The organism is Cyclobacterium sp. 10D3-21, from assembly GCF_055809755.1.
This window is the reverse complement of sequence record NZ_CM147924.1, coordinates 6,323,357-6,381,027: the sequence shown is the minus strand read 5'-3', so window position 1 is coordinate 6,381,027 and position 57,671 is coordinate 6,323,357. Positions and strand designations below refer to the sequence as shown.

The window sequence follows — 57,671 nt, the reverse complement described above, 5'->3', positions numbered from 1 at the left end:
TTCTGGAACTCTTGGAAAAGGGGATTTTCATCCTATTCTCCTTAATGATTACTTCTTCTAAGGTATGCGTGATGCTGTCATTTTGGGCCAGTGTGGTTAATGCACTGAGCAAAAGAAAGCTTAATAGTAGGCAGTGTTTCATATTAATAGTTATTTGCGGCCCAAAGTACTCTTCAAAATCTTAGAAATACAAATCCGAAGATCGTAGTCGTTCAACACAGCAAACTTATAGTTCTAATTAATAGCCCTGTGTTTTGCGGTATAAACTTTTAATTTTCACCTAATTCTAAGCCTCTCTTTGTCTTAGGTAGTGCAAGATAATGAACGAATAATACCTGTGAATTCCTTTTTGTTACTCAATTCTTTTAATTTAGCAAAAAAAAGAATTATGAAATATAATCATCTAAGCAAATGGCTGGTTGTAGCCCTTATGTTTTCCAGCAATTGGGTTTTGGGCCAGGTGACAAGCAATAACCAGAGTGAATTCAATGAATTTACTTATAGACAAGGTTCAGCCTATAGGGCCGCTTCGGGAAAGCCAGGGCCAGACTATTGGCAAAATGGAGCCGATTATATAATAGCTGTTACTATTGATGAAGACGAGCATACAGTGGTTGGCAAGGTAGACATTACCTATACCAACAATAGTCCGGAAAACTTGCCATTTATTTGGCTTCATCTAGAGCAAAATAGGTTTACAGCAGATTCTAGAGGAACACTTACTACACCTATTCAGGGCAATAGGTATTCGGGAGACATTGATGGTGGCTTTAAGGTCAATAATGTAACTGCAAAATTGAGTAAAAGAGGAAGTATAGCTTCCTCAAAACATATTATCACGGATACAAGGATGCAGGTGTTCTTCAATGAACCCATTCCTGCTAACGGTGGAGAAGCCACTGTTTCCATGAATTTTGAATTTAAAATTCCGGTGAAAGGAATGGATAGAATGGGTAGATTGAAAGTGGCTGATGGCACCATTTATGCGCTGGCACAATGGTATCCAAGAGTAGCTGTTTTTGATGATGTGGAAGGGTGGAACATTGACCCGTATCTGGGCGCTGGTGAATTTTACCTGGAGTATGGAGATTTTGACTATAAAGTGACGGTACCCTATGACCATATTGTGGTTGGTTCTGGTGCGCTTCAGAATCCCAAAGAAGTGCTGAATGGGACCTTATTGGAGCGGTTGGAGAAGGCCAACAATAGTGATGAAACTGTTTATCTAGTAAAACCTGAGGAGGTTTTAAAACCAGAATTGACAAGGCCGAAACAAGAGGGAACGCTTACATGGCATTTTAAAATAGAAAATTCAAGGGATGTTGCTTTTGCTTCTTCCAAGGCTTTTATCTGGGATGCAGCAAGAATTAATTTACCTGGGGGTAAAAAGGCCATTGCGCAATCTGTTTATCCTAAAGAGAGTGACGGGCAGGATGCGTGGAGCAGGTCTACCGAGTACAGCAAGGCATCTATCGAGCACTACTCCAATAAATGGTACCCTTATCCATACCCTGCGGCAGTTAATGTCGCGGCAGACATTAATGGTATGGAATACCCTGGGCTAAATTTCTGTAGCTATAAAAGCAAAGAAGGGTCGCTTTGGGGGGTAACAGACCACGAATTTGGACACAATTGGTTCCCTATGATTGTTGGAACAAATGAAAGACGCTATGCATGGATGGACGAAGGGTTCAACTCTTTTATAAATCACTACAGTTCAGAGGTATTTAATGAAGGTGAATATGGTTCGGACTTGCAGCAAACCAGGAAATATGTAAACTGGTTAACCAGCGAGGATCGAGAGGGAATCGATACTTATCCAGATGTTGCCAATACTTCAAATTTAGGAATGATTGCTTATATGAAGCCTGCCATTGGTCTTTTGCTTTTGAGAGAGTATATTTTAGGCGAGGAGCGTTTCGACAATGCCTTTAAAGCCTATATAGATGCCTGGGCTTACAAGCATCCTCAGCCAAACGATTTCTTCAATGTCATAGAAAATGTAGGGGGTGAAAATCTTTCCTGGTTTTGGAAATCATGGTTTTATGGCACCGGGAATATTGACCTGGCCATAGAAAATGTAGTGCCATACGGGAATGATCAGGTGGTAATTCTAAGCAATAAAGGCGGAGTGCCGATGCCTGTGAAATTAGGGCTTACCTATGCTGATGGTAGCAAGGAAAGAATAATGTTGCCTGTTGAAATATGGCAGAGGGGAGACAATTGGAATTATCAACACAAATCCAATAAGCAACTTGTTGGGGTAGAAATTGACCCGGACAAAATACTTCCAGACATTAATATTGGGAATGACAAATGGCCGAGTGAAATTTATAAAAAGTAATTAAAAAAGGAGGGGCTATTTAGCACCCTCCTTTTTTAATTGTTTGGTATTATTAATAATAAGAGACTATTTTTTACTTAAAAATCATCATTAATTTCTATCCAATAGCCGTTTGGGTCTTGAAAGAATATTTGTCGGATACCATCCGGACGGAGATTAACCTTCCCGTTACTGCCTTTTGAATCCCCAAAAGGTACTTGATGTTTATTCAATTTTTCCATAAAACCTTCCAGGTCTTTTACGCAAAAACATATATGGTTGGTTCGATCTACAAGTTGTTCTTTCCAAGGCTGTTCTCTTGCTATTACATGTACAGATAGTCCATGACCAATGTCAAACCAAGTGTGTAAGTGATCTTTAAAGGGGTCCTCAATTTTTTGAAGTCCAATAACTTCACTGTAAAATTTATTGGTTTCAATAAGGTTTCGTGCGTAAATGGCGTAATGATTAAATTTAATTAGGGCAGATTCACTCATAAGGAGTAGCGGGTTAGGGTTAAACCTGTATTAATTTTGTTCAAGGTAAAATTACTAGGACACAAAAAAAAGCCGAGGGAATAATTCCCCCGGCTTTTTTGATGATAAAGTAATTATTCTTTAAAGAAAGCCAAAGCCCCTGCATTGTCCAGCAGCTTAGTAGCTTGTTGGTAAATTTCATTGACCTCGTTGATCACCTTGTAAAAGGCGTCGTCATCGTAGATGTTTCTAGCCATATGGGCCTTAAGGAGAATCTTTAAATAGTCTTTCGATTTAGAAAAGTCCTTTTCATTGAACTTCACTTTGTATTTCTCTCCTGTTTTGACCAAATCACTTAGCATCGCATCCGTAATTTCGAAGTCTTTGTTAAATGAATCAAAAGGCATTTTATCAAACTTCTTTTTATTCATATCCAGGTAATCCAAGATGTATTCTCTCCATGACTCTGAGCTAAACAACCTGTTGACATAAGAGCTTGACATGCTCGTATCCATGGGGACAAAGTAATCAGGCATGATACCTCCTCCGCCATAGACGGTTCTTCCTTTTAAAGTTTCGTATTTCAAGCTGTCGTTAAAGTCTATGCTGTCAGCACTAAAGAATTCACCATGCTCTAGTCGATTGTAATAATCCATGGCATAATCTTCTTCGCTCTCACCGTAAGGTTTCTGAATGGATCTTCCAGAAGGAGTGTAATACCTGGCAATGGTAAGTCTTAATTCAGCACCATCCGATAAATCTATAGGCATCTGGACAAGTCCTTTGCCGAAAGATCTGCGGCCAACAATTAGCCCTCTATCATTGTCCTGAATGGCACCGGCCACAATTTCAGAGGCAGAAGCACTGCCTTCATTTACCAAGACTATTAATGCCCCTTCTTCAAATGCGCCGGGGCGTACTGCAAATGCTTCCTGATTGTATCTATCCAGTTTTCCTTTTTGAGACACAATTACGGCCTTGTCTTTCAACATTTCATCTGCAATATTTATGGCCGCTCCCATATAACCTCCAGGATTTCCCTGAAGATCCAATATTAAACGCTTCATTCCCTCTCCTTTCAACTCCTGCAAGGCGCTTCTAAATTCTTCATGGGTATTGGCGGCAAATCGGGTTATCTTAATATAACCTGTTTCACCGTCTATCATGTAAGTGGCGTTCACACTGTATTGCGGTATTTTATCTCGGGTAATATTAAAGTCCAGAAGGTCTGATTCGCGCTTTCTTTTAATGGCAATTTCTACCTGACTACCTTTAGGGCCACGCAATAAATCAAATACATCCCTATTGGTGATCCCGGTGCCTGCGACTGTGGCTCCATCTACTTTAATGATTTGATCTCCAGAAAGTAAACCTATTTTCTCGGAAGGTCCACCGGTAAGTGGGGATACCACATATATGGTGTCTCTTAAAATTCCAAACTCAATGCCTATTCCATCAAATTCTCCTTCTAGCTGAGATTTTGCCAAGGCAGCATCTTTAGCAGGGATATAACTGGAGTGTGGATCAAGCTTTCCTAACATTTTTTCAATGCCAAATTCCACCAACTCATTGGTATCTACACTGTCCACATAATCCCTGTTAATATAGGTAATGATCTCCTGCAATTTATAAATTGCTGATTTCAGATCATTTCTATCCGAGGATGGTTCTGCAAACGTCGCTCCTATCCAAATACCTGCCGAAATACCCAAAGCCAGGAAAATTGGTAGTCTTATTTGTGATTTTGTATTCTTCTTTATGCTCACGTTATTCCTGTTTATTTTTTTATGCAAAGAAAAGCATCGTTTAATTTAATCGTTTTTCGCCAATTTTACAATTAAACACGTATTACAGGCGTTTCGTTTAGATAAACGTAATATTTTTAAAATCGGTGCGCTAACTTACTTTTTTTACATTTATTTCTTTTAATTTTGTGTTAATGCACTCTTCCGAAAACAAACATATAAAATCCATTGCAGAATTGGTTACTGAAAACCATGTTTTAGCTGAAGTATTGCACTATTTTGGAATAAGTTTTTTTCATCATGAGCAACACTCCCTGAAAGAGGTATGTGCCAAATACAATGTAAACCCCTCTCAGGTAATTGCTGAATTGGAAGATTGGGCTACTAGAGTGGAGCCAACTTCGGATGAACTTTTTCTTCATCCGATAGGCGTTTTGGTAGGCTACCTAAAAAAGAAGCACAGGCATTTTATAAGGCAGGCACTGCCTTTCCTTACGAGCATGGTGGAGGGAATTGAAATGGAGAAGACTCAAAAAAGTCTCATAACCGACCTGAGACTTATGTTCCCACTGTTTGTTGACGACTTTATTCATCACATTCACGAGGAGGAAGACACCCTATTCGAAAGGATTGCTTATTTGCATGAAATCGAAAATGGTTCGGTTCCATTGTCAGAAGGCGTTAAAGTATTTGCCCTACCATCCATTCAGAAGATGGCAGCTGAGCATGATGCACATGACGATGAAATGAAGGGGATAAGGAAACTCACGAATGATTACCAGATTTCTAATAGCGCAAGTGTTTCTGTGAGGATCTTGTACTATGAACTTCAAAAGCTCGAAAGTGAATTAATGATACATGCCAAAATTGAAAATGACCTGCTTTTCCCAAAGGCAGTAGAGCTTGAACGGGAAGTTTTAAGAAAACTTCGTTTGCAAATTAAGCACAATTGATGGGCAGGGTTCTGGCCATTGACCTGGGAACTAAGCGTACTGGCTTAGCCGTTACTGATCCTTTGGTGATTGTAGCAAGTCCTTTGGAAACTATACCTACACACCAATTGTTGGACTATCTAAAGAATTACACAAGTAAGGAAGAGGTCTCAACAATAGTTTTGGGATGGCCCAAATCCTTGGATGGCACAGATACGAACATGACACAACCTGTCGTATCCATGGAGAAAAGATTAAGAAAAACATTCCCTGATATAAAGGTTGAATTGGTGGATGAGCGCTTCACCTCCAAAATGGCCATGCAATCCATGATTAGCATGGGTAGCAAGAAGAAAGATAGAATGGAAAAAGCGGGCAATCTGGATAAAATTAGTGCCGCTATAATTTTACAAACATATTTAAATAGAAAATGATATACCCTATAGTAGCTTACGGTCACCCGGTTTTAAAGAAAGAGGCAGAAGAAATTCATGAAGGTGAAGATGTTAGCGGGTTAATTAGGGATATGTTTGATACCATGGGCAAAGCCAATGGTGTAGGTCTTGCTGCCCCTCAAATTAATAAGGGAATACGTCTTTTTGTCCTGGACAGTAATCTGATGTTGGACGAAGAGGATGAAGAGAAAGGCATAAGAAAAGCTTTTATCAATCCCATAATTCTTGATGAATATGGAGACAAATATCCTTTTGAAGAAGGATGCTTAAGTATTCCAGAGGTTAGGGCAGAAATAACCCGGCCTGAAAAATTGACCATTGAGTATTTTGATGAAAACTGGAACCTCAAAGAAGAAGAGTTTACAGGGATGACTGCACGGGTAATCCAGCATGAATATGATCACCTGGAAGGGATCCTATTTGTGGATTACCTCAAAGGCCTGAAAAGGAGAATGGTGAAAGGGAAATTGGTGGACATAAGCAAAGGCAAAGTGTCTACTGATTACCGCATGCTTTACCCCTGATTTCAGGCTGAATTTTTTTTCATTTAAAGGTTGTCTCCATGCAAAATCTAACTTTAGCTTTAGTACAAACAGATATATACTGGGAAAATAGCGCTGCTAATCTTGCCATGTTTGAAGAAAAGCTATGGGCCATGGACCAAAAGGCAGATATAATTGTCTTGCCGGAAATGTTTACCACTGGCTTTACCATGAATTCAGCCAATCAGGCAGAACCTATGAATCTTCACAGTACTAAATGGCTACTTCAAATGGCGGGTCAGTTAAAATCCATCATTACAGGTAGTGTCATTATAAAAGAGAACGGCAGCTATTACAACCGCTTGCTTTGGGCAACCCCGGATGGGGAGCTGTTGTACTATGACAAGCGACACCTTTTCCGAATGGCTGGTGAAGACAATTTTTTTTCTATGGGAGAAGAGAACAAAATCTTCACCTGCAAAGGTTGGAAGATCCGCCCTCAAATTTGTTACGATCTAAGGTTCCCTCTTTGGTCTAGAAATACGGCAACGCCTGAAGGTGAAATGGATTATGACTTGCTTTTTTATATCGCCTCCTGGCCTGCCTCCAGGGTGACGGCTTGGGATGCTTTGCTCAGAGCCAGGGCAGTTGAGAATTTATGTTATTGTGTTGGTGTCAATCGTGTAGGAGAAGATGGCAATGGCGTAGCTTATTGTGGCCATTCCGCAGCCTATGGATTCAAAGGCGACGATATTATTCAATCTGGGGAATCGGCTAAGATTTCCATAGTTGAATTGAATGGTAAAGAGCTTGTGGAGTACCGCAGCAAATTCCCCGCCTGGAAAGACTCCGATGGCTTTTCTCTAGATTGATTCGATCTGAAAAATAGTTTTCAGGTTACGTAAAAAATCCCCCTTGATCCCCCTTTAAAAAAAAGGGGGAGTTTGGTTTTTCAGGATTAGCGAGTACATTTCTGATTCGAAATTTCATGAGCTCATTAAAACTTCACCCATTCAGCATAAAACACCAATTTCCGAAAATCCCCTTGATTAAGGGGGACTAAGGGGGATTCCTACGATAATTTTTTGAGTTAATGACTCCTCTATCAAGGCTTTACAATCAACTTTCTATAATGCCTTTCATTTTCATCATTTATGATTTCCAACAAGTACAAACCTGAAGGGAAGTCATAGCTGTTAAGTAGGTTTTCCTGATTTTTCACCAGCTCAATCCCCTTTATTATAAGTGCCCCTGAAGGACTGTAGATATTCATCCGGGCATTTCTATTTATTGCAATTTTAAATTCCCGACCATTCGTTGGGTTGGGGAACAACAATATTTCAGTAGAGGCTCCTGGTTCAGTACCACCATTGTCCACTTGGCTTAAATATTCCAGCCCTCCAGCCTTGTTGCCAAGGATCAAATCAAAGCCATCACCCAATAAATGTGGCACAAAAGTGGGGAAGGCGTTGCGACCAAACCTGGTTTCTGGAAATATTGTCTCCGCCAACATTATAGAGACGGGAAATTTTTCTTCCTCTTGGAGGAAGTCTTCAGCAGCATACAAAACCCCCTGTTGGTTGATGGCCATCAATAAAGGCTTTGCTCCCGATTTCACTGTCACGGCTAAATTCCGGGCTACGGGGTTGTCAATAAACCCTAGAAAATTATTGGACAACAAGGCTGCTTCAAAGCCATTGTTAACTTTAAGCGAATAGAGCATCAGTTCTCCTGTTTGTCTTGCCAGGAGGAGGTAGTTATTGGCTTGATCGTGAAAAAAATGAACCTGATCCAATCCCCGCAAAGTAATAGATGGCAGCATCAATTCACTGCGAACTTCAGGGTTGGCCACTTCAGAGATATAAATCTTTTTCTGAGGAACATTGTTTTCATAAGCGTCACCGGTTACGATATGGTAGGACTGATTGTCCTTCGTTAGAAACCTTTGATAACTTGGTTCAGTTAATTCCAGTTGGCTTAGATTGAGGTAATCGTTAGAAGCGAGCAGGGCTTGGTTTTCTGTCAATTCATAAGCGAAAATGCTACCTATTATTTTATCCCCTACCTTGGTGTTGGCCGCTATGTAGAGCTCACCATTGGATTTATTTCCGATAAAAAAAGGCCTGGAATTTTCGCCAAAATCCAGCATGTCATTGATCAAAAAAGGAGATGGGCTGGATTCAGGATCTGGTGAAAGCCGGTACAATGCTTTTGCAAAGTCTATCTTGTAGGTGAAGGAGGTGGCAGAGGAATGGGAAGAGACGATCAAATCCTCTTCCAAAACATACCCGGCATGGAAAATAGGGAATTGAGGTAACTGACCGTACTGAGGGATTTCCGTACTGAAGGAAGAAAATTCAGGTGCCTCATCTGTTCCGGCATTGGGTAAGAAGTAAAGGGAGTTGCACTCATCACGTCCCATCAACAGGTCCTTGATGCCATCCTGGTTTAGGTCCTTGTAGAGCAGGGAATGCCCGCCTGAATGAAGTATTTTTAGTCTATCGGTATCCACTCTGGCATTGCTGATGGCATTGCCACCACAAGTAATGCCAAAACCAATGTCTCCACAACCACAAAATTCAAAATTCCCCCAATGGTTTTGGGAAGCCTTGAATTGATCAATGTCTGGCGTTCCGTTACGTTCTATGCTGGTGTTCTGGTAGTACTCCAAAAAATCTCCTGAGGCAAAATTAAATAGCAGTACGTCTAAATCTCCATCCTGGTCTATGTCTTCAATTAGCGGTATGTCTAGTATATTTGCCGTAAGGTTGGAGCCGTTTTCCAAACGTAGAAAGCTTTGAGCGACTTCCCAAACGGGCATGGCACTGTCTTGGGGAGTGATGTTTTTATAGGCCTTGATGCCAAATGGGGAACCAGTGAACAAATCTTTTTTACCGTCCCCATCAAAATCAACCAGCAGTAGAAAGGCGTTTACATCTTCAGGGAACAGGTAGTTTCCTCCGGGAAGAAAGCCATAAGCAGTGCCATTTTTCTCAAACACCTTAATGTTTCCTGAGTTGATGTCCCAAATGACCAGTTCCTCTTCCCCATCATTATTGCTGTCAAATTGTTGGATTTGTGCCGCATTTATTCCTCCTGCGAAGGCCATGGGGAGCTCTTCTCCATTTTCATCATATACCTCTAAATTTGTCTGAAACGCAAAGTTGTATTGGGCTTTTGCAATACTGGTAAAGAAGGCAAATACTATAAGAAGGCGGATTGTTTTTGTCAACATAAGTGAAAATAATGAATTGGCTTCAATTCCTCTGTACGTGTAAAATTATATTTTTGCGATTCATTTAGAAAGGTATTTTTCATCTTTAACGGCCATAATTGAAAACAGATGCATTACTTTTGTCTCAAATTTCAGCATTTAGATTACCTGTCTTAGTTTGATCAAAGTAAATCATAAAACCTCTATGGACAAAATAGCGCAATTGTATTCCATTTTCCTTTCTTCCAAACGTGTCTCAACAGATACCCGAACAATCGAAGAAGGAGATTTGTTTTTCGCCTTGAAAGGTCCCTCTTTTGATGGGAATCAATACGCATTGAAAGCCCTGGAGGCAGGAGCGATGGTTGTGGTGGTGGATGATCCACAGGTGGTGGTGAATGATAAGTTTTTTTTGGTGGAAGATGTTTTAGTGGCATTGCAGCAACTGGCGACTTATCACCGAAAACAAATGGACATCCCGGTTATTGGCCTAACAGGCTCCAATGGGAAGACCACTACAAAGGAATTGTTGGTCAGGGGATTGTCGGTTAAATACAAGGTCCTGGCGACTCTGGGAAACCTCAACAACCATATCGGTGTGCCCCTGACGCTTTTGGGTTTGAAGGAGGAAACTGAGATTGCTATTGTAGAAATGGGGGCCAACAAGCAAGGGGATATAGATGAATTGTGCCGGATAGCCTTGCCTACTCACGGGCTGATAACCAATATTGGCAGGGCTCATTTAGAAGGCATGGGAGGGTCTGAAGGGGTATTGAAAACAAAAACAGAACTTTTTCAATATTTACTGGAGACGGATGGGCAAGTATTTATTAATTCCGGGCAGGAAATCTTTACCAATATGATCAGAAGGTTTAAAAACCCTGTTCTCTTTCCAGGTAAAGCTGATTTTTGCCAGGTAACTTTCCTTGGCGCATCGCCTAATGTGTCCTTTAGCTTGCCTCCCGAGGAAACTAGCTATGTATCCAATCTTATTGGGCATTATAACTTTGACAATATTGCCGCAGCACTTTGTATCGCTAAATTTTTTAAGGTACCCATGAAGGAAGTGGCCGCAGCCATCGCTGCTTATGTACCAGAAAACATGCGTTCCCAGATCATTGAAAAAAGAAGCAACCTGATTTTACTGGATGCCTACAATGCCAACCCTTCCAGCATGGAAGCAGCCCTTGAGGCATTTGGCAAGTTGAATAAACGCAAGCACAAGATGGTAATCCTTGGGGACATGTATGAGCTTGGAGAATACAGCAAAGCTGAACACGAGAAGTTGGGAGAACTTGTAAGTAAAATAGCCCTGGATAAAATCTGTTTTACAGGAAAAGACACCCAATATGCCCTTTCCAAAGCCCCAAAAGCCCTTTACTTCCCAGACGCTTTTTCCCTAAGAAACTGGCTGCAGGACTCCAATTTAGAAGATTATCAGATTCTCATCAAAGGGAGCAGAGGTATGAAGTTAGAAGGATTGCTTGGTTTTATTTAGGGATGGTTTGCTTTTATGAAGTGCTTCCAAATCGCCAACTTCTTGCAGTAGGGCCCCGTTAACGCCAAGTGAAAGACCGCACATTGTATTGAGCAATTATTGGTGTATATTGTTGAATGCGTTGTGCATTTCTTTATCTTTGTGGAAATAGTATTGAGAAATTATGAGAACATTATATCAGAAATTTGAAACGCTATTACAGAGTACAACAACAGATTTTAAACGCTATTTGTACGATAACGTCTCGTGGGAAAGCCGAATGATTGGAATTATCGGTGCTCGTGGAGTTGGAAAAACTACCATGATTCTTCAGCACATCAAAGAAAAATTAGATAGTAAGAAAGCCTTATATGTTTCAGCCGATGATATGTATTTTGGAGACCATAGACTTATTGATTTAGCGGAAGATTTCTATAAAAATGCAGGAGAATATTTATTTATAGACGAAATTCATAAATACACTGACTGGTCACGAGAACTTAAAAACATTTATGACTCATTTCCTACATTGAAAGTTGTATTTACAGGTTCTTCTGTACTTGACATCCTTAAAGGATCCGCTGATTTAAGCCGTAGAGCAATTATTTACAAATTACAAGGATTGTCATTTCGGGAATATTTGAAATTGTTTCATAATTATGAATCGGACATATACACTTTAAAACAGATCATAAATAATGAAGTAAAACTTGAGAATATTCAACATCCCTTACCGCTATTTAATGACTATTTGAGACGAGGGTACTATCCATTTGGTTTAGAAAATGAAATGAGTTTACGTTTAGGTCAAATTATTGTTCAAACTTTAGAATCGGATATTCCGCAATATGCAAACCTAAATGTTGGGACAGGTCGAAAACTAAAACGATTACTTTCCATCATTGCAGAAAGTGTACCGTTTAAACCTAATTTTTCAAAAATTTCTATAATGATTGGTGTAAGTAGGAACTCCTTAGATGATTATTTTTCATATATGGAAAAAGCAGGACTTATTGGGCAGTTAAGAAATGAAACGGGTGGGATTCGAGGGTTAGGAAAGGTTGATAAGGTGTACTTAGATAATACAAATATCATTTTCAACTTGGTTGGAGAAAAATCAAATGTTGGAAATTTGCGAGAATCATTTTTTTTCAATCAAATGCAAGTGAAAAATGAGGTTATATCTTCAAAAAAAGCAGATTTCGTAATTGAGCACTATACATTTGAGGTTGGAGGAAAAAATAAGCAACAGAATCAAATAGAAAAAGATGGTAATTCATTTGTTGTGAAAGATGATATAGAATATGGATATCGCAATGAGATTCCTCTTTGGGCTTTTGGATTGAATTATTAAAAGACTAAAACAAATGAATGCCAAGGCATTAACATTTTGTAAATATTAGAGGGCGTAAGTTGCAAATTTAACCCGAAATAGGCAATAGACTTTTTATTCCGTGCTGAAATCGCTTCAAAATCAGCCAAACAGCCTGTTTTCTTGCGATTGCAATCCTTACTACTAATCTTATTACATAACCCAGGTTCAAATTAATACCTTCAAACGATTTAGATAGTAGAGAAATCCTGAAATTTTGTATCTTGTGGTAATCAATTTTTTCAACCATATGAGTAAGACCATTATTTTGTAGAACGATAGGGTTCAATAGCGGGCATTAAAAAGCCGGTCACTCCGCATTAGCTACGCCATTCCTATGCCAAATTTGCATGAAGGGGCTACTGATATACGGTATGTACAAGAGCTACTTGGACACCAAAGCAGTAGAACCACAGATATATAGACGCATGTAAGTAACAGGGAATTTAAAGAGCTCCGGAGTCCAATAGAGCACATGAATATAAAAATATAAAGTGAAATAAAACTACACCAAGTCAACAAAATACGTTTATATTGTGCAATAAAACTGCGCCTATAAACGAGTTGTAGCCAATTTGAGAAAATGCCCAATATCATTCAAAAATATATAACCGAAAATTGTCAGTATTTGTCTGAAAAGGATATTCTTCAAATGAATGAATCTGATAATGGACCGATAAACAATGTTTTGACTGGATTAAATAAGCATTGTTACGGAATTTGGCTTTTAGATGACAAAACCGACAATAATTATCTTTTATTTTATATTAACAATAGAACTGAATTAAGTGGATTGGTTTGCAGGTTTAAAATAAACGATAAACAACGGAACGATTTTACTCTTGGGTTCGCAAAAGTTATAAATCAGGAATATTCAAAAGATACGGATTTAATAGAAGCTTTTAATACATTTCAAAATCATACAAGAACAATGTTAGAAAAGCTAAATCGGTTTACTTATGGAAATGAAATTGCAGATAAAAATGGAACATTAATAGTGAAAAAAAAAGTCGGAATTGATTATGTTCCATTCGTGAATAAAAAAGAAGCGTTTAAAGATATTTTTTCAACAGATACTGAAAATGTATCAGCAGAAAATGGTAATAAAATATATTTAATGTTTAATCCGAGAAATGGTTACACTAAAATTGGTCGAAGTATAAAACCAAAAGCTAGAGAAAAAACCTTACAAGGAGAAGACCCGGAAACTGAAATAATAGCATTGTGGAATTCACCAATATCGACTGAAAAGGATTTACACAAAAAATTTAGTGAGAAAAGAATTCGTGGCGAATGGTTCAATTTGGGAATAACTGACTTGCTGGAAATTAAAGAAAAAATGAAATAAAAACTGGCTACAACAATGTATAACCGCAATTACGGCGGATTCGACTTCGTCCGAATCCACTCGGAATTGCTAAAGTCAGTGCCAAACCGAAAATTAACGCATATTAACCCGTAACTGACGGTTATACGAGACCGTTAGGGCACATTAAAAAAATGAACATTCTCACAAGAATATTTGGAACACGAAAGACAGACAAACTCACTAAAGTTGACAAACCAAAGAGTGACCAATCTGCCGGGACACCTGTAAATAAAAGTAGTTGGTTTTTGACTCACACGGAAACGACTGCTTCCGAGTTTGATTTTTTAGAAACTGAATTGGAATTTAAAATGCTGAAAAATGAGTTCGTAGGACGAGAACATTGGACAGTTTACGAAAAGGAACCGATAAAAATTGAAATTTGGAGTGATGTAGGGGATTTACCATTTGTATTGATTCGAAACACAGAACTTCCATATGACGAATCTAAACACCTTGACAACAGAGATAATATTGATGATTTTAATTCAACAGCAAAACGGATTAGACAAGATTGGAATAAAAGACGAGAACCAATTCAAAAACGATTTATGGACAATTGGTTAAAAAAGAACAATCTGGACCTTTCAGAATTGGACAACGACTATGAGAACTTTGGCAAACAAGAACATATAGAATATCTGCGACAGGCAGCAATGACTGTTCGAGAAAATATTGAATTGAAAAAGGGAAAAATAAAAAACGTGCCCTAACACGGCATATAGCTTATGGCGGGTGAACGGCTGTCAGCAAGGTTTTCGCTCCGTAGCCTCCTTTGGTTTCGGTGGACAGGAAAGTGCTTCGAAACCGCCACAAGCCATATGCAAACCGTTGGCACCAATATTAGAACCACACCAATAAACAATGGATAGAATTAGAATAACGAAAGACAATATCAAGAATTGGCCAAAATTTGACGCATTACTTAATGACGGAAAAATTATGTTCGACTCAACTGGACGACTGAGATATTTACACGGTGCACCTGTCGGGGATTTAATTCAAACAAGAACCCACAAAAAAGGACAACCAATTTTTCAAGAAATTGCTGAAGAATGGTTTGACCCAGAAAGTCCAAAAGCGAAAGAATTTATTTGGCCATAAAAAATCACGAAATGACAAGTCATAAACCTTTAAAAAGTGTTTCTCACAACTTCGGGCATTCATTTATAAGTTTAATGAACTACATAAATGACGACTATTTTATGGGACACTTATTAAAACAGGCTCGCAAGACTAATTGTAATAAACTGACAGTTGACATTTTAAAGAACATAGCTGAACCAACTGAACTTTTAACTGACCAAATAAAGCAATCGGTAGAGCATTGGAATAATTGGTTTCCAAGATTAGTAGAAAGTAGCGGCTCGACAATGGACTATGTAAGTTCAGCGACAATGACAATAGAATTTGATTTACAACAAACAAGACCTTACCCAGGGAACACCGATTACATTGAAAGTCCATTTGTTTGTGAATTAATAATTATTGACGACAGAAATAAAGTTTATAAACATAAACACGAAGGATGGTGGTTTCCAGAGACGACATAAGAAAAACTGGTGCTAACAGCACCTACCCAAAAGGCGCGGTTTCCTTTTCCAAAGACAGTTTCGTGGTTAATCAAACATTAGTTTTTCAAATCAAGTTTTGTGGTAAAAGTCCCGCCCTTCGGGTAGCTGCAAACCGTTAGGCGTAATTATCAGAAGCATTGAGACGAGACAAAATATATGAAGACTTGGAGTTTACCGAAGAATTCTCGGTTGAGGATTGGAATGCCCTAATTGACCTAAAGTTTGGCAAATACTTTACCGACAAATCCATTTTTGAAAAGAATAAAGAACTTCTCAGGACAGAGATTATTAATTATATCAGATTTTGCACTAAGCCTGAATACTTTAAATTATTTGAATGGACATTTAACTTATATAAGGAATGCTTAAACATTGACAAACCAAAGACCATTAAGATAATAGCTGATTCATTTTATGATGTTTCAAATACGGACATGAAATGGATGACGAATGTTTTAACAAAACCTGACTCCTCAACTTTTTCAGAAAGAGATAAGATAAGTTACTATTTTAAAGCTATTGATGAAACATTAGAAGGAGCCTTTAAGCCCCGCTTCAAATTATTAGATAAACTAACGCATTTCAAACTGAACCAAACAGTAATTGACAATTCAAATTTTGACTTCGGAAAACTAATAAGAGATTTTCCGGCTCAGGTAAAAAATGATGTTTCTCTATTTCTCGAAGATCCAATTTTTTCAATATCCACGAATCAATGGCGCAACATAGCTGCTCATAAATCATTTACCATAAATAAAAGCGATATAGTTATTGAGTACGGTAGGGGAACTATTCAAACTCGTACCATTTCGTACGCAGACTTTTACAAAATCGTTCATTGGACTCAGGATATCTATCGGGTAATCCGATTAGGTCAAGTACTTTTTGACTTAAATTACATCAAGGAAATTGTCACTGAATTAGGAGGGACAGAGAATATTAAGGTACGATTCGAGTCTTCTCTCTTGCACCTAATCCACAATGTTCAAATTGTCGGATTTAAATTCGTATCTACTGAGGAGTTAAACGGAGTATTTTGTCTCAATTTAAAACCAAAACCAAATCACGACTTAAAATCAGCCCTTATACATGCTTCTCAGTTCTTAGACCAGCTATCTTGTGCCATATTTGACGATGAATTTGTGCGGGACAAATTTCAACAAACAAAAGTAAGTCTAGTTGATGACGAAATGAAAAGTTTGGCTTCAGCTTCAGTAAGTATAGAAATTGCCCTAAAAAGGGCTGAAAGTAATATTACACTTGATGAGTATTTAAAAAATGTTGATTTTAAACTTTAAAACTTCCACTAATCAAGACAAATCAACCAACTTGGACAAAGAAATCTCCAGAGCAAATCTGAATATGAAATAATTGAGAAATCCCATATTGAAACAGAATATGGCGAATTTATAAACGCTTGGGAAATAAAAGCCATTGCAACTTTTCCTTTGGGCCAATCTGAATTAGTATATTGGTTCAATGAAAAGTACGGATTTGTCAAGCTGAACTATACCAATTATGGTAATCAAAGACTTATGATAGAAGTGACAAATATAAATGACACGGCAAATAACATCTGATATGAGATTAGACTTGCTATCGCTGCGTCCGCTCCATATCACCAATTCGTTAATGGCAAATCTAAAAAAGAAATACCTAGCATTAATTTTTATAATTTTCATTCAATGTTCCTCAAAAAAGGAAAAGGAATTGCTGAAATCATTAGAGGGAGATTGGATACAAGTAAATGAAGAGAATGAATGGATTTATGATTGGTCTGGCCTTAAATTCATGCATGATACCGCATATAGAATAAGTGATTTAGGTAATTTGACTTTAGGGCGTTATTCTATTGTTGAGAATCGTATAATTACGGATGAACCTGAAGGAAGGTCAGCGTTAATAATTCTCAACCTCACTAAGGATAGTTTAAAAATTGAAAGAAAGGGAGAGGTCAGTCAATACTATGCTAGGAGATTAGAGTTCGATAATGATTTAAAATTTAATTCTATTTCAATATCCACCCATAGATGTATGGATTTTTGTTGGGAGTTTGATTATAGATTAGAAAGTGATGGGTATGAGGTTTTTAATGGAAAATACAATACCCAAACCCTTGGGTTAAAGGAAGGTAAAATGGAAGATATGTTGCTCGAGGAAATAGAAAGCATGTTTAAATGGTCAAACATAAAGCAACTTAGTCCAGAACGGGTTCCAATAGCAATGGATGGTTGGTTAATAAAATTCGATATTACTTATAATGACAACGAGTCAATTACCTTCACAACAACATATTTTGAAATCCCTTATAGAATCAAACCAATATTTTATTTAATAGAGAAGCACCTAAAAGAGAAAGGGTTAAAATAATCAGCCAATGACATCACCTTGGGTTCAGCTGGCGGTTCCGAATAAACATGAAAATCAATATATTTAAAAAGTCAAGAGTAGGTTGGAAGCGAACGTCTCTGAATGCCTGCCGTCTTTAAGCTGTGTCCCGATTGGGCATATTATGAAATTCAAAAATTGATAAAAGCCCAATACATAGAACTCATCCAACAGTATGATGTTGACTCCAAATCAGCAGAAGAACTGTGGGACGAAATAGATAGAAAGTATTCCCAAAACAATAGGTATTATCATAATCTCTGCCACATAATTGACCTATCAAATGAATTAGCGACCGTAAAAACCAAAATTCAAAATTGGCAAACAATTCTTTTCACTCTTTATTATCACGACATAATCTACAAATCAACCAAAAAGGACAACGAAGAAAAGAGTGTTGAACTGGCGACAAAAAGGATGATGAAAATTGGTGTTGACAAGAGTTGTATTGAATTGTGTCAAAAGCAAATCATAGCCACTAAAAGCCATTCTGAGAATCATGATACAGATACAAATTATTTCACGGACGCTGACCTGTGTATCCTGGGGAAAGAACCATCCAAATACAAATACTATTGTTTGAACCCGAAATATGCAATAGACATTTTATTACGTGCTGAAATCGCTTTAAAATACCCAATCGTTGCTGTTTTCAATTTCACCATAGCGGTGCTATGCTAAAATCTCCAAACAGCCTGATTTTCTTGCGATTGCAACACTTCCCGTAAACACGGGACAGGCTTCACCCCTGACTATCGTCAGGACGGAGAAATTCTATTACATAATCCGGGTTTAAGACCATTGATAGGGTTTAGCTATCTGGTGTTTCTTTATTTGCCCTGGTAACGAGTGAAGACCCGAAATACGACCTTAAGATTATTAGCCTTGTTCAAATAAGGGGGATTTAATGTAAAAGAACAGCTAAAATAGGAGCTTCTTTGCCATAAAATATATACTTTTTGACCATCAAATTAAAACTACAATAATGTTAGCCACTACTCGAGAAAAATTACAAACTGTTAGTACTGCCACACTCGCCACAGCCTTGTTTAAACGAGGTCTTAAAAATCAATTCATTCAAGGGGTTAGGCCATTGGAAAAAGGGAAGCCTACCATGGTGGGGGAAGCCTTTACTTTACGGTATATTCCTGCAAGGGAAGACCTTAATCCCATTACTGTATTTCAAGATCCTAAACATCCTCAACGGGTGGCGGTAGAAACCTGCCCCAGTGGAGCAGTTTTGGTTATTGACAGTCGAAAAGACAGCAGAGCGGCTTCTGCCGGTTCTATTTTAGCCTCTCGCTTGATGGTCCGTGGTGCTGCCGGAATCGTTACGGATGGGGGATTTAGGGATTCTGCTGAAATTGCCAAGTTGGACATGCCTTCCTATCACCAGGCCCCTTCTGCCCCGACCAATTTAACTTTACACCAAGCCTTAGACATTAATGTCCCCATAGGTTGCGGAGACGTGGCCGTTTTCCCTGCTGATGTGGTAGTAGGGGATGATGATGGGGTAATCGTTATTCCTGCTCACTTGGCTGATGAAATCGCCGATGAAGCGATAAGTATGACCCTTTACGAAGATTTTGTAACCGAAAGGGTATTGGCAGGACATACCATTGTAGGATTGTATCCGCTCACCTTAGAAGTGAATAAAAAAGAGTTTGAACTGTGGAAGGAAAAAATGGAGACTTCAAAGGACTGAATCAAATAGCCTCAATTGAACCGCACCCTGAGCCTGTCGAAGGGAACGGTTCAATTGAGGCAACACTTCAACCCGAAATATGCAATAGACATTCTATTACGTGCTGAAATCGCTTTAAAATCAGCCACTTCGTTGCTGTTTTCAATTTCACCATAGCGGTGCTATGCTAAAATCTCCAAACAGTCTGATTTTCTTGCGATTGCAACACTTCCCGTAAACACGGGACAGGCTATTACGAATCCTATTACATAATCCGGGTTCAATAAAGTAGTGAAAGGGTGCCGGGTATAAGGGTTTTTATGGGGAATGGTTTTCTTTTTTTATGTTTTTATGGCAGAGCGTTTGAAAAAGTAGAAATTTTTAAGTAATTCGTTGTTCTAATTTACCTTTTTAATAACAGTTACCTTTGATTAAGGCGTTTTTTGGATTCAGATCAAACCGATTTATTATTTTACATCCAATTGAATGGGGACTGAAATTTTATTTGCGTAGTTACTTTTAGATCAATAAAAAAAAAATGAGCCATCAGGTTCTATTTAATACTAGTTATACCAACAATGAAAAAACTTTTTATATTAATTATTTTCATCCAAATAGCTTCACCTGTTTTTGCTCAAAAAGAAGCGAATAATTGGGCGCTTTCAAATTATCAGCTAGACTTTAATGCAGAGGAGCCTGAAGTGCATTTCGAATATGCTGAATACCTTAATTTGGGATTAGGACTTATAAGCGATCAAAATGGTAATTTGCTGTTTTATTCTGATGGGTATTCTATTTGGAATAAAGACCATCAGTTGATGCCTAACGGATCTGAAGTAATTCCCTCTCCAGAAGGTTTAACTTCCCGAGAGTCATTGGTAATCCCTCACCCTTCAGACAATCAATTGTACTATTTATTTACTGTAGATCCCTGGGAAGGTTTTGAGTCTTCGGGCCTCTATTACTCAGTCATTGATATGAGTCTTGAAAGTGGTTTAGGAGATGTAAAGAGCAAGGGAAAAAAAATATTAGCCAATACCAGCAAACGAATTACTGCCGCACTTCATGAAAATTTAGAAGATTATTGGGTGGTAGTACATGAATACAATACCAACAATTATTATTCCTTCTTGGTTAATTCGGAAGGTGTTTCAAATAGGCCTGTTGTCAGTCAAATAGGAGGAGCTTATGAACTTTTTCAGGGGCAATTGAAGGCTTCTCCCGATGGGAGAAGAATAGCATCCAGCCGAGATTATGACAATTTAAATAATACATCTTTAGATTTATTTGATTTTGACTCTGGCACAGGAAAGCTGACCAATGGAATTAATTTAGTTCTTCCAGCTAAGAGAACTAGTTATGGTGTAGCGTTCTCGTCAGATGCTAAAAAACTCTACGTAAGCCAAGAAGGTAGTTCAGGTGAAAGTGGACTGTATCAGTTTGACCTTGAATTTTCGGACAAAGCATCAATCCAAGATTCCCGAAAGCTTTTGCACAGGGAGGTATTTAATCAATTTCGCTTTTTACAATTGGCAACAAATGGAAAAATCTACATAACAAAAGGTGGAGGAGGAGGTGGAACTGAGCACTTGGGAGTGATATCAAATGTTAATGAAATCGCTGAAAATGTTGTAGTTGAGGAAAATGGTTTTTTTACTGAAGGAGGCTATTCACTTGCCAACGCTACCCCAAACTTTATACAGAATTACTTCTTCAAAACAAGTTTTCTTCAAGAGAGGACCTGTCAATCCTCTCCCACTAATTTTAGAATAACCAATCCATATCTTTTAAAATCAGCGCATTGGGATTTTGGAGATGGGGCTACATCCGTAGAGACCAATCCTCAACATACTTATATTGAAGCAGGAACTTATGCAGTTACCCTCACAGCTAATTACGCTGATCATTCGGATGTAATTACCAGAGATATAACGATTGATCCATTTCCGGTCCTAGAACTTGGAGAGGCCTTGGAGTTGTGTTCTGGCTCCAAATTAACTGTTGAAGATGTATATGCGTCTTATCGCTGGAGTACCGGGGATACGACGCATACTACCAGGGTTAGCCAGACTGGTTATTATATTATTGAGGTTACGAATGAATTTGGATGTGCTTCTAAAGATTCGGTATATATTGATGTTAAGGAGCTACCTGAGATCAACCTTCCTGATACACTTTCCCTTGGAATTGATTCAATTGAAATTAATCCTGGACAATTCAATAGTTACGCTTGGAGTACAGGCGAAATCACTCCCTCAATTTTTATTGCGCAGCCAGGTTGGTATTCAATACTTGTGTCAATTGAATTTGGATGTGAATCAGCTAAATCATTTTACGTAAGTGATGATTCTGAAATACAGGAAAAGCCAAATAAATGGATTCGCCTTAACCCGCATCCCTCATCTCTAGCGGGAACTGACATTGTTTTTGTCGATGATTTTTCAGGATTTGTCGTTAACAGTGAGGAGTTGCTTATAACGAAAGACCAAGGGAGTAACTGGGAGAAATTAATGAATTTAGACAATGGTTTTAGGATCAGTTTCAAAGATGGTTATGGGATCATTATAGGTAGTAGAGGGGCAATATACGAATCAACTTATAAAGGAGAAGGGTGGAACCTATTGGAGATAAACCTTAATGATAAGCTCAACAGTATCAGTCAGCTCAGCAAAGAAACCTTTTTCATTACAGGTGATAGCACTTTATATAAAACTTTTGATGGAGGGGTAACCTGGAGTGAATTGGAGATCCCAGATGTGACCGTTGAAGATGCTTATTTTATCAGTGAAAATATAGGCCATGTAGTCTGTAAGAATGGTGTTATTAAGAAAACAATTGATGGTGGAGAGACTTGGTATTTGACGGAAGCTTCAAATACAGCTCCTTCTAATTTTTTCAGGGTCACTTTTGTCAATGATCAAATTGGTTATGCAACACAAGAACATAGTGAAGTATACAAAACTACAGATGGAGGAGAAACATGGCATGAAATAACATCACTTGATGCAGCTTACGCAATACAATTTATTGATAAGAATATTGGGTTTATTGCTGGTGAAGATGGCGTCATTCACAAAACTGAAGATGGTGGAGATACATGGGATTGGCTAGGGTTTGATGGTAGAGAATTCGGAAATAGCCTTTATGGTATTCATTTTATTAACACAAACCTAGGGTTTGCCACAGGGCTAGGTGGTAGAATTATCCGGACTTTTGATGGGGGAAAAACTTGGGAAAACTATAGCATCACTTACGGTGAAATCTCAAACGTAGAAGTTACATCGAATGAAACAGTGTACGTGCATGTCGGTAATGATATCATTAAATATACAAATCAAGGGGAAGAGCTGATCAACTTGGGTAGTCCCTTTATAGATCAGAAAACACAAGAAATTGACTTTATAAGTAATGTAATTGGGTTTGCCTTAGTAGGTGGCACACCTGGTTCCTCAGGGAATAGTACGCAGGTTCTAAAAACAGTTGATGGGGGGCTAACATGGTCCTTACAAAATGGGAATGATATTGAATATGGATCTAATGGCCTTATAGCTATGAATTTTATAGATGAAAATACAGGATTTATAAGCGGAAGCAGAGGACAGATATTTAAAACAGTGGACAGTGGCGTTTCATGGACAGAAATTAATTCCCAGGGAGATAGAATTGGAGAATTTCAGTTTACTGATTCGGATATAGGATATGCATCTAACACCTACAGTTACTATAACCGGGTTTTTAAAACAATGGATAAAGGGGAAAATTGGGAGTTGATATATGAAAATTCTGGAGACCCAATTTATGCCATGCATTTTATTGATAATGAAGTTGGTTACCTTATTGGTGATCCGGAATTGGGCTTGCATAAAACTAGTAATGGAGGAGATACATGGGAGGCTATTGATATTCCGAGTGGTTGGTTTAAAGATGTCTATTTCCATAATGAAAACTATGGATTTATTTGTAATGAAAATGGATATGTTTTTGAAACTTTGGATGGAGGCAAAAATTGGGAACCTACAAATGAACTTTCAGGAATAATGTCTTTTTCAAGTCATCAAAAGGAACTCTATGCGTATGGGGTTAATGGTAATCTTCTTAGAACCAATATATTGTTGAGCGATCAGTTTAGATTGTCTTCACTAGAAGTTGCTGATTTTAGAGAAACGAAGACTACTCTTTTAAATACGGAATTGTTGTCGAGCATTGATAAGTTGGCTGTTAGTCTTGAGCTTAGCTCAGAAGGGTCCACCATTGGGCTTTATGAATATGGGATAGTAAATGCAGGGACTGAAAACCTGGAATGGGAATTGACCAACTTGGAAGACAATAGCACTTATTATTGTCGGATTAAAATTGAATTTGGAGACGAGGTATTTTTCAGCGAGCAAATAATGTTTGACACCTTCCTTTTCGATCCAATTTTAGGTTTAGAAGAAGGTTTTGGAAAAGACATAGTGATTTATCCCAACCCTACTGAAAATTACTTAAAAATAGAGGGATTTGATAATTTGTTAGAAGCTGTACTACTCAATCTAAATGGTGTTGAAATCAAAAAAGAATTGGTTAACCCCTATACCATGGATCTATCAGACATAGCTCCTGGAATTTATATTCTTCTCCTTAATGGGAAAACGCATCATGTGTTTAGGCAGGTAATAGTTCGCTAACAAAAAACAGTGGGCGACCATGGACAGGCTTTAGCGTAATTAATAATGTGGATTGCTCTAAAGCCTGTGATTTATCGGTCAGAAACTTAATAACAAAGAGACAAAATATGCAAGAGGACCTACCTAAAACTGGGAGTTTTCCATTCAATTCACATTAAACGGTAAAATATGCTGTACTTAACACTTCAGGTTTTGATAAGAGGCCACTGATCCTTGGTTTTTATTGTTACTTTTAAAAGTAGTTTTATTGGGAAAAGAATCAGCCCCTACGCTTATATAAAGAATAAAAATGAAAACCATGAAATTAAAATTAATCCTACTTTTTGGATGCTGTAATGTTTTTTTACTAAAAGCCTCACAGGTAGACACGGTCTTTGTGGAAAGTGAATCCATGAATAAATCTATAGCGAACATTGTGATCCTACCAGACAATTACGCTACTCAAAGGGAAAGTTACCCTGTCCTGTATTTGCTTCATGGTGCAGGTGGAAACCATACGGATTGGATATCCAAAGTGCCTGCCATTAAGGAATATGCAGACCAATACAATATGATTATTGTTTGCCCTGACGGGAATGCCACCAGTTGGTATTTTGACAGTCCGGTGGATGAAAAGATGAGGTACGAAACCTATCTTTCTGAAGAATTAACCGAAACCATAGACAAAACCTACAATACCACTGCGGAAAAATCTGGTAGGGCCATTACAGGATTAAGCATGGGAGGTCATGGGGCATTTTACCTTGCCTTCAAACACCAGGACATTTGGGGAGCTGCCGGAAGCATGAGTGGAGGAGTGGACATTCGCCCATTTCCCAAAAACTGGGATTTAAGCAAACGACTGGGAGATTACTCCGAGTACAAAGAAAATTGGGAAAACAATACGGTTATTAACCTGGTGTATAAGTTGAATGGAGCCGGTTTAAAACTCATATTTGATTGCGGTGTAGATGATTTTTTTTACGATGCCAATAAACGATTGCATGAGAAATTGATGGAACGAAATATTCCTCATGACTATACAGAACGTCCAGGAGGCCACAGTTGGCCTTACTGGACCAACTCATTAAAATACCATTTGCTGTTTTTTGACGATTACTTTAACGAATAAAAACAGTCAATTAAAACCCAAAATTAACCTATAATGAAGGTATTAAACGAAATGAATTTAAGGTGGCTTTCGCCCATTTTTATGCTTTTGGTTTTAGGGTCAGGCTTAAATGCCCAGCATCTACCTTATAAATTGCAAAACCCCATTACTGCAAGTTACCTTAAGAATAATCTGAGTAAAACATCACCTCGGCTTGTGCTGAACAAGGATATTGAGAAGAAACTGAAGCATAAACTAAAAACTGATCCGGTTGTGCAGAATGTCTATAAAGGCATAAAACAAAATGCGGAAGCTATTTTTGAGCAGTCGATTATTAACCTGGATATCCCTCTGGAAGAAAGGTCACAGAACAACCAGCTGGATATTTCCAGGGACTTGTTGCATAGAATCAGCATGCTGGCGATGGTTTACCGAATAGAAAAGGATCCTCGTATGCTTGCTCGGATTAATGAAGAGGTTATTGCCGCCTGTAATTTTCCGACCTGGAACCCCAAGCATTTTCTTGATGTAGGAGAAATGTCTCTTGGAATTGCCCTGGCCGTTGATTGGGTAGGGAAGGACCTGCCAGCATCGACCGTGAAGCTGGCTAAAAAAGCCCTGATTGAAAAAGGCATTAACCCAAGCTGGCCGGAAGATGGGGGAAACCCCAAATGGGCTTATGGCCATAACAATTGGAATCAGGTGTGTAATGGTGGCTTGGTAGCGGCAGCGATTGTGGTAGCTGAGGACGCGCCTGAATTGGCAGCCAAGACCATTTATAGAGCCATTGACGGCATGGCAAACGCCTTAGATCAATATGGGCCTGATGGAGTCTATCCGGAAGGTGCTACTTATTGGCGGTATGGGACTTCTTTTACCGTGGTAACGGCTTCCATATTCGAGAGCGCCTTTGGTACTGATTTTGGGATGCTTGAATATCCCGGCTTTAAAGAGAGTGCCATGTTTAGGGTGCTGTCTGACAGTCCGATTGGGCTGTTCTATAACTTTGGAGATTGTGGAGACAATAGCGGGAAAAATGGTGACATTACCTTGGCTTGGTTTGCATCAAAAACAGGGAACAAAACCTTCTTTGAAAAAGAAAAATTTATGAGACCCTATGAGGAAATGGGGAAATTGTCCAGATTGATGGGGCCTGCATTGGTGTGGATGTCCCAGTATGAAGAAAAAGATGAAGTGACGGTTCCTTCGGCATGGAGTGGTAATGGAGCAAATCCTGTCGTGTTTTTCACAGGAGGAGACAATGATCCCAATATGTTTTATTTTGGAGACAAAGGTGGGCGTGGATCGGTGAGTCATGGCAATATGGATGCAGGTTCATTTGTTTTTGAATTGGATGGTGTGCGTTGGAGTATAGACCTGGGAAAAGACAGGTTTTATGGGGTTATCGAGAGGACCGGCTTTAAACTCTGGGACAGGTGTCAGGATTGTGAGCGATGGACACTATTGAATAAGAATAACTTTGGGCACAGCACTCTTTCTGTTAACAAGCAACTTCATGTAGTGGATGGAAAAGCCACCATTACAGGTTTTAAAGAAGGAACAAAGCCAGAAGTCACCATAGACATGACACCGATCTTTGAAGGGCAATTGGAAAGAGCTACCCGACGATTTGTTAAAAGCAGTCCCAGGTCGCTTTTGATTGAGGACGACATTGTTTTGTCGGAGGACACCCAATTGATCACCTGGCAATTAATGACACAAGCTGATGTGGAGATTGTTGCTGGTGGGGCAATTTTAACACAAGATGGAAAAAGCCTAAACATAGAAAATCTATCCCATCCCGAGTATAGCATTTCGGTTATCTCTCTCAATCCACCTCCTTTCTATCTGGACACAAAAAAAGACAATTTAAAACGCCTTGAGATTCGGATTCCAGCCTGGACAGTTGAAGGTATGGCAACAAAAATAAGCGTTAGACTTTCCGGGGAATAAGCCGTTTCTTAGTCTTAAGGGTAGCGCAGGTTTCTTTTCCTTGGCTAGGGACACATTTAAGGGTTTGTTCTTGGCTTGATTTACCTGAAATAGGCATTGAACCTACGATTAAGTGATGGAATTACTTCATAATTAGGCTGTTTTTGACTTTGCCATAGGGGAGCTATGATTCAGTCTTGAAATAGCCTGATTTTTTTATTGGATTGTTCTATAATTAGGGTTGAATGATCAAGGCTCACTGAAAGTGAGCTTTTCGGTTAACTGGCTTGGAATAGCGTATTGGTGCATTTTTTATTGGGATGAGGCATACAAATTCCTATTCATTGTTAGCCGGTTAAGGTTACTTTTTCATTAAAGGCAGAATTAAATGAATGGTAAGGAATGTTTACAGTTCCAAAGTTGTTTATTTTGAAGTTGATGATTTTTTATAGAGGTAAGCCCAGGATACCACCCAAATTAACTTTAAAGCCAGCATTCATTTGTAAGTAGGCTGGAATGCTTTTGACTGGCATTAATCATTAATAACTAACATATATTCATTTTTATGAAATACAGAAAACTAGGTAACACCGATCTTAAACTTTCAACTGTCACATTTGGTTCTTTTGCCATAGGTGGTTGGTTATGGGGAGGTACAGAACAGAATACAGCTGTTGAGGCTATCCAGGCTTCCTATGATTTGGGCGTAACCTCTATTGATACGGCGCCAATATATGGGCAAGGATTGAGTGAAGACATAGTTGGACATGCAATAAAAGACCTTCCTAGAGATAAGGTGCAAATTCTCACCAAATTTGGGATGCGGTGGGACCTGGCAAAAGGCACATTGGTTTTCAATAGCAAAGATGGGAACGGGAAAGACATAGGCATTTATAAATATGCTGGGAAAGAAAGCATTATTCAAGAATGCGAGGATAGCTTGAAACGCTTGGGGACGGATTATATTGATCTTTACCAACTTCACTGGCCAGACGTTACTACGCCGATTGAAGAAACAATGGAAGCAGTAAATGAGCTCATCAAGCAAGGGAAAGTTCGTTATGCAGGGGTCTGCAATTACAATGCTGAACAAATGGCCGAGGCAGAGAAATACATAAATCTAGCTTCCAACTAGGTTCCCTACAGTATGGTTTTGCGGGATATAGAAGAGAAAGTCGTTCCTTATTGCATTGAAAACGGAAAAGGAATTCTGGCCTACAGTCCACTTGAAAGAGGCTTACTAACAGGGAAGATGAAACCGGGTTATAAATTTGGGGAAGGCGATCAGCGGGCAACGAGAGCATTTTATAAAGATGAAAACCTCAAACGAACCAATGCGTTTCTCGATAAGATCAAACCTATTGGCGATGCTAAAGGATTAACTTTGGCACAGCTGGTCATTTTATGGACACTCGAACAACCAGGTATTTCAATTACTTTGGTTGGCGCAAGAAATGCCGAACAAGCAGCGCAAAATGCCAAGTCTACTCAAGCAAGTTTGACAAAGGAAGAAGTTGAAATAATAGATGGTCATTTGAGTCAATTGGCCTTGGTTCCCTAATCGCTTCGAAAAGCTTATTGAATAAAGTCAATAACCTTATTAAAAAGCACATTGCAATTGGGTTACAATAAGTCGAAGCATTATTTGGGTTTATTGTAACCCAATTGTCGTTAATAGGCCCGCGCAGTATTAGATCTGTATTGGGAGTGTGTTTTTTTTGGTTTTCATTGCGTGTTCCTTTAGTAATCAGTATTCAGGTACTTCATTTTTGGTTTATCTTTTTTAATCGGAAAGGGAAGGACTATTGAGCCAATCGTATTTTTTATGTATTTTGCCTATAATTATTGGGATTGTATGCCTTATATCCATTGGTTAATCTCTAGCTGCCGGGGGAGGTGCAACATAGCCAAACCGGAATGGACCATTAAAACAATTAGACATGAAAAATATTTTAGTTACAGTGGATTTTGATAAAAGTGAAGCACTATTAATTGATAAAGCCTTTCAATTGGCAGAATCGTTCGGCTCTAAATTATGGCTAATGCATATTTCCGCTCCAGATCCTGATTTCGTTGGTTACGATGTTGGACCTCAATACATAAGAGACAGTAGGGCGTCTGACATTAGAAAGGAACACCGGCAGCTTCAAGAATACAGCACAATGCTTAAGAAAAAAGGAATTGTTTCAGAAGGGCTGCTTGTTCAAGGTGCAACGATTGAAATGATAATAGAAGAATCTAAAAAATTAAATGTGGACCTAATTATGGCAGGACATCACAAGCATGGATTTTTTTACAATGCCTTTGTAGGAAGTGTGTCTGCAGAAATCATAAAAAAATCAAAAATACCAGTTCTTATAGTTCCCTATGGATAAATGGAGCTAGAGGCAATACCTTCTTTTGAGACTGGTTTTGTCGTTCTGTTTACCAATCCCCATAAGTAAACATAAAAAAAGCCCTTTGAAGTCAATCAAAGGGCTCGTGTAAGCGTGTTTGTGGTTTTTATATATGTAAGGCTCTATTGGCAGTTGCTGCCAAACAAGCCTCTTTAAAAGCCTCTGTATAGGTAGGATGGGCATGTGACATCCTGGCGATGTCTTCTGCAGACGCACGGTACTCCATGGCTACAACCGCCTCAGCAATCATGTCAGCAGTACGTGGGCCAATCATATGTACCCCGAGAATCTCATCCGTTTCAGCATCAGCCAAAACCTTCACAAGTCCATCTACATCTCCACTGGCTCGCGCCCTTCCTGAAGCCATAAATGGAAATTTCCCAGTCTTGTATTTTGCACCTTTTTCTTTTAGTTGTTCTTCTGTATAGCCCACACTAGCTACTTCTGGCCAGGTGTAAACCACACCAGGAATCAGCAAGTAATTAACATGCGGTTTCTGTCCAGCCAAGGTTTCTGCCACAAATACGCCTTCTTCCTCAGCCTTATGTGCCAACATGGCTCCTTTAACTACATCCCCAATGGCATATATATTATCAGCAGAAGTCTTCAAGTGTTCATCTACTTCCACCTGACCTTTTTCGTTGATTTTAACGCCGGCTGCAGCTGCATTCAATCCGTCTGTATATGGTTTTCTGCCAATGGATACCAAGACATAATCCCCTTTAATTTTGACAGTTTCCTTTTTGCTGTTTTCTGCGGATACTGTAACTTCTTTACCTTTTCTTTCTACGGCAGTTACTTTATGCTTAAGGTAAAATTCGAAGCCAAGTTTCTTAAGCGATTTCTGAAGCTCTTTGCCCATGGTCTTGTCCATGGTTGGGATAATTCCATCCATGTATTCAACTACGGATACTTTGGCTCCTAATCTTGCATATACTGAACCTAATTCCAGGCCAATAACGCCTCCTCCTATGATTACCAGGTGCTTTGGAATTTCCTTAAGCTCAAGGGCCTCAGTGGAGGTGATTACGCGTTCTTTGTCCAAGGTGATAAATGGAAGGCCAGTAGGTTTGGAACCTGTAGCAATGATTGAATTCTTTGCCTTTAACTCCTCCGTTTTGCCATCATCCTTAGTGACGATTATCGTTGTTTTATCTTTGAATGAACCGATTCCCTGATGAACATCGATTTTATTTTTTTTCATCAGGTATTGAATACCTTCCACATTTTGATTGACTACTTCACGCTTTCTGGTGACCATCTGCTTGAAATTGACTTTCAGTGCACTAAGGTCTATACCGTGATTTTTAAAAGTATGGGCAGCATTGTGATAGTGTTCTGAAGAATCCAGAAGTGCTTTGGAAGGTATACAGCCAACATTGAGGCAAGTGCCTCCTAGTGTTGGGTATTTTTCTATTATAGCGGTTTTCATACCCAGTTGAGCAGCTCTAATGGCAGCCACATAGCCTCCTGGTCCAGATCCGATTACGATTAGGTCATACATTATATATCATCTTTTAGAACCTCGCCTTTTTATTTTCAGGCAGGAAATATTTCAATTAAGTTTTAAATACCTAGCATTAGTCTTGCAGGATCTTCAAGAAGCTCTTTCAAGCGAACAAGAAAACTAACAGACTCTCTTCCATCAATGATTCTATGGTCATAAGAAAGCGCCAGGTACATCATTGGAAGGATTTTAACCTCTCCATTCACCGCCATTGGTCTTTCTACGATGTTGTGCATTCCCAGAATTGCGGCCTGTGGTGCATTAATAATAGGAGTAGACATCATGGAACCGAATATACCACCGTTGGTTAAAGTAAACGTTCCTCCGGTCATTTCATCAATGGATAATTTTCCATCACGGGCTTTAACAGCAAGGCGAACGACCTCTTTCTCAACACCAGAGAAGGATAAGGTTTCTGCATTTCTGATGACAGGAACTACCAATCCTTTTGGAGAAGAGACAGCAATGGAAATGTCACAATAATCATGATAGATGATTTCATTTCCGTCAATTTGAGCATTAACTGCTGGCCATTCTTCCAATGCAACACAAGCAGCTTTTGTAAAGAAAGACATAAAGCCAAGGTTGACTTCATACCGTTCTTTAAACTTGTCTTTGTATTGTTTACGGATGTCCATTATAGGCTTCATGTTGACCTCATTGAAAGTGGTCAGCATAGCTGTTTCATTTTTAACAGCAACCAATCTCCTAGAAATGGTTTTTCTTAGAGAGGTCATTTTCTCTCTTCGTTCCCCACGTTCACCTTTCACCGCAGTGTTTTTAACCTCTGCCGTGGCAGGTTTAGAAGCACTTTTATCTGCTGGTTTAGCTTTTTCTGCTTTCTCAGCATCTTCCTTGGTAATCCGACCATCTTTCCCGGTGCCTTTTACAGCGTCAGGGTCAATCCCTTTTTCTGCTAAAATTTTGCTTGCAGCTGGTGAGGCATGGCCTGTAGCGTAAGTCTCATTGGCGGATGTTATTTTGTCTCCACTTTCTGTAGCTGTAGCATTTCCGGTAGCTTCATTCGATGCCTCAGGGGCTCCATCTGTTACTTCTATTTTGCAAATTAAACCACCAATTTCCAAGGTGTCACCTTCACCTGCAACTTGCCTTAAGATTCCAGAAGCTTCAGCTGGCAACTCAAAAGTAGCTTTGTCAGAATCTACTTCTGCAATTATTTCATCCAATTCTACATAGTCTCCATCGGATTTGATCCATGAAGCCAAAGTTACCTCAGTAATAGATTCTCCCACCGCAGGAACATGCATTTCCTTTATTTCACAGGTGCTTTTAGAAGGGGCAGGGCTACTTGCCTTTGGTTGTTCATCGGCTTTATCCGATGCTGCGGTTTGAGAGGCTTCTTGTTCTTTTCCGTCCGTATCAATTTCACAAATGACAGCTCCAATTTCGAGTGTGTCTCCCTCTTCAGCCTTGGTATAAAGCACTCCTGATGATTCTGCCGTAAGCTCAAAAGTAGCCTTATCGGATTCCAGTTCACAAATGACTTCATCCATTTCTACAAATTCACCATCTTTTTTAAACCATTGACCTATGGTTACTTCGGTGATGGATTCTCCTACTGCAGGGACTTTGATTACTATACTCATCGGTTATTTGATTTTTTCCCGGATTTTAAAATACTTCCAGGCGAGAATTTCAAAATTTAATGTATAAATGTTAAAAGAAATGGGAAATTAAGAATTTATTTTCAAAGCTTTTTCCAAAATTTGCTTTTGTTCTACCAGATGTACCTTATGGTATCCTGTTGCTGGCGAAGCACTTGGTTTTCTGGCAATGACATCCATGGTCAAATCTTTATAAAGATTCCTCACTATAAATGCCCAGTAGCCCATATTCTCAGGCTCTTCTTGAAGCCAAACTGTCTCAATATCTTTTTTATAAGCCTTAATCGCTTTAAGAATTTGATTTTTAGGTAGTGGATGAAGTTGCTCCACCCGAATGATGGCAACGTCTTCAACTTTCTCCTTTTCTCTCATTTCGATCAGTTCATAATAGATTTTCCCTGAGCAGAGTACCACTCTATTTACCTTTTTAGGGTTGGTGGTTTCATCTAACAAGATCTCTCTAAAATTACCACTTGTGAATTCACTTAAAGGGGACATAACCTTTGGGTGACGAAGCAATGATTTTGGAGACATTACGATGCATGGCTTTCTGAAATTCCATGTCAACTGACGGCGCAATAAGTGAAAGAAATTCGATGGTTCAGTTATATTGGCTACAATAATATTGTATTCAGCAGCCAACTGAAGAAATCTTTCAGGTCTTGCATTGGAGTGCTCTGGTCCCTGACCTTCGTAGCCATGAGGTAAAAGCATCACCAAACCATTCATTTTTTGCCATTTCGATTCACCTGAAGTGATGAACTGGTCGATCATGGTTTGCGCACCATTTGCGAAATCCCCAAATTGAGCCTCCCAAATATTTAGCGCATTCGGATTGGCCATTGAATAACCATATTCAAAGCCCAACACCGCATACTCTGATAAAAGGGAATTGTAGATATAGAATTTACCTTTACTGTCCTTTAATTCCTTTAAGGAGTCATAAGGCTTGTTCGTATTGGCATCATGAACAACTGCATGGCGGTGGGAAAAGGTCCCTCGCTCACAGTCCTGCCCAGTCATTCTTACTGTTTTACCGTCAAGTAATAAAGAACCATAAGCCAAAAGCTCTGCAGCAGCCCAGTTGAGTGATTTGCTTTGGAAGAACATCTCTTTCCTTTGCTTGAGCTGCGCTTCTATTTGCTTGATTGGTTTAAATCCTTTTGGAAGGATGGTCAAAGCTTCTGCCACCTTTTCGATGGCTTCAGTACTTATCGCCGTATTAGGGGATTTTTCAAAATCCTCTGGTTTGGAATAATCCAATGCTTTCCATGCCATTTCAAAAGGTGAAATAGTGTAAGGAAGTGGCTTCACCTTTACCATTGCAAGCCTGTCTTGTAGCAGTTGGCGGAATTCTTTGTCCATTTGCTTGGCCAGCTTGGCATCTACCTGTCCCCTGTCAAGGAGGGTCTTATTGTAAATTTCTCGTGGGTTGGGATGTTTCGAGATGATATTGTACAATTCCGGTTGGGTAAACTTAGGTTCATCAGACTCATTGTGACCATGCCTTCTGTAGCAAACCATGTCAATAAATATGTCCTGATTGAACTTTTGACGGAATTCCACAGCTATTTTGGCTGCAAAGACTACCGCTTCTGGATCATCTCCATTCACGTGAATGACAGGAGCGTCTATTATCTTGGCTACATCAGTACAATAGATAGAACTTCTTGCATCATCAAAGTCTGTCGTAAAACCGACTTGATTATTGATTACGAAATGAATGGTGCCACCAGTGCTATAACCTTTCAGATTTGCCATCTGTGTGACTTCATAAACGATACCTTGTCCTGCTACGGCTGAATCGCCATGAATAAGAATTGGAATTACCTTGTCCTCATCTCCTTTATAATGGTCGTCAATTTTAGCCCTGACAAAACCTTCTACTACGGGGTTAACAGCCTCTAGGTGAGAAGGGTTAGGAGCCAATTTCAAAATCATTAGTTTACCATTTCTGGTAGGTACTTCGGAAGAGAAGCCCATATGGTATTTTACATCACCATCTCCCATGGTAAGGTCTGGTGTGGCAGTACCTTCAAATTCAGAGAAAATTTGTTCATAGGTTTTGCCCATGACATTGGCCAGAACATTTAATCGCCCTCTGTGAGCCATTCCGATCATCATCTCTTTCACGCCTAAATCTGATGCTTTATTAATCAATGCATCTAGAAATGGAATGGTGCTTTCTCCGCCTTCCAGTGAAAACCTTTTTTGCCCTATATATTTGGTATGTAAAAAGTTTTCAAAAACTACTGCTTCATTCAGCTTGAATAGGATATTCTTTTTCTCCTCTAAAGGTGGGTTGAACTCTAGGGATTCCTTTTCCACTATGATTCTAAACCAATCCAGCATTTCAGGATCTCTTATATACATGTATTCAAAGCCCATAGAGCCTTCATAGATGATTTTAAGAGAATCAATTATTTTGGATAATTTTGCATCGCCTACTCCAATTTCATTTCCAGCTTGAAAGACCGTGTCCAGATCCGTTTTTTCCAAGCCAAAATCTTTCAGGTCCAATAATGCGCGACGGTCTCTTCTTTCCCTTACAGGATTGGTTTTAGACCTGAGGTGTCCTCTGGATCTATAAGCATGAATCAATGCCCTCACTTTGATTTCCTTTGGCAATTGTTCCATGTCCATGATGGTACCCTTTGTTGCCAGGTTACCATTCATTGTGGAGGGTATGCTTGTTGCCGCTCCTCTGCTTTCTTCCTCGCCAAATTTGTTTATGGCAAAATCGAATCCATCAAAAAAAGCTTTCCAACTGCTGTCTATTGCTTCGGGGTCTTTTTTATAATCCTCATATAACTCATCAATGTAAGCTACATGGGCATTGGAAATATAAGAGTATTTATCCATGAGGTTATATATATATTGCGCTCCAAAATTAGGCTAATAAGTTATTTAATAAAAACCGCTTATGCGGATTAACGAATATCGCTGATTATCAGCACTAATTAATTTTGAGAACCATATAATAGTATGTAAATTTGTTTAATGTAAAATTAAATTCGTATCCATCGGTTTTTGTAAAAGTTGCTTCGGAATGACTTAATCGGATTTCTGATGAATTACCAAAAAGATTTTTCTTTTTCTAGAAACAATTTTTTGTGAGGGTTGAAATTGAAAGTTTTTGAAATGTAAACCCACGCTTTGGCTCAATGATCTTATGGTTTTGACTATCCTACATAGGAGTAATCAAGTGGATTGTCATAAATAAACTGGAAATTGGTTTTACACCATTTATCTACCGAGATCTCTTTCCAGGCTTGAGAGCCTTCCTTTGCATAACTTGCAGGTGGGGGAAATCCCAGGTCAGCAGCATTTTTTTCAAAAACCTCTTTCTTGATTGGGTGTTTGGGACAAACAATATTATAGGTTTCATTCCATAAATTGTTTTCAACAAGCCACAGAATGGCCTTTATTGCGTCCTTTCGATGGATGTAATTGACTGGAGCATGGCCAAAAACGTTCTCTTTTCCAGAAAAATATTTCCCAGGAATCCTGTCATCCCCTAATAAACCACCAAAACGGACAATGGTTAAGTCGTACGTTTTGTCTTTCCACAATATTTTTTCAGCGTTAAATAGGGCTCGATTGCCGGTATTGTTTAAATCAAGAAAGTCTGATTCTTTAGCAACCTGGTTATTGCTGGGGTAAACCGAAGTAGCGCTGATATAAATAATCTTTTTGACACCATGTTGTTTAGCCATGGCTTTGATAATTTCTATCTGTCTTGGGTGATATCCTGAGGGCTTGGATCGGGTAGAAGGAGGGATGTTGATAAATAAAATATCGGCATCAAAAATATGCTGGGCTGTTGGACTGGACAATTCAGGATCTAAAATCAACTGTTCACATATCAAGCCTTTGTTCTCTAACGAACGCTTTTTCTCAAGACTGGTAGTACTTCCCTTAACAGTTACCCCTACTCGCTGAAAGGAATTAGCCAATGGAATACCTAGCCAACCCAGTCCTATAATGCTTATAGTCATTAGATTCTTTTTCTATTTAAATAACAAAATCTATTCAGAACCATTATTAAAACTACAAATCGATTTGAAATCTTATGAATCGGAAATGTTTTTTTCAAGAATTTGATGCGCTATTGGCAATAAAATAAACCAAATGATCCATGTCAGACTTTGACCTGACTAGAGGAGTAAATGAGCTAAGTTTATTGGCGGTATTATGGTGGTAACAATCTTAGTTAGAAGGCTGATTATTATTGATTTGAAATATTATTCCTTTACCCAACTATTAATCGGTTCTAATAAGTTGTCTACCTTCAATATTTATTTGGATAAAGGATACATTAAAAGACTGCCAACTAGCATTATTTTGACTACATCATTTATAGTGTGCAAATTTAATTATGTCATTCCTTTCTAGGGAATGTTCCAAATACATAATCCCATAAAGGCGTACTAACACCAAAGGCTACATCAGGGTCTTTATAGTGGTGGATAGCATGATTGACCCAAAGAACTTTAAAGAAGTTTTTAGGTGGTTGGAAAGCGTGAACAATGTAATGAACGCCAAGGTAGGAGGAATATCCTACCAAAAATCCTGGAAGAAAATACCAAGACAAATCTCCCATCAGGAAATTGAAGAGAAAATAAAGAATTACGGCATAAAGTCCAGAAATAAAAGGAGGCATGGCCAGTCTGTCCTTGTCTCTAGGGTAATCATGGTGAACCCCATGGACATTGTATTGTAATTTGTCCTTAAATTTTGTGTCAGGAATCATGTGATAAAGATATCTGTGTAGGAGATATTCTACCAATGTGAAAAAGAAATATCCTCCCAAAAAAAGCCCTATCGCTTCCAAAAGTGGGATAGCGGTAGTTGATATTCCAATATAAAACGAATAAAGGCCAACCCCTAAAAACAAGGCTATTGGTATACTAATATGCGTTCTGCTCATTCGTTCCAAAACTGGGTTTGTGAACAGTTGAGCTGATCCACTATTATCGGGCCGATCCAATCTTCCAATTTTCTTCATTATCTTGTTGTGGTTTTATCCAACATGTGGTTCAATTATGATGCCTAATTTACAAATAAGAAAGGCAATTTTTATAATTTATGTTTTTTTAAACGCAACTACTAGGGTAAGTAGTTTCATTTTATCAGTTTAATTAATACTGATTTTCATCATGTTTATAAAGATGAGTAAACTTTTTCAATTGTTTTTTGATAAAATGCCTCATAAAGAGGAAGTATGGCGGTGACATCAAATAATTTTGCACGCTCCAATGCGTTTTTCTTGAAATTTGCTAAGTTTTCATCTGCAAGTATAAATTTTGCTTTTTCTGTCATGCCTTCAATGTCTCCTATTTCACACAAGAAACCAGTTTCTCCTTCAATATTTAACTCTGGGATTCCACCTACATTACTCGTCAATAGTGGAACCTCGCAGGCCATGGCTTCCAGAGCAGCTAAGCCAAAGCTTTCTTTTTCGGAAGGCATAAGGAATAGATCGGCCACTGATAAAACTTCCTCAACAGCTTCAAGTTTCCCCAAAAACCGAACATCCTCGCATGTTCCTAATTCCCTGCAAAGGCGTTCCATTTTATCTCTTTCAGGACCGTCACCTACTAGCAGTAGTTTTGAAGGAATTGTTTTTCTAACCTCATAAAACACCCTAATGACATCTTGTACTCGTTTTACTTTCCTAAAGTTGGAGGTATGGACCATCAACTTTTCATCATTTGGGCAGATTGCTTTTTTAAAGTGTTCCTTTTTCTGTCTTTTAAACCGATTCAGGTCTATAAAATTTGGAATTACTTCAATATGATTGTCTACATCAAAATGCATTAACGTCGCTTTTTTCAGGTCCTCAGAAACAGCAGTTACACCATCAGATTCATTGATACTGAATGTTACCACAGGTTCGTAACTTGGATCTTTACCTACCAGGGTAATGTCGGTGCCATGAAGCGTTGTTACTACAGGAATGATTATCCCCTGTTTTCTCAATATCTGCTTGGCCATATAGGCAGCAGAGGCATGAGGTATGGCGTAATGAACATGTAAAAGGTCCAGGTCTTCATACTTGACCACATTTACCATCTTGCTAGCAAGTGCTAGTTCATAAGGTGCATGTTCAAAAAGCGGATAACTTTTAATGTCTACTTCATGGTAATATAAATTTTCACTAAAAAAATCCAGTCGCGTGGGTTGACTATAGGTTATAAAATGAATTTGATGACCTTTAGCAGCAAGGGCCTTGCCTAATTCAGTAGCAACTACACCACTACCACCAAAGGTGGGGTAACATACTATCCCGATTTTCATTTTAAATTTATTTGATGAGATTTTGATATCAGAATCTTAAACACCAGTCTGGTAGTTTTTTGTTCATTTATCAGCTAAAAGAAATCTATTTTTTATTGCTCGATACATGATGTCTTGAATGTCAGAACGAACATTGTCTCTTAAAAGTTGGTTATTTCCTGCATTTGGGTGGACCCGATTGGAAAGAAAAATATAAATTAACTGTTGTTCGGGGTCTGCCCATGCAGCAGTGCCGGTAAATCCAGTGTGACCAAAGGTCCCCGGAGAGGCAAGGTTTCCTGTGGGGCCTCTGTCTTTTTTCGGGTCAGGCTTGTCCCAGCCCAAGCCTCTTCTGCTCCTAAAGGATTGCTTACTTGTGAATTGTGCTATGGTTTCCTTGTCTAATATCTCCTCTGTGCCGTATTTCCCATTTTGCAGCATCATTTGCATTAATTTTGCAAGATCATTCGCATCCCCAAATAGGCCTGCGTGGCCTGCTACGCCTCCGTAAAGCGCAGCGCCCGGATCGTGAACATATCCCTGAACCAGGGTTTTTCTAAATATATGATCCTCTTCAGTCGGAGCAATCTCATCAGGGCTAAATCTTTTTAATGGCAGGTATCCAAACCGGTACATTCCCAATGGGGCATAAAATTGTTGCTCCAAAAAATCATTCATGGGTTGGTTTACCAATCTTTCAATTAACCGATGAAGCAAATACATGCCAACATCTGAATACTTGTAACTGTATTTAGCGCTCTTGGTGCCACTGTACCTTAAGTTAGAAGCAACAGTCCACTTCCATACACTGTCAGGAAGTGCTTTATTTCCATAAATTCCATCAGCTATTTCCAGGGAATAGTTCTCCTTTTTTTGGTGACTGTAATACTCAGGCTTCCAGTTGCTCCCTTCCAGGGTATTGCTAAAGTGGGGTATGTATGGGATCAACCCTGCTTCGTGAGTCAATATATTGCGAATCGTAATGTCTCCTTTGTTGGTGCCTTCCAATTCCGGTAGGTAACTTTTAAGTTGATCATCAAGCGCAATCAAACCCCTGCTATTCAAAAACATAATGGCCTGGGTTGTAGCCATTACTTTGGTAAGAGAGGCAAGGTCATACAATGTTTTATCGGTTACAGGCTGTTGATGGGTATAGTCATAATGGCCATAAGTTTTTTCGAAAATTACAGTTCCATTTTTTGCAATGAGGATAGACCCGCCTGGCGTTGCTTTGTGCGCGATAGCCTTTTCCATTAGTCCATTAATTTTCATTAATTCTCTGCTATCCATTCCTTGTGCCTCCGGCGTGGAATAAGCGAGTCTTTGTATGGATTGTGTCTCGATGCCATGGCCTTCTGCCCAGGCCATTGGAAGACTAATGGGGAGCTTACCAGTACCCTCTCTGCCACCAAAGATTACTTGCGGGGCAATGCTTTCTGTGAAATCATTTTCTTCATAAGCAATAATCAGGTTTTCCTGATCCTTAAACTTACTGGCGGCATAAGCATTCCCAAAAACGACGGTTATAACGTTATGATTTTCTTGTAATCGTTTGATAAAAGTTATTTCATCATTTTTTAACCCAAAATTCCGTCGGGAATTATTGGTCATTCCCATTACACCCACCACGATGGTACTGAAGTCTTCCAGGTTTTTTTCCATTGCTTGGAAATTGTTCTGGTTGCTATTCGGTCTTAGGGTGAAATGTTCGAATTCGGCGTATTTACTAAGATAGTTTTTAAAGGTCTCCCCTTTTCTACCAAGTGTAAGGGATGCCATTTTTTCCAAATCCAGGTGCTTTACAGGGATCAATTGGTTTTCATTTGTCACCACCGTTAGGGAAGAGGCATACATTTGCTCAATAAGCGCCTTGGTGCCAAAATTGGAAAGCCGCTCAACGAGCTTGTGCGTGTCCACTTGTTGTTTTTGGTTCAATCCTGCCCAATATTTTGCATTTAGAATTTTTCTGACCCTTTGGTCGATTTCTTCCTGAGTTATCCTTCCTTCTTCTACAGCTTGCAAAATCAGGGTTTTGGATTTGGGCACATCTTCTGCATACAACAAAACATCATTGCCAGCAAGCAAGGCCATGAGTTCTACTTCTCCCGGTTTATAAAGGCTGCTGACTCCTTTCATGTTGAGGGCATCGGTAAAAATAAGCCCTTTAAATTGCATTTCTTCTTTTAGCAACTTGGTGACCACCTTTGGTGATAAAGTGGTGGGTAGGTTGGGTTCACTCCCTAAACTCGGGATATGCAGGTGGGCAACCATAATGCTCATCAATCCTTCATTGATCAGTTCCCGGTAGGGATACAAATCCACATCCACAATTCTGGCTTTGCTGTTATTGATGACTGGGGTGGTATAATGCGAATCTGAATTGGTATCGCCATGTCCTGGGAAATGTTTGGCATTGGCCAGGATACCATTGTCTTGCATGCCGCGCATGTAAGCAAGTGATTTATTGCTCACCAATTGTTTTCGCTCGCCAAAGGAACGGTAGCCTATCACAGGATTGGCTGGGTTTGAGTTTACATCCACTACAGGAGCAAAATTAATATGCATCCCAATTTCTTTAAACTGCCGGGCAATCTCTTTTCCCATTTGGTAGACCAAAGCATCGTTTTTTGCAGCTCCCAAGGTCATTTGTTTTGGGAAATTAAGCACACTATCCAATCGCATGCCGATACCCCATTCTGCATCCATGGCTATGAAGAGAGGCGTTTTGGAGATGGATTGGTAATGGTTGGTAAGGTGCGCCTGCCTTACAGGTCCACCCTGAAAAAATATTATTCCTCCAAGGTTTTCATCCTTGATCAGTTTTGAAATTGTATTGACATGCGCTTGTCCCTTATTTGAATAGGCCGCCACCATAAATAGTTGACCCAGTCGTTCTTCAAAGGAGAGGCTGTTAAAAACACTGTCTACCCAATGGCGCTGTGCTGACGAATTTTCACTAATCAAAGGATCTCTTGGTTCAGCACCATCGTGACTCGACACCAATCCTATCAAAAGAAGGCAACAGAAAAACATTGCGTAAACTTTTTGCCACATGGGGGTGTTAAAATTTTATTGGTAATAATTTAAGAATAACTTTGTGTTAATCACACGGCGTTTGATTCAAACTTACATAAATTCCCTACTTCTACCTATGTAAAAGTGATGAATAGAAGTAATTTTATATAAAACATTAGTTTGATAGTTAAGGTTTCAGTTGGTTTCGTGGTCTTTATGGTATTATCGAAGTAAAACCATAAGACATGTTTGTTGAATTTGATAATGATATAGCAATTAAAAATCAGGCAAAATGAATTTCCCATCCATATTTAGAGTAAATCGGCCAAGTAGATTCAATATCAACCCAAGACATTACGATCCGGTAAAGGAAGAGATAAAAGGCAGGACGGAAATGATAAAGAGGGATTTGGAGAGGAGTGGAGTGCTTACTCCTGAGGAGGAAGCAATCCTGGAGAGAAGAATTTCTGGAAACCATTCAAGTATCCGAGGTGCGTTCACCAGCGGAAGCCCAATCAAAAAGCAACCTACCAAGATAATGGAGAATACCGGATTGATCCGAATGATCATAGTGGTATTACTTGTAGGAGGCTTTGGCTCTTACATTTATCTTGGGCCTGTAGTTGTCTATTATTTCCTTTACTTGGCAGCTGCCGGGGGGCTTGTATTTGCCTTTTTTAGGCTAAAACCGCGTAAGAAAAATGAATGATTTGATTCAGCTTTTGCCGGATGCCATTGCCAACCAAATAGCGGCTGGTGAAGTGGTGCAAAGACCGGCATCAGCCTTGAAAGAACTTTTAGAAAATGCCATTGATGCACATGCTGAATCGATTCAGGTAGTGATTAAAGATGGTGGTAAATCACTTATTCAGGTAATAGATGATGGTTTGGGCATGTCTATTACCGATGCCCGGATGTGTTTTGAAAGACATGCGACCTCCAAAATCAGAAAGTCAGCTGATCTTTTCAATATCAGGACTCACGGGTTTAGGGGAGAAGCGATGGCTTCCATAGCAGCGGTATCACAGGTAGAACTGAAGACCAAAAGAGATGAAGATGAATTAGGTACCCTTATTCAGATAGACAGTTCAACGGTCAAAAAACAAGAACCTATTGTATTCCAGAGAGGCACCTCTGTTTCCGTAAAGAACTTATTTTGCAACGTCCCTGCGAGAAGGAATTTCCTTAAATCAAATGCAGTAGAAACCAAACACCTGGTAGAAGAATTTCAGCGGGTGGCTTTGGCTTATCCTCATGTCGCATTTTCGTTTTACCAAAACGACATGGAGCTTTTTAAACTAGCTGGAGGGAAATTAAGTAAAAGAATTGTAGGGATTTTTGGCAAGCAATATCGAGACAAGCTTATCGTTTGTCAAGAAGAATCTCCGCACATTAATATTCATGGGTATATTGGAAAGCCTGAACAAGCGAAAAAATCAAGAGGAGACCAGTATTTCTTTGTAAATAACCGGTATATAAAGAGCAATTACCTGGGCCATGCAGTGAGTACAGCTTTTGAGTCTTTGATTGGGCATGATCAGCATCCATTCTATGTGCTTTTTCTGGAAATCGACCCCAAACATATAGATATAAATGTGCATCCTACAAAAACGGAAATAAAGTTTGATGATGAAAGAACCGTTTATGGAGTGGTGAGAGCTGCTGTAAAACAAGCTTTGGGAGCGCATCATGTGGTTCCTACCATAGATTTTAGTTTGGATGTGAACTTCACGGACAACTGGAGCCATGATACAGAAAAAAGAAAAGAGGTAGGGCTGGAAAACAATTACAGGACCTACAGAGGACCGGGTCTTGCCCATAAAGATGTCAAGGGGTGGGAACAGATGTTTCAAAATAACCATGAAGATCGGGCCATAAATTTTGACCCTGAAAAAGAAAATTCGGGTCAGCATGAACTTAAAACTTTTCCCAGTAAAGTAAACAGCAAGGAAGAGTCTCCAGCAAATGACATTAGCAAGCCTTCCATTGGAGCAGGGAATACCTTTCAAGTGGACAATGCCTATATTATTACCCAAACATCATCAGGCCTGCTTATCTTTGACCAGCAGGCGACGCATCAGCGAATTTTGTATGAGCGGTATGCCAATCAACTGGAGCAGTCTAAGGGCGCTTCCCAGCAGTGTCTCTTTCCTCAAAACATAAGACTAAGTCCTGCAGACTTTTCTTTGGTCATGGACCTTAAGGAAGAACTCAATGACCTGGGGTTTCAATTGACCGAGTTTGGGCAACATGCCATTTTAATCAATGGTGTACCTGCTGATATTCATATTACCAGTGAAAAAGTATTGTTTGAAGAATTGTTGGAGCAGTTCAAACATTTCAAAAATGAACTTTCCTTAAATAAGAAAGAGAACCTCGCCCGGTCTTTGGCTAAAAAGACCTCCATTAAAAGGGGTGACAAACTTCAAAGTCAGGAGATGGAAAACCTTGCAGGCCAATTGTTTGCCTGTCAAAATCCAAATTATAGTCCTGAAGGGAACAAAACCTTTATCAAATTGGATTTAAATAAAATCGATCGCTTTTTTTATTCCTGAACCAAAATAAGAACTTATGTTTAGATCCCTTACTCCCATTGTGAAAAACCTATTACTGATCACGGTGGGCATGCATGTAATAGCTACCTATTTTCTTCCGCAATTGAAAGGGCTTTTTGCCTTGTATTATATAGAAAGCAGGTATTTTATGCCTTTCCAATTTGTTACCTACATGTTTATGCATGCAGATTTTTGGCATTTGTTAAGCAATATGTTTGGGCTATTTATATTTGGTCCCTTACTTGAACAATTCCTTGGGCCGAAAAAAATACTCATTTTATGGATGGTTTGTGGTGTTGGTTCAGGTGTGTTGTATTCTGGATACGTGGCCTATAATATGGGGAAGCTGAATGATAAGATAGAAGCGTTTACGGCAAATCCAGACCCCGAAGAATTCAACCGCTTTGTTTCAAATAATAGCCATCTTTTTAATACAGGCATTTATGATTTTATAGATGAATACAGCCGGGATGGCGATAATCCTGAGCTTCAGGAAAGGGCAAAGAGGAATATGTTAGGTGTTAGGGATATCCAAGCCAATATCCCAATGGTAGGTGCTTCCGGTGCCTTGTTCGGTGTTCTGATCGCATTTGGGATGCTGTTTCCCAATACTCAATTGTTTTTGCTTTTCCCACCAATGCCTATAAGGGCAAAATACCTTGTGTTGTTCTATGGACTATACACAGTTTATAATATATTTGTATCTAATCCCACAGACAATGTAGCCCATTTTGCCCACCTATCTGGATTATTGGTAGGAGCAATTTTAGTGACTTATTGGAAAAAGGATAGACAAAATTTTTATTAAAAAGAAAATATGTACGGAGGGTTTTGGTACCATATCAGACATGCATTTGACCATAAAGACAATGGTCTCTACAAGATTATCGCGATTAACTTACTAGCCTTTCTGGTATTGATGGTGCTTAGGGTATTTTTGACCATTGGCGGATCAGAAGCAACATACAGTTCCATCATCTCCATTTTCATGATGCCGGCTTCTGTTTCTCAGTTTTTAATGCAACCGTGGTCAATCCTAAGTTATATGTTTCTGCATGAGGGCTTTTTACATATAATATTTAATCTGCTGTTTCTATATTGGTTCGGCTTATTGGTTCAAGAGTATCTTGGAAGTAGGAAACTGGTCAATTTGTATATCCTTGGTGGAATCGCCGGAGGATTACTTTATATGATTCTGTATAATATAGCTCCCTATTTTAGTGATAAGGTAGATGGCGCTTTAATGCTCGGTGCGAGTGCAGGAGTATATGCCATAGTGGTGGCAGCAGCTACCCTTCGTCCAGATACCCAGTTTCAACTGCTTCTGATCGGTCCGGTTAAAATCAAATACATCGCTATTTTCTATGTGCTAGTAGCCTTTGCAAATGCGGCAGGTTCCAACGCAGGGGGAGAACTGGCACATTTAGGAGGAGCAGCCATGGGCTTTATTTATATCCTTCAATTGAACAAAGGGATAGATTTGGGAAAACCTGTTCAGGCGGTTGGCCTGTTTTTTGAAAAATTATTTTCTCAAAAGCCTAATGTTAAGGTTACTTACCGACGCGATCGTGAATCTACCAGTAAAAAAACGACGAAAAATGATACCGCTACCGATTCAACAAGTAGAAGTACCCAAGAGGAAATCGACCGCATATTAGATAAAATTGCAGATAAGGGCTATGATAACCTTACCAAGGAAGAAAAGCGGAAATTATTTGACTTCAGCAATAAGGACGTTTAAATAGATTTTACAACGGTTTTTCTCTACTCCATTAGGCAATGGAAAGTCTTTTATCTATCCCAGATTGGATGGTTATGACAATTCAATCTATTTTTTATATCCGAGGATTCTTTTGTAGTCCTCTAACCCATTTTCAGTTAAATAAGGGACTATCAAGGAGAAGATAAGTTTGCTGTAATAAGGCAAACGTACATCATCAGGTCCAAAGACAACTTGGTTGTGGCTTAACCAAAAATCAGTAAGCAATGTCATTTGGTTGGCTAAGTTTTCATAATTTCCGGGAAGCTTTTCCTTGACAAAAATACCTTCATCCTTCAATAAGTTGAAAAGATGAATTATTTGGGCTTTTCTTAAGGCCAAAGACTCAAGATACCTATCTTTTATGAGTTCATGATCATTGTTTATGGACCTGAGATTAAAGAAGAAAAAGCGGTATTTTATTTGTAATTCGGAAGATTCAACCAAAATCTGAAATAAATTCTCTAGGGAAATAGCATCCTGGTCAATTCCTGCACACATTATATCCGATTCTTCACAAAACCGATAGAATATTTTTGCTATTAGATCATCCATACCCGAAAAACTAGAATAAAATTCATGTTTAGGTACTTTTGAAGAAGCTAAAAGTGATTCTATATTGAGATTTTGGTAGACTCCTTCATTTAAGAAAGGAAGGATTTTGTCAATAATCACGTTTGGTTCCATTACAATATATTAGCTTAAACTCGAAATATGCAATAGACTATCTATTACCATGAAATCACTTAGAAATCCAAAATAGTCTGATTTTCTTGTGATTACAACACTTCCTGCAAAAATTCAGGACAAGTTATCACTAGTTCTATTGCACAATCCGAGTAAAAAACAATTAATTAATGCGGTCAAACCAAAAGCGCACATAGTAATTACAACTCATTTTTATTGGCCAATTGACCACAAGCCGCATCAATGTCCTGGCCTCGAGATTTTCGCACATTGGCGACTACCCCAGCGGCCTCTAAAATAGTAAGGTAGAGTTCAATCTTGTCTGGTGAAGCTTGTCTAAACTCTCCCTCATCAATGGGATTGTACTGGATAATATTGACTTTCGAGGGTACATGCTTGCAAAATTTAGCCAAGGCACGGGCATGTTTTTCGTCATCATTTATTCCGTCCCAAATGACATATTCATAAGTGACTTTTCGCTTGGTTTTACTGTACCAATATTTCAGCGCCAAAGCAAGATCCTCAACGGTATTGGCCTGATTGATTGGCATTAGCCTTGTTCGCGTTTCGTCAATTGCGGAATGCAAAGAAAGGGCCAAATTGAATTTTACCTCATCATCAGCTAGTTTGCGTATCATCTTGGCTATGCCGACCGTGGATAAAGTGATGCGTTTTGGGGAGATGCCTAAGCCCTCTGGGGAACATATTTTGTCAATGGCAGCAAGGACGTTTTGATAGTTGAGCAATGGCTCACCCATTCCCATAAAGACAATATTGGTCAATGGCCTATCGAAATACAAGCTTGCTTCTTCCTGAATGGCTACCACCTGATCATATATTTCGTCTGGGTGAAGGTTCCTCATTCTTTTTAATCTGGCAGTAGCACAGAAGTTACAATCTAAACTACAGCCTACCTGGGAAGACACACAAGCAGTGATTCGTTTGGAGGTAGGGATAAGGACTGATTCTACGATATTGTCATCGAAAAGCTTGACTGCATTTTTAATGGTGCCGTCACTGCTTCTTTGAAATTGGTCTACAAGAATGTGGTTAATGGTAAAATTTGCCTTCAATATCTCTCTTGTTGATTTAGAGATATTGCTCATGTCATCAAAGTTTTTTAAGGACTTGTTCCATAACCATTCATAGACTTGCTTTGCCCGAAACTTTTTTTCACCTACAGAAAGAAAATAAGCCTCCAGTTCTGGAAGTGCTAGTTTTCTGATGTCTTGTTTTTTTTCTACCTGCATGATTTTGATTTGTTTCGAACCCGTCATTAACAGTAGCTGACGGGCTAAAGGTTCAAATTTCTAACAGTTATTTTAAAGGCTTAAATTTTAATATTACTTAATCGTTGGGAATTTAGCCCCTGTTTCTTCCAATTCCTTCATTAACCTATCCTGTAAAGCAATAGCTTTTTCTGGCAAGCTATTGGCAAGATTCTCTTTTTCTCCGGGGTCATTTTCAAGGTTGAAAAGCTTGTTTTCACCGCTTTCATAGTCATGAATTAATTTCCAATCCCCTTCTCTGATGGCAGATCCCGGTTTCCAGGCACTTCCGTGGTATTGCGGGTAATGCCAGAAAAGCACATCCCTTTCTGGAGCTTCTCCTCCTCTAAGGAAAGAAGAAAGGTCTTTCCCGTCATTTTCTTCAAAACTTGCGCCAGCGATACTCAATAGGGTGGGAAAGAAATCCATGCTGATGACGGGCAAATCAGTGACTTTGCCATGGGTTTTTATCCCAGGTCCTTTTACGATCAAAGGAACCCTTATTCCTCCTTCATAACACCAGCCCTTACCCGCCCTTAATGGCCCATTGGCAGTGGGGGCTCCTTCTCCATACAATGTAGAAAGCCCCCCATTGTCACTGGTCAAAATGACCCATGTATTGTCATCAAGTCCTTTGTCTTTTAATTCTTTTAGTATTTTGCCTACATTTTCGTCCATGGCAGCCACCATAGAGGCATAGGCGGGATTGTCTTGAACCAATTTGGTTTGTCCATCCCCTTCTTGTCTGTAAGTTGCTTGCCCTTCTGGCAAGGCAATGCTTTCTTTTTTATTGATAAAGTAATCATGGCGTTTTGGTGCGGGCTGTATTGGGGTGTGTACGCTGTAAAATGAAAGATAAAGTAAGAAAGGCTTGTCGGTATTTTCCCGGATCAAGTGCAAACTTTCATCCGTTAATCTATCCGTCAGGTATTCACCTTCTGGGCCGTCGGGCAACATAGGATTGCCATAGGGAGAATAATAGCCATTGCTTATGTCCTTTTTTAGTTGAGGTGCGCCAACACGCCATCCTCCGATGTTCTTATCAAATCCCTGATGCTGTGGCCAATATTGTTCTTCTTCACCTAAATGCCATTTGCCAATAAAAAAGGTCTGATAGCCATTTTCTTTAAATTTTTCAGCAAGGGTAGTTTCTTCCAGGGCAAGTTCATCGTTAATAGCAGGCGTGGAAATAGGGCGTTTTGCTTCAAACTTATCGTAACCGGGGATCCAATCTGTAATGCCTAATCTGTTGGGGTGCTTGCCGGTCATTAATGCTGCACGTGTTGGGCTACACACTGGATGGGCGGCATAGGCTTGGGTGAAGCGCATGCCCTCAGCAGCCATTTGATCCAGGTGAGGCGTTTCATAAAAAGATTCGGGATAGTTGGCCTTTACATCTGCCCATCCTAAATCATCCACAAGGATAAAAACAAAATTTGGCTTCCTCGCCTCTTTTTCTTGGCAGGAACTCATTAACAAACCTAAATACAGAAGGGGCAATATTTTTTTCATGGACTGAACTGATTTCATGATGTAAAGGTAAATAATACAATGAAATTTTAAGCAGTGTTTTTAAAGGAGGGTAGAACTCTGCCTAAAAATGTAAGAATTCCCTGTCAAAACGGCCGTATTTTAGTGATTTCGTGTCCATAATCGGACATAATTGCAGGGAATTGACTTGAAATCCTTTTGGTTACATATTTGATTAAGGTATCTGAAATAACAACAAATAAGTAATAAACCTGATCAATATGGATTTCAAGCAATTTACTATAAAATCACAAGAAGTGATTCAGAAGGCAGTGGAGCTTTGTACCTCTGAACAGCAACAACTTATAGAGCCAGCACATCTTCTGAAAGGTATTATTCAGGAAGATGCAAATGTCACGGAATTTTTATTCAAGAAATTAGGCGTCAATTCAGATTTAATTCTTCAAAAACTGGATGAAATCATAAGTAAGTATCCCAAAGTAAGTGGACAGCAGCCTTATTTATCCAATGCAACAAATGAGGTAATATTACAGGCTAAGAAATACCTCAAAACTTTTGGGGATGAATTTGTAGCGGTGGAGCATCTGTTATTGGGTGTTTTGGCAGGTTCTGAGAAAGTAGCGCAGCTATTGAAAGATCAGGGCTTAAATGAAAAGAGATTAATTGAAGTAATAAAAGAACTAAGAAAAGGAAATAAAGTGACCGATCAGAACGCAGAATCTAAATACAGGTCTTTGGAGAAATATTCAAAAAACCTGAATGATTTGGCCAAAAAAGGAAAAATAGATCCTGTTATTGGCAGGGATGAAGAGATCAGAAGGGTCTTACAGATTTTAGCGAGAAGGACGAAAAATAACCCGATTCTCTTGGGTGAGCCTGGAGTAGGTAAAACTGCGATAGTGGAGGGGCTGGCCCAACGAATAGTAAGTGGTGATGTGCCAGAAAACCTAAAAAGTAAAATTATTATTTCCCTGGATATGGGGCTTTTGGTAGCCGGAGCCAAATACAAAGGAGAGTTTGAAGAGCGGCTTAAATCTGTTATCAAGGAAGTTACCGATTCAGATGGAGAAATAATTCTTTTTATCGATGAAATACATACCCTTATAGGTGCCGGAGGTGGTGGAGAAGGAGCCATGGATGCTGCCAACTTACTGAAACCGGCATTAGCGAGGGGTGAATTACATGCGATAGGTGCAACCACTTTAAAAGAGTACCAAAAGTACATTGAAAAAGACAAAGCACTTGAGCGTAGGTTTCAACAAGTAATTGTGGATGAACCGGATGCACCGGATGCCATTTCCATATTGAGAGGAATAAAGGACAAGTATGAATTGCACCATGGGGTAAGAATTAAGGATGATGCTGTAATTGCTGCTGTGGAACTTTCTCAGCGCTATATTACAGACCGTTACTTGCCTGACAAGGCCATTGATTTGATGGATGAAGCAGGTGCTAAATTGAGAATGGAAATTGATTCTTTGCCGCAGGAGTTGGATGAATTGAACAGACGCATCATGCAGTTGGAAATTGAGCGAGAGGCAATTCGCCGGGAAAAAAACAGGGACAAAGAAACAGTTCTCAGTAAGGAGCTGGCTGATATTACAGAAAAAAGGCAAGAAATCAAGGCCAAGTGGGAAAGTGAAAAAGCGGTTATCCAAGGTATTCAGAGAGAAAAGGAAAACATTGACAAATTTAAAATTGAAGCTGAACAGGCCGAAAGGAGTGGTGATTTTGGCAAGGTAGCGGAAATTCGGTACGGGAAGATTGTAGAAAGTGAGAAAAAACTGGAGTCATTTAAGCAGCAATTGAAGGAAATGCAGGAAGGATCTCCACTGCTAAAAGAGGAGGTAGATGCTGAAGACATTGCTGCCGTAGTAAGTAAGTGGACCGGAATTCCATTGTCTAAAATGATCCAAAGTGAGCGAGAAAAATTGCTTCATTTGGAGGAAGAACTTGGGAAACGTGTTGCGGGCCAGAAAGAAGCCATTACAGCACTTTCAGATGCCGTGAGGAGAAGTAGGGCTGGACTCCAAGATCCAAAACGACCTATAGGTTCGTTTATCTTTCTTGGGACTACTGGAGTGGGAAAAACAGAGCTTGCCAAAGCTTTGGCCGAATATTTGTTCAGTGATGAGAATGCAATGGTCAGAATTGATATGTCTGAATATCAGGAAAGGCATTCTGTGAGCAGGTTAGTAGGAGCACCTCCTGGTTACGTTGGGTACGATGAAGGGGGACAACTCACTGAGGCGGTAAGAAGAAGGCCGTATTCAGTGGTTTTGCTGGACGAAATTGAAAAAGCGCACCCTGATGTGTTCAATATTCTCTTGCAGGTTTTAGATGATGGAAGGCTTACAGACAATAAAGGTAGGATTGCCAACTTCAAAAATACCATTATCATAATGACCACTAATATAGGGTCTCATTTGATTCAAGAGCGATTTGAAACCATTACCGATGAGAATAAAGAGCAAGTTTTGGAAACTACAAAAGAGGAAGTTTTCAATATGTTGAAAAAATCAATGCGTCCTGAGTTTTTGAACAGGATTGATGAGACCATCATGTTTGAACCCCTCAACAAAAAGATTCTTCGCAAGATTGTAGACATCCAATGGAAAGAGATTCAACAGCGTCTAGCTGAATCCGGAATAGAAATTGATGCAACACAGGAAGTGTTGGACTATTTGGGGGAAGTAGGATTTGATCCACAATACGGTGCCAGACCATTGAAAAGAACCATGCAAAAACTGGTACTTAACGAATTATCTAAACAAATCTTGGGTGGATATGTTGTTAATGATGGAGCCGTATTGGTGGACATAGATGCTGATAATAAAATCTACTTCAAAAATATAGATAGTGTAAAGATAAATTAGAGTTTGGTTAATTGGGTTTATTAGTTGGACAGCCAACCTGTTTTCAGGTTGGCTGTTTTTTTATTAATAAACGGAGAAATTAAAACAGCTTGCCTTGTTGATGACTTTTTATGCTTTTGAAACCGGGTTAAATATTTATATATTAAGCCTATAATATATTCCCATACAAGTTTAGAACAATCAGCCCATTCAATGCATAAACTAGTCTCTTTTCAATTGCTGTTTTTTATTTGTTTTTTCTCTGCTCCGCAACTTGTTGGGGCCTCGGAATTAGTGTCAATGTCTAAAGCAAAAAAGATAGTATTGATAGCTGGTCCAAAAAGCCATGGACCTAAGGCCCACGAATACATTAAATCTGTGAGGCTAATGAAAACAATGCTCGACAATTCCAATGTGAAAGGAATAGCTACTGAAGTCCACTTTAATGGCTGGCCAGAGGATCCCTTAACCCTGGACGATGCAGACCTTATACTTTTTATTTCAGATGGCCGTGATGGTCCCTTGTTTTCTGAAGTGCCCTTCATGACGAAAGATCGGATGATAGTAATGAAGAAGCAGATGGATAGGGGGTGTGGCCTCTCTTTGATTCATTTTTCAACTTTTGCATCAGACGAAATGGGTGAAAAAGTTTTGGATTGGGGAGGTGGTTATTTTGATTGGCAAGATGATCAAGGGGAAAGAAATTGGTATTCAGCTATTAAAACCATGGAAAGTGAGCTAGGATTCCCCAATCCCGATCATCCTATTTTGTCTGGTCTTGAACCTTTCAAACTAAAAGACGAATATTATTACAATATCCGTTTTCAAGACAATGACAGTCGGTTAAAGGGGATAGCTGAGGTGCCAGCATTGGGAGGACGAGAGGGGGATGGTAACACAGTAGCCTGGGCAGTTGAAAGGCAAGATGGCGGTAGGGGCTTTAGCACCACCATGGGGCATTTCTTTTCCAACTGGAAAAATACCAACTACAGAAGAATGATTCTCAATGGAATTGTCTGGGCTGCAGGTGCCTACGTTCCCGAAGGAGGGGTAGAAGCAAAGTATTATGAAGATGAAGAAGTAACCCAGCACCTTTATCAAAAGTCACGGAAAGCATTGCTATTAACAGGGAATCATCACCCGGCACACCCCTGGCAGGAAACTTCTCCGCTCATTAAGTCCGCCATTGAAAGCAATAGTGATTTCTATGTGGATATATCTACAAATATTGAAAATCTTTCCCAATACGACCTTGATGATTATGACGCTTTAATTTTAAACTATGCGAATTGGGAAGACCCCAATCAATTGTCAGATGCATCAAAGAATTCATTTGTGAATTATTTAAAACAAGGTGGAGGGTTAATGGTAATTCATTTTGCCAATGGAGCATTTCATTTCTCTCTTCCGAATGCGGGCGAATCTGATTGGCCCGAATACAGGGAAATAGTGCGTAGGGTTTGGGATCACAATGCCGATAGTGGACATGATAAATTTGGTGCATTTTCGATTCACATTTCAAATAGCAAGCATCCAATTACTTCAGGAGTAAAGAATTTCTCCACGTATGATGAATTGTATTTTAATCAAAAAGGGGATCAAGCCATTGAACCTTTGTTTAGTGCCCGGTCCACGGTCACAGGAAAGGAGGAGCCATTGGCTTGGGGCTACAACTATGGAGAAGGCAGGGTTTTCCAAACCCTTTTAGGTCATGATGCCAGGTCTTTTAGCGCTCCTGAATTTCAGCAAATCCTGAGCAATGCGATCAATTGGGTGGGCAAAGAAGAAGATTAGTGAGGGTTTAAAGCAAGGGTTGGTATGAAATGTTTTGCCTATTTTTTCCAAAGCTGACTTTCTTCAGTAACTTCTACGTCCCATGCTTGATCGGGGTTTGGCTGATATTTGGGGTCATTGTCCTTTAAAGGAAAAGTACCTATAACTTCATAAAGCTGCTTGAAATTACTTTTACGGTCTACAGAATTAAGGCTGTCTATCAGGTTATTGCTTTCCTCAGTATCCTGAAGCAAATCGAAGAATTTTTCGGGTTCCCTTTTCGAATTAATATATAGCTTGTACCTCTTGTTTCGCAATACCCTATCTCTGAATAGGTATTGATTTTCAACCCCGTTTTGGGTGAGAGCAGCATTGTTTCCACCACCCATACCAAGTATCCATTCTCGGTTGGATTCATCCACGTTTTTAAGTAAAACATCCTTAAATGAGTAACCATCGATCTCATAGGTCTTTCCATTAATGGTTTGCTCTCTTTGAACTGTTTGGCCTGCTAAATCAAGAAAAGTTGGGAAGAAATCAGTAAAGTCAATTAATGCATCAGAAATTCTATTCCCTTTGATCTTTCCTGGCCAACTGGCAATAAAAGGCGCGCTGATTCCTGGTTCAATTGTTTTTGCCTTTCCACCTTGTACCTTCACCCCATTTCTTCTCCCTGTGATCGCTCCAGTTGTCCCATTGTCAGTGGTCCATAGAATTATGGTATTGTCCCTGATGCCTGCATCCTCCAGGGCCTGAATTATCTCACCGGTAATGCGATCGGTATATTTCACCATGGCTATATGCTTTCCCATATTGTCGGTAGCTGAGTCCGTTGGAGTATTCACGAAGGGTGTATGCGTCAGTACCATAGGAAAGTAAATGAACATAGGCTTCTTTTTATTATTGTCAATAAAGTCAATAATAAAATCTTTAAATACATCGGGGCCAAAGGCCCCTTGGTAGGTTTTACTGCCTTCTTTTGTATAGATATAAGGGTCTTGATACCGGTTAGCACTTGCCTCTATTCCTGATTCATAACCGGTCCACATGCAAAATTCATCAAAACCATTTTTTACCAATGCATCTGGTTCAACTCGAAAATCATCGATTTGCCATTTGCCAGCGATACAAGTGGTGTATCCAGCCTCTTTCATGGATATTCCTATGGAGGGATTCATTGTTTCATCGAAATGTGCCCCTCCTCCCCAGCGTGGGACATCCCAATGATTTACCCAACCATGCCTGAATGGGTATTGTCCTGTTAATAGGGTGACTCTTGTGGGCGTACATTGTGGCATTGAATATACATTGTTGAAAGTGACCCCACTTTTGGCCAGGGCATCTATATTTGGTGTCGATATATCCTCTGCTCCATAAGGACTGACCCATTCCTTGCCCAAGTCATCCACCATAATGAGAATGATATTGGGGGGTGTTTCCTTGGCCTCGGTTGGCCTTTCTTGTTTACAGCTTGAAAGTAGGAGTAGGGAGAAGAAAAAAAGTGCAGTTTTCATTGGATAAATTTTATCATGGATTAAAGGAAGCAAGGCTTATCTTGGCTTCAATTCGTAGACGTAACAAGCAGTGTCATTAAACACTCTCTCTTCGACAAACTCAAACCCAATTTTTTCGTAAAACTTATGGGCTTTGGTATTCGATTTTAAGGGATCGATTAAAATGCCATCTACCTCTGTATGGCTGAAACATTTTTCTATCGCCAGTTTCATCATGGCCGTGCCATAGCCCTTGTTCAGGTTGATTTCTTCCCCAATCCAAATGTCTATAGCTCTTTTGTTGGGGGCTATATCACCCCAATAATGGGTTTCTTCCTTGTAAGGATCAATTATCTGTACAAAGCCTATTGGGTCCTCATTCAATTCTGCCACCAATTGTTCGCGCCAGACCGGATTTCGTAACAATTCTTTTTCCCAATCCCAGTCCTCGTCAGGGTCACAGTCAATGACATGCTGTTGCTTGTCCCAATATTTGAGCAATTCGAGGTCTTTAATCGTTGCGGGTCTTAAGTTTATCATGGTACGAATTCCGGCAGTTTTTTTCAATGACTGAGTCAAGGCATATTAGGTAATTGAGGTCAGAGGGATTTCATCTGGCAATCAAGTTTGCTTTGCAATAAATTTGTCCAATTTTTTATTCGTGGTTTTTTGAATTTTACTTCTCATAAATGGTGTCCACCCAAACAGATAACCTACAGGTCCCATCGCTTGTTTGGTCCACTTCCACAAATTAAAGGAATCTATATGCTCGATTATTTTATCGTCCTTAAATTTAAACTCACCACTAACTTTGTTGATTACTTTCCTTTTTTTATCTCCATAAACATATTCCGCCACCCAATTTACTTTTCCTCTTTCATCAGAAACCCGCCTGATGTCAAAACTTATTTTCGTATCCGCCTTTTTACTTGAAAGTAACATTTCCCACATTTTGAATGCACGATCTCCCTTGAGTGTTCCAAAGGCAGGATCCCTGAAGACGATATTTTTGTGGTAGCACTCCACCATTCCTTTGCTATCCCCTTTGGAAAAGGAGGTGTAGAATTTTCTAAGTAAATCGTTATTGTCCATTCAATTTAATTTGCTGGTTGCCGGCGTTAATTAGCCGAGAGGTTGTCTTTCTTTAAATCTAATTTATCAATTTGTTTTTGTATCCTTTTACCTAAGCTCATTTTTCTTTAACAGGGACCTATATGTATCCTTCCTGGGAAGAATTTTCCATGTGTGTTTTTATGAATGGGTCCTTTTCTTTTTAACCCTTTTCGTCCATTTCTCGAATTCTACGGCCCAAAATACTATGCTTGACAAACCGAGGCAAATGGCTAATTCTGAGAAGGTGAGGGCTTGGGTTCTGAAGACATCTTGTAAAAATGGTAAATAGATCACAGCCAGCTGCAAAATAACGGTTATAAGCACAGCATAGATCAACTGTTTGTTGCTGAAAATGCCTAATGAAAATAGAGATTTAATATTACTTCTAATGGCTAAAGCATGCCCCATTTGTGAAATGCTAAGTACTGTAAAGACCATTGTCGCCCATTTTGGGTTGTCTACGTGAATGGCCCAGGCTTGAGTACTTAAACACACTGCGCCAATAAGTAATCCCACCCATAGGATATGGATTCCAATACCTCCTGAAAAAATACTCTCATTTGATTTTCTTGGAGGTCTTTTTAGAATGTTTTCTTCCGCGGGTTCAGAAGCAAATGCCAGTGCAGGCAAACCGTCAGAGACTAAATTTACCCACAAAATTTGAATGGGAATAAGGGG

43 protein-coding genes and 1 pseudogene (2 of these 44 running past the window's edge) are annotated in these 57,671 nt (G+C 39.3%); 26 read left to right on the top strand and 18 right to left on the bottom strand.

Going from position 1 to position 57,671, the window contains the following annotated elements; all coding sequences use genetic code 11:
• Window positions 1-142, bottom strand: partial view of a TonB-dependent receptor plug domain-containing protein gene (locus tag AC0L7T_RS24850; RefSeq protein WP_473339191.1) — the 5' end (the start) only. 1,685 nt of this gene lie to the left of the window's left edge; only the first 142 of its 1,827 coding nucleotides appear in the window; the start codon lies at window positions 140-142; its stop codon lies beyond the left edge, outside the window.
• Between the two features lie 246 nt (window positions 143-388).
• On the opposite strand from AC0L7T_RS24850, the gene AC0L7T_RS24845 reads away from it, so the two are divergent.
• The gene (locus AC0L7T_RS24845) at window positions 389-2,344 is read left to right on the top strand and encodes a M1 family metallopeptidase (protein ID WP_473339189.1); all 1,956 of its coding nucleotides are present in this window, start codon (window positions 389-391) and stop codon (window positions 2,342-2,344) included.
• A 77-nt stretch (window positions 2,345-2,421) separates the two neighbouring features.
• Here AC0L7T_RS24845 and AC0L7T_RS24840 read toward each other — a convergent pair whose 3' ends face one another.
• A complete protein-coding gene (locus tag AC0L7T_RS24840) occupies window positions 2,422-2,820 on the bottom strand; it encodes a VOC family protein (RefSeq protein ID WP_473339187.1) in 399 nt (132 codons plus the stop codon).
• Window positions 2,821-2,933: 113 nt separating this feature from the next.
• Window positions 2,934-4,565, bottom strand: coding sequence for a S41 family peptidase (locus tag AC0L7T_RS24835; RefSeq protein ID WP_473339186.1), 1,632 nt, complete (start codon window positions 4,563-4,565; stop codon window positions 2,934-2,936).
• Window positions 4,566-4,738: 173 nt separating this feature from the next.
• Here AC0L7T_RS24835 and AC0L7T_RS24830 point away from each other — a divergent pair, with 173 nt between their 5' ends.
• Genes AC0L7T_RS24830 through AC0L7T_RS24815 form a run of 4 tightly spaced genes read left to right on the top strand, consistent with a single transcriptional unit; the run spans window position 4,739 to window position 7,285 of the window.
• Entirely contained in the window at window positions 4,739-5,497 is a 759-nt protein-coding gene (locus tag AC0L7T_RS24830; protein WP_473339184.1) for a hemerythrin domain-containing protein, read from the top strand.
• Window positions 5,497-5,910 (top strand): Holliday junction resolvase RuvX, encoded by a 414-nt coding sequence (gene ruvX / locus AC0L7T_RS24825; RefSeq protein ID WP_473339182.1) that lies wholly within the window; start codon window positions 5,497-5,499, stop codon window positions 5,908-5,910. The genes AC0L7T_RS24830 and ruvX overlap by 1 nt, the downstream gene beginning before the upstream one ends.
• Window positions 5,907-6,455 carry a peptide deformylase gene (gene def / locus AC0L7T_RS24820; protein ID WP_473339180.1) on the top strand — a complete coding sequence of 183 codons (549 nt, stop codon included), beginning with the start codon at window positions 5,907-5,909 and terminating at the stop codon, window positions 6,453-6,455. Before ruvX ends, def begins: the two co-directional genes overlap by 4 nt.
• A gap of 38 nt (window positions 6,456-6,493) precedes the next feature.
• A complete protein-coding gene (locus AC0L7T_RS24815) occupies window positions 6,494-7,285 on the top strand; it encodes an amidohydrolase (protein ID WP_473339178.1) in 792 nt (263 codons plus the stop codon).
• 233 nt (window positions 7,286-7,518) lie between these two features.
• On the opposite strand, the gene AC0L7T_RS24810 is transcribed toward AC0L7T_RS24815, so the two are convergent.
• A complete protein-coding gene (locus AC0L7T_RS24810) occupies window positions 7,519-9,648 on the bottom strand; it encodes a T9SS type A sorting domain-containing protein (RefSeq protein ID WP_473339177.1) in 2,130 nt (709 codons plus the stop codon).
• A gap of 184 nt (window positions 9,649-9,832) precedes the next feature.
• On the opposite strand from AC0L7T_RS24810, the gene AC0L7T_RS24805 reads away from it, so the two are divergent.
• From AC0L7T_RS24805 to AC0L7T_RS24735, 15 genes and pseudogenes are all read left to right on the top strand, one after another.
• Window positions 9,833-11,125 (top strand): UDP-N-acetylmuramoyl-tripeptide--D-alanyl-D-alanine ligase, encoded by a 1,293-nt coding sequence (locus AC0L7T_RS24805; protein WP_473339176.1) that lies wholly within the window; start codon window positions 9,833-9,835, stop codon window positions 11,123-11,125.
• A gap of 163 nt (window positions 11,126-11,288) precedes the next feature.
• Window positions 11,289-12,458 (top strand): ATP-binding protein, encoded by a 1,170-nt coding sequence (locus AC0L7T_RS24800; RefSeq protein ID WP_473339175.1) that lies wholly within the window; start codon window positions 11,289-11,291, stop codon window positions 12,456-12,458.
• Window positions 12,459-13,104: 646 nt separating this feature from the next.
• Window positions 13,105-13,824 (top strand): GIY-YIG nuclease family protein, encoded by a 720-nt coding sequence (locus AC0L7T_RS24795; protein WP_473339174.1) that lies wholly within the window; start codon window positions 13,105-13,107, stop codon window positions 13,822-13,824.
• Window positions 13,825-13,976: 152 nt separating this feature from the next.
• Window positions 13,977-14,555, top strand: a complete 579-nt coding sequence (locus AC0L7T_RS24790) for a hypothetical protein (RefSeq protein WP_473339173.1) — start codon at window positions 13,977-13,979, stop codon at window positions 14,553-14,555.
• A 151-nt stretch (window positions 14,556-14,706) separates the two neighbouring features.
• A complete protein-coding gene (locus AC0L7T_RS24785) occupies window positions 14,707-14,946 on the top strand; it encodes a hypothetical protein (RefSeq protein ID WP_473339171.1) in 240 nt (79 codons plus the stop codon).
• A gap of 11 nt (window positions 14,947-14,957) precedes the next feature.
• The gene (locus AC0L7T_RS24780; RefSeq protein WP_473339169.1) at window positions 14,958-15,395 is read left to right on the top strand and encodes a hypothetical protein; all 438 of its coding nucleotides are present in this window, start codon (window positions 14,958-14,960) and stop codon (window positions 15,393-15,395) included.
• A gap of 158 nt (window positions 15,396-15,553) precedes the next feature.
• Window positions 15,554-16,714, top strand: coding sequence for a hypothetical protein (locus tag AC0L7T_RS24775; RefSeq protein ID WP_473339167.1), 1,161 nt, complete (start codon window positions 15,554-15,556; stop codon window positions 16,712-16,714).
• Window positions 16,715-17,048: 334 nt separating this feature from the next.
• Window positions 17,049-17,786, top strand: a complete 738-nt coding sequence (locus AC0L7T_RS24770) for a DUF6438 domain-containing protein (protein ID WP_473339166.1) — start codon at window positions 17,049-17,051, stop codon at window positions 17,784-17,786.
• 102 nt (window positions 17,787-17,888) lie between these two features.
• Entirely contained in the window at window positions 17,889-18,485 is a 597-nt protein-coding gene (locus AC0L7T_RS24765; protein WP_473339164.1) for an HD domain-containing protein, read from the top strand.
• Between the two features lie 304 nt (window positions 18,486-18,789).
• Window positions 18,790-19,509, top strand: a complete 720-nt coding sequence (locus tag AC0L7T_RS24760) for a ribonuclease activity regulator RraA (RefSeq protein WP_473339163.1) — start codon at window positions 18,790-18,792, stop codon at window positions 19,507-19,509.
• 557 nt (window positions 19,510-20,066) lie between these two features.
• A complete protein-coding gene (locus tag AC0L7T_RS24755; protein ID WP_473339162.1) occupies window positions 20,067-24,155 on the top strand; it encodes a YCF48-related protein in 4,089 nt (1,362 codons plus the stop codon).
• Between the two features lie 298 nt (window positions 24,156-24,453).
• The gene (locus AC0L7T_RS24750; protein WP_473339161.1) at window positions 24,454-25,266 is read left to right on the top strand and encodes an alpha/beta hydrolase; all 813 of its coding nucleotides are present in this window, start codon (window positions 24,454-24,456) and stop codon (window positions 25,264-25,266) included.
• 33 nt (window positions 25,267-25,299) lie between these two features.
• Entirely contained in the window at window positions 25,300-27,198 is a 1,899-nt protein-coding gene (locus tag AC0L7T_RS24745) for a heparinase II/III domain-containing protein (protein ID WP_473339159.1), read from the top strand.
• A 544-nt stretch (window positions 27,199-27,742) separates the two neighbouring features.
• A pseudogene (locus AC0L7T_RS24740) lies at window positions 27,743-28,738 on the top strand (aldo/keto reductase).
• Between the two features lie 379 nt (window positions 28,739-29,117).
• A complete protein-coding gene (locus tag AC0L7T_RS24735; protein WP_473339158.1) occupies window positions 29,118-29,552 on the top strand; it encodes a universal stress protein in 435 nt (144 codons plus the stop codon).
• A gap of 127 nt (window positions 29,553-29,679) precedes the next feature.
• Here the strand turns inward: AC0L7T_RS24735 and lpdA are convergent, their stop codons facing one another.
• The 7 genes from lpdA to AC0L7T_RS24700 all read right to left on the bottom strand — a co-directional run bounded on the left by lpdA (window position 29,680) and on the right by AC0L7T_RS24700 (window position 42,038).
• Window positions 29,680-31,077 carry a dihydrolipoyl dehydrogenase gene (gene lpdA, locus AC0L7T_RS24730; RefSeq protein ID WP_473339157.1) on the bottom strand — a complete coding sequence of 466 codons (1,398 nt, stop codon included), beginning with the start codon at window positions 31,075-31,077 and terminating at the stop codon, window positions 29,680-29,682.
• A gap of 62 nt (window positions 31,078-31,139) precedes the next feature.
• Window positions 31,140-32,687 (bottom strand): 2-oxoglutarate dehydrogenase complex dihydrolipoyllysine-residue succinyltransferase, encoded by a 1,548-nt coding sequence (odhB, locus tag AC0L7T_RS24725; protein ID WP_473339156.1) that lies wholly within the window; start codon window positions 32,685-32,687, stop codon window positions 31,140-31,142.
• Window positions 32,688-32,774: 87 nt separating this feature from the next.
• Entirely contained in the window at window positions 32,775-35,567 is a 2,793-nt protein-coding gene (locus AC0L7T_RS24720; RefSeq protein ID WP_473339155.1) for a 2-oxoglutarate dehydrogenase E1 component, read from the bottom strand.
• A 320-nt stretch (window positions 35,568-35,887) separates the two neighbouring features.
• Window positions 35,888-36,703: an NAD(P)H-binding protein gene (locus tag AC0L7T_RS24715; protein WP_473339154.1), complete on the bottom strand. Its 816-nt coding sequence runs from the start codon at window positions 36,701-36,703 to the stop codon at window positions 35,888-35,890.
• Window positions 36,704-37,086: 383 nt separating this feature from the next.
• Window positions 37,087-37,713 carry a sterol desaturase family protein gene (locus AC0L7T_RS24710; RefSeq protein ID WP_473339153.1) on the bottom strand — a complete coding sequence of 209 codons (627 nt, stop codon included), beginning with the start codon at window positions 37,711-37,713 and terminating at the stop codon, window positions 37,087-37,089.
• A gap of 155 nt (window positions 37,714-37,868) precedes the next feature.
• The gene (gene bshA, locus AC0L7T_RS24705; RefSeq protein ID WP_473339152.1) at window positions 37,869-39,005 is read right to left on the bottom strand and encodes an N-acetyl-alpha-D-glucosaminyl L-malate synthase BshA; all 1,137 of its coding nucleotides are present in this window, start codon (window positions 39,003-39,005) and stop codon (window positions 37,869-37,871) included.
• A gap of 63 nt (window positions 39,006-39,068) precedes the next feature.
• A complete protein-coding gene (locus tag AC0L7T_RS24700; protein WP_473339150.1) occupies window positions 39,069-42,038 on the bottom strand; it encodes a glycoside hydrolase family 3 N-terminal domain-containing protein in 2,970 nt (989 codons plus the stop codon).
• Window positions 42,039-42,291: 253 nt separating this feature from the next.
• Here AC0L7T_RS24700 and AC0L7T_RS24695 point away from each other — a divergent pair, with 253 nt between their 5' ends.
• The 4 genes from AC0L7T_RS24695 to AC0L7T_RS24680 are packed head-to-tail and all read left to right on the top strand — an operon-like array spanning window position 42,292 to window position 46,295.
• A complete protein-coding gene (locus AC0L7T_RS24695; protein ID WP_473339148.1) occupies window positions 42,292-42,708 on the top strand; it encodes a hypothetical protein in 417 nt (138 codons plus the stop codon).
• Window positions 42,701-44,554 (top strand): DNA mismatch repair endonuclease MutL, encoded by a 1,854-nt coding sequence (mutL, locus tag AC0L7T_RS24690; protein ID WP_473339146.1) that lies wholly within the window; start codon window positions 42,701-42,703, stop codon window positions 44,552-44,554. Before AC0L7T_RS24695 ends, mutL begins: the two co-directional genes overlap by 8 nt.
• Before the next feature lie 16 nt (window positions 44,555-44,570).
• The gene (locus tag AC0L7T_RS24685; protein WP_473339144.1) at window positions 44,571-45,362 is read left to right on the top strand and encodes a rhomboid family intramembrane serine protease; all 792 of its coding nucleotides are present in this window, start codon (window positions 44,571-44,573) and stop codon (window positions 45,360-45,362) included.
• Between the two features lie 9 nt (window positions 45,363-45,371).
• Window positions 45,372-46,295, top strand: coding sequence for a rhomboid family intramembrane serine protease (locus tag AC0L7T_RS24680; RefSeq protein ID WP_473339142.1), 924 nt, complete (start codon window positions 45,372-45,374; stop codon window positions 46,293-46,295).
• An 87-nt stretch (window positions 46,296-46,382) separates the two neighbouring features.
• On the opposite strand, the gene AC0L7T_RS24675 is transcribed toward AC0L7T_RS24680, so the two are convergent.
• The 3 genes from AC0L7T_RS24675 to AC0L7T_RS24665 form a co-directional block, all read right to left on the bottom strand.
• Window positions 46,383-47,000 carry a TetR/AcrR family transcriptional regulator gene (locus tag AC0L7T_RS24675; RefSeq protein ID WP_473339139.1) on the bottom strand — a complete coding sequence of 206 codons (618 nt, stop codon included), beginning with the start codon at window positions 46,998-47,000 and terminating at the stop codon, window positions 46,383-46,385.
• Between the two features lie 200 nt (window positions 47,001-47,200).
• Complete coding sequence (gene rlmN, locus AC0L7T_RS24670) at window positions 47,201-48,250, bottom strand: dual-specificity RNA methyltransferase RlmN (RefSeq protein ID WP_473339137.1); 1,050 nt, start codon at window positions 48,248-48,250, stop codon at window positions 47,201-47,203.
• Between the two features lie 93 nt (window positions 48,251-48,343).
• Complete coding sequence (locus AC0L7T_RS24665) at window positions 48,344-49,780, bottom strand: sulfatase (protein WP_473339135.1); 1,437 nt, start codon at window positions 49,778-49,780, stop codon at window positions 48,344-48,346.
• Between the two features lie 239 nt (window positions 49,781-50,019).
• On the opposite strand from AC0L7T_RS24665, the gene clpB reads away from it, so the two are divergent.
• Together clpB and AC0L7T_RS24655 are read left to right on the top strand one after the other, a co-directional pair.
• A complete protein-coding gene (gene clpB / locus AC0L7T_RS24660; protein WP_473339134.1) occupies window positions 50,020-52,635 on the top strand; it encodes an ATP-dependent chaperone ClpB in 2,616 nt (871 codons plus the stop codon).
• Between the two features lie 279 nt (window positions 52,636-52,914).
• The gene (locus AC0L7T_RS24655; RefSeq protein WP_473339132.1) at window positions 52,915-54,408 is read left to right on the top strand and encodes a ThuA domain-containing protein; all 1,494 of its coding nucleotides are present in this window, start codon (window positions 52,915-52,917) and stop codon (window positions 54,406-54,408) included.
• A 38-nt stretch (window positions 54,409-54,446) separates the two neighbouring features.
• On the opposite strand, the gene AC0L7T_RS24650 is transcribed toward AC0L7T_RS24655, so the two are convergent.
• The 4 genes from AC0L7T_RS24650 to AC0L7T_RS24635 form a co-directional block, all read right to left on the bottom strand.
• A complete protein-coding gene (locus tag AC0L7T_RS24650) occupies window positions 54,447-55,901 on the bottom strand; it encodes a sulfatase family protein (RefSeq protein ID WP_473339130.1) in 1,455 nt (484 codons plus the stop codon).
• Window positions 55,902-55,937: 36 nt separating this feature from the next.
• A complete protein-coding gene (locus tag AC0L7T_RS24645; RefSeq protein WP_473339129.1) occupies window positions 55,938-56,420 on the bottom strand; it encodes a GNAT family N-acetyltransferase in 483 nt (160 codons plus the stop codon).
• Window positions 56,421-56,501: 81 nt separating this feature from the next.
• Window positions 56,502-56,972, bottom strand: coding sequence for a nuclear transport factor 2 family protein (locus AC0L7T_RS24640; protein WP_473339127.1), 471 nt, complete (start codon window positions 56,970-56,972; stop codon window positions 56,502-56,504).
• Between the two features lie 159 nt (window positions 56,973-57,131).
• Window positions 57,132-57,671, bottom strand: partial view of a calcium-translocating P-type ATPase, PMCA-type gene (locus AC0L7T_RS24635; RefSeq protein ID WP_473339125.1) — the end only. Its footprint extends 2,055 nt past the window's final position; 540 of the gene's 2,595 nt are visible here — the last part of the coding sequence; its start codon lies off the right edge, out of view; it ends in the stop codon at window positions 57,132-57,134.

Coding starts and splice junctions, on each gene's coding strand:
- AC0L7T_RS24665 (WP_473339135.1), bottom strand. CDS start 49,780: ATGAAAAAAATATTGCCCCTTCTGTATTTAGGTTTGTTAATGAGTTCC.
- mutL (WP_473339146.1), top strand. CDS start 42,701: ATGAATGATTTGATTCAGCTTTTGCCGGATGCCATTGCCAACCAAATA.
- AC0L7T_RS24675 (WP_473339139.1), bottom strand. CDS start 47,000: ATGGAACCAAACGTGATTATTGACAAAATCCTTCCTTTCTTAAATGAA.
- AC0L7T_RS24715 (WP_473339154.1), bottom strand. CDS start 36,703: ATGACTATAAGCATTATAGGACTGGGTTGGCTAGGTATTCCATTGGCT.
- AC0L7T_RS24695 (WP_473339148.1), top strand. CDS start 42,292: ATGAATTTCCCATCCATATTTAGAGTAAATCGGCCAAGTAGATTCAAT.
- AC0L7T_RS24640 (WP_473339127.1), bottom strand. CDS start 56,972: ATGGACAATAACGATTTACTTAGAAAATTCTACACCTCCTTTTCCAAA.
- AC0L7T_RS24810 (WP_473339177.1), bottom strand. CDS start 9,648: ATGTTGACAAAAACAATCCGCCTTCTTATAGTATTTGCCTTCTTTACC.
- AC0L7T_RS24680 (WP_473339142.1), top strand. CDS start 45,372: ATGTACGGAGGGTTTTGGTACCATATCAGACATGCATTTGACCATAAA.
- AC0L7T_RS24785 (WP_473339171.1), top strand. CDS start 14,707: ATGGATAGAATTAGAATAACGAAAGACAATATCAAGAATTGGCCAAAA.
- clpB (WP_473339134.1), top strand. CDS start 50,020: ATGGATTTCAAGCAATTTACTATAAAATCACAAGAAGTGATTCAGAAG.
- lpdA (WP_473339157.1), bottom strand. CDS start 31,077: ATGTATGACCTAATCGTAATCGGATCTGGACCAGGAGGCTATGTGGCT.
- AC0L7T_RS24710 (WP_473339153.1), bottom strand. CDS start 37,713: ATGAAGAAAATTGGAAGATTGGATCGGCCCGATAATAGTGGATCAGCT.
- AC0L7T_RS24735 (WP_473339158.1), top strand. CDS start 29,118: ATGAAAAATATTTTAGTTACAGTGGATTTTGATAAAAGTGAAGCACTA.
- AC0L7T_RS24720 (WP_473339155.1), bottom strand. CDS start 35,567: ATGGATAAATACTCTTATATTTCCAATGCCCATGTAGCTTACATTGAT.
- AC0L7T_RS24800 (WP_473339175.1), top strand. CDS start 11,289: ATGAGAACATTATATCAGAAATTTGAAACGCTATTACAGAGTACAACA.
- AC0L7T_RS24845 (WP_473339189.1), top strand. CDS start 389: ATGAAATATAATCATCTAAGCAAATGGCTGGTTGTAGCCCTTATGTTT.
- AC0L7T_RS24840 (WP_473339187.1), bottom strand. CDS start 2,820: ATGAGTGAATCTGCCCTAATTAAATTTAATCATTACGCCATTTACGCA.
- AC0L7T_RS24790 (WP_473339173.1), top strand. CDS start 13,977: ATGAACATTCTCACAAGAATATTTGGAACACGAAAGACAGACAAACTC.
- AC0L7T_RS24650 (WP_473339130.1), bottom strand. CDS start 55,901: ATGAAAACTGCACTTTTTTTCTTCTCCCTACTCCTACTTTCAAGCTGT.
- AC0L7T_RS24760 (WP_473339163.1), top strand. CDS start 18,790: ATGTTAGCCACTACTCGAGAAAAATTACAAACTGTTAGTACTGCCACA.
- AC0L7T_RS24815 (WP_473339178.1), top strand. CDS start 6,494: ATGCAAAATCTAACTTTAGCTTTAGTACAAACAGATATATACTGGGAA.
- odhB (WP_473339156.1), bottom strand. CDS start 32,687: ATGAGTATAGTAATCAAAGTCCCTGCAGTAGGAGAATCCATCACCGAA.
- AC0L7T_RS24700 (WP_473339150.1), bottom strand. CDS start 42,038: ATGTGGCAAAAAGTTTACGCAATGTTTTTCTGTTGCCTTCTTTTGATA.
- ruvX (WP_473339182.1), top strand. CDS start 5,497: ATGGGCAGGGTTCTGGCCATTGACCTGGGAACTAAGCGTACTGGCTTA.
- AC0L7T_RS24780 (WP_473339169.1), top strand. CDS start 14,958: ATGACAAGTCATAAACCTTTAAAAAGTGTTTCTCACAACTTCGGGCAT.
- AC0L7T_RS24770 (WP_473339166.1), top strand. CDS start 17,049: ATGGCAAATCTAAAAAAGAAATACCTAGCATTAATTTTTATAATTTTC.
- bshA (WP_473339152.1), bottom strand. CDS start 39,005: ATGAAAATCGGGATAGTATGTTACCCCACCTTTGGTGGTAGTGGTGTA.
- AC0L7T_RS24805 (WP_473339176.1), top strand. CDS start 9,833: ATGGACAAAATAGCGCAATTGTATTCCATTTTCCTTTCTTCCAAACGT.
- AC0L7T_RS24765 (WP_473339164.1), top strand. CDS start 17,889: ATGCCTGCCGTCTTTAAGCTGTGTCCCGATTGGGCATATTATGAAATT.
- AC0L7T_RS24745 (WP_473339159.1), top strand. CDS start 25,300: ATGAAGGTATTAAACGAAATGAATTTAAGGTGGCTTTCGCCCATTTTT.
- AC0L7T_RS24655 (WP_473339132.1), top strand. CDS start 52,915: ATGTCTAAAGCAAAAAAGATAGTATTGATAGCTGGTCCAAAAAGCCAT.
- AC0L7T_RS24750 (WP_473339161.1), top strand. CDS start 24,454: ATGAAATTAAAATTAATCCTACTTTTTGGATGCTGTAATGTTTTTTTA.
- AC0L7T_RS24830 (WP_473339184.1), top strand. CDS start 4,739: ATGCACTCTTCCGAAAACAAACATATAAAATCCATTGCAGAATTGGTT.
- rlmN (WP_473339137.1), bottom strand. CDS start 48,250: ATGCAGGTAGAAAAAAAACAAGACATCAGAAAACTAGCACTTCCAGAA.
- AC0L7T_RS24645 (WP_473339129.1), bottom strand. CDS start 56,420: ATGATAAACTTAAGACCCGCAACGATTAAAGACCTCGAATTGCTCAAA.
- AC0L7T_RS24755 (WP_473339162.1), top strand. CDS start 20,067: ATGAAAAAACTTTTTATATTAATTATTTTCATCCAAATAGCTTCACCT.
- AC0L7T_RS24685 (WP_473339144.1), top strand. CDS start 44,571: ATGTTTAGATCCCTTACTCCCATTGTGAAAAACCTATTACTGATCACG.
- def (WP_473339180.1), top strand. CDS start 5,907: ATGATATACCCTATAGTAGCTTACGGTCACCCGGTTTTAAAGAAAGAG.